Origin of the sequence: Pseudomonas sp. GD03842 (assembly GCF_029841165.1) — a bacterium.
GTDB lineage: Bacteria > Pseudomonadota > Gammaproteobacteria > Pseudomonadales > Pseudomonadaceae > Aquipseudomonas.
This window is the reverse complement of record NZ_JAOCEA010000006.1, coordinates 1-57671: the sequence shown is the minus strand read 5'-3', so window position 1 is coordinate 57671 and position 57671 is coordinate 1. Positions and strand designations below refer to the sequence as shown.

Below are 57671 nucleotides of genomic sequence, written 5' to 3'. Positions count from 1 at the left end.
CCTTTGCGGTCCAGTTACGCGATAGGTATTTGCCATGCGAATCCAAGTTTTGATTTTCGACGAAGCAGGATTAAGTGTAATAATAAATTTGAATATAACAATGACTTATCATTGTCTAGTACCTGCCCACACTTCTTTAAAACCGAACATCACACTCATGCAGGGCGCTTAACATAAACCAGTACATCCATGTCATCTTTATGCCCCGGCAGCGTATCTTCGTACAAATCAACCGCCCAATCGAAACGGCTACCGAAAATAGTAATATTTTGCAAATCACCCAGCGTCATCACTGAAAGATAATGTGCTACGTCCAGCCCTGAACATTGATATATATAGCTTTTCCTTTTTTTAGTCGTTTTGTCTTGAGTATACTGCGGCATAAAATATACATTTTTTTCCTCGGCTATAAAGCTTTCTTTTTTCACCGCTTCAAAGCTTTCAATATAGCTATCTTCGTGATACGAACCTGATAACGGCCGCCACGTGTTAAACCAAAAATATTTTTTTTCCGTAAACGATCTCTTCTCGAGATCGAACCTAGGTTTTCTCTCTATCCTGTTCCTTACAAATTTATAAATGTAGCATTTCAAAACTCGAAAACCTTGTTCGTCGTCAAGTAAGCGACCTGGGTATGGTGTCATCATTAGGGTTAGTCCTTGAAAAAAACATGACCAACATTTTGTGATCCATCTCTCCATTTATAATGCGGGAGATCATTTCCAACATTGACCTAGCGATCACGCCACTGTCGAAGTTTCTCCCCTTGACTCTTTGAGAAGCACATTAGCATCTGAACTATAACCAATCTTAGCTTTAAAATTTTCCCAGGTCATTTTCAACTTAAAATGCATCATCAGAGACAGCCCGTCAAAACAATTCATTATCCACCCCGCCAACGAGTGCCTTTTAAAACTCGAAACAACAGAAAATAAAACCTCAACTAGCCTTACCAGGCTTGCGCCAAAATTTCAGCTTATCCACCACACGCTCAATGTCATCCATATCATCATCACCCACCCCATGATCAAAAGGTTCACAGAGTATGCTTCTGACCTTATTCAAACGATCACATATACCATTCTCATCTATAAACCTCGTAGCCTCAAGCGCATACTCAAGATCTGCCTCCGGGGTAGGCGGCCTATCTGGGTGCAGATAATAATAACTCCCCATATCGCCAAGCGAGATAAGAATATACTCTGTTTCACACAGCGCCTGAATCACCACCTCGCCTTTATACGACACCACTTCGTTTTGCTTTTTCATATCACGTCCTAATGACAAAAGCGGGGTTATCCAACACCACATCCCCTTTCACGGTCAGCTCAAAGGCCGGAATATTTGGCGGTCGATGCGAAAAAGATGCTCGCAATTTTATGGTGATCTCACTAGTGCAAAACGTCCTACCAGTCCTCGGCCCATGATTTGCTATAAGTAGGAAATTGTATTGGACGTATTCGTATTCAATCGCCTGGCTTACTCCAAAACTTTACAGTTTCAATAGCTCTCTCTATGTCATCCATATCATCATCTCCAAGCTCGCTGTTGAAAGGTGCGGACAGTATGGCTCTTACCTTATTAAGCCTGTCAAATATCAGGTTTTCGTCGATAAATCTAGTCGTCTCTAGCGCATACTCAAGATGTGTTTCATCCGTTGGCGGGGATTGCACGTTTTGATAGTAGTAACGACCCATTTCCCTTAATGAGATCATTATGTATTCTATTTCGCACAGGGCATCAATGAGCTGTGCGCCCTCGAGTTTGATTATCTCATTTTCTACTTTCATTCCATTTTATCTCCTTATCATGAAAGTGGGGTTTTTGAGAGTTACGTTCCCTTTGATTGTGAGCTCTTTAGTGTGATATCTAGGGTTGGGTATCCATTCCAATTCGCTTTCAAGCACATCAGTTTCTACGAAGTGCTTACCCCTGCCTCTTGTAATTCCAAGTGTCACTTGGGCTTCTATTTCGCTCAAAGGTTTTTTTGGCTGGCTCTACATAAACTCGATTGTTATCTCTCGCGATGATTATTTCTGATTCTCTAATGCCATCTATCCCCTTTATGTTTGTGTAATGCCGCACACGTACGATCTTCTTACACCACCCCCACAGATCCACCCACCCAATCGCATTCGGCGCGTACTGATACAGGTTCAGCCCGCCCGCCAACCCAATCGGGTCGGGGGTGGTGAAGCGGCCTATGTCCGGGTCGTAGTACCTGAAGGTGTTGTAGTGCAGGCCGGTCTCGCGATCAAGGTATTGGCCCTGAAGGAGCCGGTTCCAGTTCTTGATAAGCAGGGCTGGGGAGCGCCTGACTTATAAAAACCCTCCCTAGCAAAACGCCGAAAAACACGTTTATAAGAGCAAGGCCACGCAGCACTTTGCGTTAACGACCCACGATAATATGCCAAATTAAAATCTATATAAAACCGTTATAAAAAATACTCATAAACATAGTACCCCTCTTCGGAAATACTAAAAACCTTCGTTGGTACTCCGTCAAAAACCGGAGACACCAGAAGCGGTCGAAGTTCGTCCCTCTCCGCCACGCTCCTTAAAAACTCGATAAAATTCGTTTTACCGACAACTAATACCTCCCCTTTAAAAAACCTTTATTTCCCTTTGTGTACCACACAGTCATACGCGACGTAGTACAACTCATCCATGAGTCGCCTTTCCATTTCCTCATTAGTCAACAAGCTGAATGGAGTCGACTCATGGATGAAATCATACATCGCAAAAAATGCTCCCTCCGCTGCACCACAAAAAAGAAAACTCCTTGCTTTAAGAGCATCAAGCTTGTAATACGCTTTCATTAGATTAGGAAATCACAAAGAAACATAATCATTCGCACTCTGATTACACCGCTAACTACACAAATTATTGCCTGACGCTTTTTCGGAACTTATACGCAGCTTACCCCTTTTGGGTATTGCCCCCCCCTTTGACATACGTCGGCTCTGGGCGTGCTCTCTATAGCGATTCATATGGCCCTGTGACTCTTGGCAGCTAATCACAATAATTTACCATCCACCCCATTAACCGCTACCATTTAAATATCCAAATCAGCCGCTAATACAAATGCGACCAACCTCACCAAACTAATCACCAGGCTTCCTCCAAAATTTCAACTTATCAACCACACGCTCAATGTCATCCATATCATCATCACCCACCCCATTATCAAAAGGCTCTTCAAGTATCCTTCTTATCTTGTTCAGCCTATCATTGATTCGATTTTGATCTATAAATCTAGTAGTCTCAAGCGCATACGCAACGGCGGTCTCGTCCGTCACCGGTCTCTCAGGGTGATGGTAGTAATAATTAGAAATATCTCTGAGTGAAATTAGAATATACTCAACTTCGGAGAACGCCTCAATAATATCCTCCCCACTATAAGTAACAAATTCATTTTCTTTCTTCATATTATTTCCTTATAACAAATTTGGGATTACTCAAAGTCAGATCACCTTTAACTGTGAGTTCGTCCAAATGATATTTTGGATTCGGAATCCACTCCAATCGCTCTTTTGGAGCATCAGTTTCAACATAATGCCTGCCCTTACCCTTCTTGATAGAGTACTTATCCTGAGCATCAACCATATTTAATGGCTTATTTTTTGCTGGCTCAACATATACCCGGCCTTTATCCTGAGCGATAATAACGCCAGACGCTTTGATCCCCTCCAACCCTTTCTTGTTTGTGTAATGCCGAACACGTACGACCTCCTTGCACCACCCCCACGGATCCACCCACCGAATCGGATTCGGCGCGTACTGATACAGGTTCAGCCCGCCCGCCAGCCCAATCGGGTCGGGGGTGGTGAAGCGGCCTATGTCCGGGTCGTAGTATCTGAAGGTGTTGTAGTGCAGGCCGGTCTCGCGATCAAGGTATTGGCCCTGAAAGCGCAGGTTCTGGTTTTCGGGAAAGTGGGGGTCGCGGGTTTCTTCAGTGGTGTTGCCCCAGACTTGGTAACGCGCGCGCCAGACGAGGTGGCCGTCGGGTTCGGTGAGTTGTTCGGGTAGGCCGTTGAGGTCGTTGTGGTAGTAGCGCAGTGTCTGGTGTTCGCCTCGGCCGTCGACGCGGGCCAGGGGTTCGTGGCTCTCGTCCGCGTACAGGTACAGGGTGGGCAGTCCGTTTTGCTCTTCGTGCAGCAGGCGAAGGCCGTCCCAGAGGAAGGTCGTTTCGCAGAGAATCCGGCCGTCGGGGTGGTGCAGGGTTTTGCCGATGCGTCGGCCCAGCGGGTCGTAGGTCATGCGCACGACGTGGCGATCGGGATTTTGCACTTCGATGAGGCGGCTTTCGGCGTCGTAGACGAAGCGTTGCAGCCCGCGCCGGATACTGCGTTTTTCGCTCAGGCGTCCGAAGCTGTCGTAGCGGTAGTGCTTGTCCTGCCAGGTCAGCAGTCGGTTCTGGGTGACCCGCGTCTTGCTGGATTCGCCGGCCACCAGGTTGGCGGCGGGGTCGTAGGTAAATCGCTCCACTAGCCGGCTGACGCTGTCTTGGGCGGTCATTATCCGGCTGCTGGAGTCGTAGCCGAACAGGGTCCGATGCTCGCCATGACGCTGCTGCTCGACACGGGTCAGGAGGTTGTCGGTCAGGTCGTATTCGTAGGTTTTTGTGCTGTCAGCGGGCAAAGGCCGAGGGCGGCTTTCGTGCTGGCGGGTGCGTGAGTGCAGGCGGTCGCTGCGGTCGTAGGCGCTGCAAGTGAGGAGCTTGCCCTGGGTTCGCAGCACCTCACGGTGCAGCCGATCCCGTTCGAAATCGCAGACTACCTGGCCGTCGAGGTTCAGTTGATGCAGGTGGCCGCTGCCGTAAAGCAAGCGGTTGATCCAGCGCCCATCGGGGGTTTGCGTCTGGATCAGGTTGCCAAGTTCGTCGTAGCGATGAAGAACGGTGCCCGATGGGGTCGTTTCGCTGACCAGGCGGCCGAGTGCGTCGTAGGCGAAGCCAACGCTGCGTCGCTCACCCTCGTTGTCGGTGAAGGTCACGTCAATCAACTGATCGAGCAGGTCGTGGGCATACGCCGTGCGGCCATCGTCAGTCACTTTTGCGATCAGGCGTCCGACGGCATCGCGCTCGAAGCGGTGAACGATGGCGTCCAGACCCGCCAGTTGGGTGGCACATTCGACGTCGCCCAGCGCGTCGTACTGATACTGGCGTTGGCTGCCGTCGAGATCCTGCTGGGCGATCAGTTGATCCGCTGCATCCCAGGCAAACCGGTAGCATTCTCCGTTTTCGTTGGTCAGCGTTTCGAGTCGGCCATAGGCGTCGTAGCGGTACTCGACCGTGCGCTCGTGGGGGTCCTGACGCTGCCGCAACCGTCCTCGTCGGTCGTAGCCATAGCGGGTGATCTCCCCCGCAGCATTGACATAACCGACGAGCAAACCGCTGTCATCGTGCAGGAAACGCTCGACGCGCCCGACCGGCGATTCGCGCAGCTGCAAACGACCCAGCGCATCGTGCATGTACTGCGTGCGCTCGCCGAGGGCGTCGGTACGTCGGTCCAGAAACCCGCGCCGGTCATAGCGAAATTCAGTCTTGTGGCCCGAGCAGTCCAGATAATCGGTCAGTTGCCCGAACTCATTCCAGCGCAGGGTCTTGCTTTTGCCCTTGGCGTCGATGACCTCGATGACCCGCCCCCGTTCGTCGAAGCGATAACGGGTAACCTGCCCCAGTGGATCCACCTCATGGGTGCGATTGCCCCGCCGGTCATAGCGGTATTGCCACTGATGGCCTGCAGCGTCGGTGTCCACCTTGGGCAGCGACCAATGTTCCAGCCAGTGAGTGGATTCGATGCGCCCGAGGGGATCCTCGGTCGACGTCAGGTTGCCCGCGTCGTCGTAGACAAAGGTCCACCGGCCTTGCTGAGGGTCAGTGGCGCTGAGCAACTGCCGCTCATCGTTCCACGAGAAATGCCAGGTCCGGTCAAGAGGGTCGGTGTACTCGGTGATCTGATGCTGGGCGTTCCAGCATCGAACGCTGCGGCGATTCAGGCCGTCGACGATGACCGTGCAACCTGCGTCCAGGTCATAGGCGAAGCGGTATTCGTCCCCTTCGTCGGTCCAGTGATGCACGACGCGCCACTCGCGCTCGTCGACCAGCGCCCATTCATAAAAACAGCGCAACCCGGTGGGTAACCGGTGCTCGACCATGCGCCGATGAACGTCATAGCTGAACCGCCGCTGCACATTGTCCAGCGCGTCGCGTACCTCACACAGATCGCCTTGATCGCTGTAAGCGTACGAGGCCAACACCTCTGAAGAGTCGTCATCGAACGACCGTTCGACACGCTCGACCCGGCCTGGCCATTGCCGCGAATAAACCAGCGTCAGACGCACGACATCCAGGGTGTCGTGCAGCCGAACCAGACGGCCTTCCGCGTCGTAGACCAGATGAATTCGGTTGTCGTTGCGGTCACCGAGCTGACTCAAACGTAGGCGTGAAGGCTCAACCAGATTCGGCTCGAACAGCCGGTAGATGCCGTCTTCGCTTTCGATCAGCACCCGCCCGTCGGTATGCCGCTTGACCGCCAGCCCCTCCCCCGCACTGAACACTGCACGCCCCAGTGCCAGCGTGCCCATGTCGATGCGCCGTGCCTGTTCGTCGATATAGATCAGCCCTTCGCCACCTTCCGTGAGGGCCTCGACCTCGACAGACACTTCAAATGCCACGCTCCAGCCCGCGCCGAACAGTCCGTCGCGTCGCGCATCCCGGCTGCTGTAAAACCGCTGCCACTCGATCGGCAACACGCCCGGCAGCACGAAGTCCAGCTCTTCACTGCCGCCCAAGACCTTGGCCCCGGTGGCGGCGTGCACCGGATTCGGCGAGGCAGTCACTGCCCGAGCCAACGCCCCGGCGGCAGCGCTGACAGCAGCGCCACTGGCCGCCCCCACCAACAGGCACGGCAGATTGCTGACAAATCTCGCCGGGCCGCCGCGCAGCGCCATCAGCGCTGAAACCGCGAGCCCTACACCGGGCGTCTTGCCGCTGCGGATGGTTCGGACAACCGCCTTGCCGCCGCCGATGCGCACATTGGGGGAAATCTGCCCGGAAGACACCACCACCGCGTCGCAGGTGCTGCGGTCCCCGCTGCGCACGGCGGGCTGGCCATTGATGAATACCGAATCCGAGCCTTCAGCCAGGTACTGCCCGGGCAGGCCGGGGTGTTTGTCGCAGGCGATCCAGTCCAGCGATTGCGGCACAGCACCGGGCTGCGGGGTGGCGACAGTCGGGCGCCACAGTTCCGAAAAGAAACCCTTGGCGATGTCGAGAAAGGTGCCCTCTGGCGCTTCATCTTCCGGCAGCTCGACCGATGCTTCAGAGATCGACCCAGCCGCACGTGCAGCCGGTAAACCGTTGATGAACACGTCGGGTGAGCCGCTGGTGATGTGCGCGCATACCGTGGGCGGAAAGAGATCGTTGGCCACCCCTTCGCAAAACGTGCTCAAGGCGTCATTGGCGCCGGTGAGATCCATACCGACCGTCACCGCAGCGCCGACGACAGCGCCCAACACGCAGGCGCCCAGACCACCGGTGGCGACCGTGACCCCGGCCGCCGCGACAATCGCGGTGGTCACCAGAACCGATGCGCCAACCGTGGCGATGACTTGCAATGCACCGCCGAAAAGGTCGGCGGCGATCGAACTGTGAGCGAGGGCATCGCCTTGGCGGGCAGCCCAAAGGGCGTCAGACATTCCGTGATCCGCGCTGAGAAAAGCGCGGAATCTAGGGGTTTACAGTGCGACTGTCCGGGCGCTGAAACACAAAAACGAGGGGCTACGATTCTTTCAGAAAGGGACTACAGGCGCTTGTCTTGGGCTCTTACTCGGGAGTCGGATATGTACGACGCTAGGGCATCAGAGTAAAAATCCCAAGCCAACAAAAAAGCCCCGCATCTCTCGATGCAGGGCTGTTTCTTGCAGACTGCCGCTTAAGACTCGAAGCTAACGCGTCTAAACCACCGCCACCTGCCCACTCATGGCCAGGTCCAGCAACTCACGGTTGGCCACGGCGTACATGGCGTAGTCATGACCGCTCGCAGCACGCAGCTCGACCAGCATGGCGCGCCAGCGCTCGACCATCGGCAGGTGCTGTTCCAGCCACAGGTTCAGCCGCTCTTCCACGTCCTCCGGACCGTTGGCCATTTGCAGCACCGACACCGTAATCGCCCGTTGCTGCCAGTCGATGTCGTCGCGGAACGCTTCGCGAGCCAGGGCCTGCCAGTTGTTTTCCACTGGCAAAGCGCTGATCTGCTGCAGGTACCAGGTCACGTCCAGCGAACTGCCCACCGCGAAGTACACCTTGGCCACGTCAGCTGCATTCTGGCCGGTGACGTCCGAAGCTTCGATGATCGGCAGCAAGGTGTACAAGTGCGCGGTGCCCGCGACCATACGCGCCAGCAGCTCAGGTACGCCAGCCGCGACGTACTCCTGATAGCGCGCTTGCCAGGCTTCACGCGGCGGCCCCTCCAGCAGCTCGTCCAGTTTCAGGCCCAGCGCGGCCAGGTGCGGACCGAAGTGAGCCACGTCACGTGCCGCGTCCAGTTCGTTGCGACGGCTGCGCAGGAACCAGCGGGTGGCACGACGCCCCAGACGCATCAGTTCGTCCATCAGCGCCAACTGGATTTCAGCCGGTACCTTGTAGTCCAGCGCCTCGATCTGCCGGAACCAGTGTGGCAGGTGGAAGATGTCACGCACGATGACGTACGCACCGGCCACGTTGGCGGCGCTCATGCCGGTCGACTCCTTGAGCCGCTGCACGAAGGTGATGCCCATGTGGTTCACCAGGTCGTTGGCGATCTGGGTGCTGACGATTTCGCGCTTGAGGCGGTGACGGCGCATGGAGTCGGCAAACTTCGATGCCAGCGACGGTGGGAAAGCGGTGTCCATGTCGCGGGCCAGATAGTCGTCATCCGGCACACGGGACTCCAGCAGCGCTTCCTTGAGGTCGATCTTGCTGTAGGAGATCAACACCGACAGCTCCGCACGGGTCAGGCCTTTCTGCTTGCTGATGCGCTCGGCCAGTTCCTCCTCGGAAGGCAGGAACTCAATGGCGCGGTCCAGCTTGCCACGGGACTCCAGGTCGTTCATCAGGCGCTTGTATTCGGAAATGCGTTCGTAAGTGCGGCGCGCCGCCAGCGACAGGGCCTGAGTCTGCTTGTAGTTGTTGCCCAGCACCAGGTTGCCGACGTCGTCGGTCATGCTCTCGAGCAACAGGTTGCGCTGTTTCTCGGTCATGTCACCGGCCTGCACCACTTCATTGAGCAGGATCTTGATGTTCACTTCGTGGTCGGAGCAGTCGACCCCACCGGCGTTGTCGATGAAGTCGGTGTTGGTCGCTCCGCCCAGCAGGCCGAATTCGACGCGGCCCAGTTGAGTCATGCCCAGGTTACCGCCCTCCCCCACGACCTTGCAGCGCAGTTCGTTCCCGTTGACGCGCAGGGCGTCGTTGGCCTTGTCGCCCACGTCGGCGTGGCTTTCCGAACTGGCCTTGACGTAGGTGCCGATGCCGCCGTTCCACAACAGATCGACCGGCGCCTTGAGCAGGGCATGCATCAGTTCGGTCGGGGTCAGCTTGTCAGCGGTGATGTCGAAGCGCGCTTTCATCTGCGGGGTGATGGCGATGCTCTTCGCGCTGCGCGGAAAAATGCCGCCCCCTTCGGACATGATACGGGTGTCGTAGTCGGTCCAGGCCGAACGCGGCAGGTCGAACAGACGCTTGCGCTCGGCAAAGCTGGTGGCCGGATCCGGATTCGGGTCGATGAAGATGTGCAGGTGGTTGAACGCCGCCACCAGTTGCAACGTGTCCGACATGAGCAAACCGTTACCGAACACGTCACCGGCCATATCGCCCACGCCGATCACGCTGATGCTGTCCTGCTGGACGTTGATCCCGCGCTCACGGAAATGACGTTGCACGCCGACCCACGCGCCCTTGGCGGTGATCCCCATCTTCTTGTGGTCGTACCCCGCCGAGCCGCCAGAGGCGAACGCATCCCCCAGCCAGAAGCCATAGTCGATGGCGATGCCGTTGGCGATGTCGGAGAAGGTCGCGGTGCCTTTGTCCGCAGCCACGACGAGGTACGGGTCATCGTCGTCATGACGCACCACGTTGGCCGGTGGGATCAACACGCCCTCTTTCAGGTTGTCGGTGAGGTCCAGCAAGCCGGAGATGAAGATGCGGTAGCAGGCGATCGCTTCGGCCTGGATTTCATCGCGGGTTCCGGTGGTCGGCAGACGGCGCGGCAGGAAACCGCCCTTGGCACCGACAGGCACGATGACCGAGTTCTTGACCTGCTGGGCCTTGACCAGGCCGAGCACTTCGGTACGGAAGTCTTCTTCGCGGTCGGACCAGCGCAGCCCGCCGCGGGCCACGTTGCCGAAGCGTAAGTGAACGCCTTCGACCCGTGGCGAGTACACGAAGATTTCGAATTTGGGCACCGGCTTGGGCAGTTCGGGGATCAGACGGGGATTGAACTTGAAGCTGAAATAGCCCTTGCTCTGGCCGTTGGCGTCGGTCTGATAGAAGTTGGTGCGCAGAGTGGCCTTGATCAGGTCCAGGTAGCGGCGCAGGATGCGGTCTTCGTTGAGCACCTGAACGTCGTCCAGTGCCGAGAGGATCGCCTGCTCCAGACGTTGCTGCATGTCGTCCAGGTCGTTGCCGGACAGCTTGCGCGCCAAATAGAAACGGGTCTTGAACAGGCGCGTCAGTTCGCGGGCGATGTCGGCATGGTTGTTCAGCGTGCTGGCGATGTAGCCGAGGTCGAAGCCCAGGCGGATCTGCTTCAGATACCGCGCGTAGGCACGCAGCAGCGCCACATCGCGCCAAGGAAGGCCTGCAGTCAGGACCAGCCGATTGAACGCATCGTTCTCTGCATCGCCCCGTACGATATGCACGAACGCGTCCTGCAGTGTGTCGTTCAGCTGCTGCAGATCCAGGTTCAGACCTTCGGCATAGGTGAAGGCGAAGTCGTGAATCCAGAATTCGCGGCCACTGGTATGGCGCAGGCGGTACGGGAATTCCCCCAACACACGCAAGCCGAGGTTTTCCAGGATAGGCAACACGTCAGACAGCGCCAGCGGGGTGTCGGCGTGGTACAGCTTGCAATGCAACTGCGCCTTGTCGCCTGACAGGGGCTGGTAGAAGCTCATCACCAGCGGTTTGGCATCGGTCAGGTTCAGCAGATGTTGCATGTCGACCACTGCCGAATGCGCTGCGAAGCGCTCGCGATAGCCGGCCGGGAAGCCTTTGGGGAAGTCGGCCAGCACGTTGGTGCCCTGCGCTTCGCCGAAGCTTTCGACGATCAGGCTGGCGTAGTCGTCCTTCCACGAGCGGCAGGCCTGGATGACTTCGCTTTCCAACTGTTGCGGATCGATGTCGAGGGTGACTTTTGGGTCCACCCGCAGGATCAACTGGACCCGTGCCAGTACCGACTCGGAGAAGAACGTCCAGAATTCGCAGTCGCTCGCCTTCAGGCGCTCCATCAAAACCTGCTGGATCTTCTGACGGGTTTCGGTCGAATAGACATCCCGCGGCACGTAGGCCAGGCAGTAGCAGAAACGGCCGTAAGGATCTTTGCGCAGGAACACGCGAATCTTGTTGCGTTCCTGGATCTGCACGATGGACATGACGGTGCTGAACAGTTCATCCACAGGCGTCTGGAACAGATCGTCGCGCGGCAGCACTTCGACCACTTGCGCCAGTTCCTTGCCCAAATGCGCCTTGGCGTCAAAACCGGACCGACGCTCGACTTCGGCGACCTTGTGGCGAATGTACGGAATATTGCGCACGCTCTCGCCGTACACCGAAGAGGTGTAAAGGCCCATGAAACGGCACTCCTTGATGACCTTGCCGCTGGCGTCGATCTGGCGGATCGACACGTAATCCGGATAGGCCGGGCGGTGCACGCGGCTCGGCGCGGCAGCCTTGGCGAACGACAGCAGCGTCGGCTCGTGCAGGTAGTTCACCGCGTAGCCTTCGATGTGCAGGTCGTCTTGGGTAAGGCCCGCGCGCAGCAGCTTGGTCAGCCCGAGAAAGGACGCCGGGTCATAGGTCAGCTGTCCGCCTTCACTGCCGCCTTCGACTGTGAATTCTTCGTAGCCCAGGAACGTGAAGTGGTTGTCCGCCAGCCACTCCAGAAAAACCTTCACTTCGGACTTCTCATCCGCATCCACGGCATATTCGGTGGCGTCGATGCCGGCCAGCAACTCACGGAGTTTGGCTTTCATCGGCTCGAAATCTTCCACCGCAACACGGACCTCGCCCAGCACCTGCTCCAGCTCGCGGGCCAGCACATTGAGCTCAGATGGGTTGGCGGTGCGGTCGATTTCCAGGTACATCAGCGACTCTTGCAAAACGCCTTCGCCAGTTGCGCCTTTTGGCAACAGGTCGACCAGATTGCCCTTTTCGTCGCGACGAACGCTCAGCACCGTGGTTTGCAGCGTATGAATGCTGTAGCCCCGACGGTTCAGCTCGGTACGGACCGAGTCCACCAGAAACGGCAAGTCATGGTGCAGCACCTCGACGGCGGTATGGGTGGATTGCCAGCCGTGACGCTCGTAATCAGGGTTGTAGACGCGCACTTGCGGGGCGTTGTGTTCGAAATGCTGGAGCAGCCGCCAGGCTGACAGGGTGCAGCCGGCAAGGTCCGAAAGCCTGCGCTGGGTCAGTTCGTCCAGCGAAATGATGCCGAAGAATTGATCGGCGAACAGCGCCACTTGTGGCAGTGCCTGTTCGCTGATGTGCTGGGCCAGTGCCGCTCGCAGTTGATGCTGAAAGTCGGGCTTGCTGGCTGCGGTGAAGAACGCCATCTGTGGTACTCCGCTTGGCTTGGCTTTTATATAGGAGAGATGCGTGTTTCGGGTCGTGCATGCATGGGTCGAAGGGTATCTGTTGCGTGGGCCCTGTTCGATGATAGTTGGCAGATCGTGACAAGGCGGCCGACACGCCCCCGTGCACAGGTACTAACGCTCGTCGTGTGTGCGTCGTCACATCCTTGGAGCCAATGACGAACGGGGGCTTGCGTCCGGAGGGACAGCAGCGCAGGTTCGTTCATCTACGATGAAGCTTACCCAGAGGAACCCCGCCGCTGCTTGCGGGGCTGCGACATATTCGGACATCGCCTTGCGAAACGGCATGGCCCATGCCGAACAGGAATAGTGAGAGACCGCGAGCTAAATCCATCGAGGACTGGCAAAATCTCGGTTTGTCCCGATCCGAACCATAGGAACATCGCCATGCGCATGACCACCGACCTGTTCTTTCATGAGCCTTGCGACGACGAAGAAGATGACCTGGCGACGGCCTTTTGCCATGTCGAAAACGGTGACTTGTTCCTGCTGGGGCGTTTCCCGGACGAGGACGAGGTCCACATCACCTTCCGTGACGACACCCTTTACGTCGATTCGAACCTGACGGTGACGCTCACCGCCACGCAACTGACCGTGGAGATTGACCCCACCGACGCTCAGCCATTGGGCGGTGAACACCTCTTTGTGATCGGACACGGTATGTCCGCTGAGGAGTTGGTAGCACTGGACGCCACGTTGAGGATTCTGCTCAAGGACGTCGGCACTTACGTCAGCGAAGTCGGCTGACGCCTGGTCTGGCCGTCCTCGACCGCAGCGACCAGCTTTTCGACCTCGGCAGTAAACGCCTTGCCGCCATCCACGGCCAGGTACCGAATGTGCAGGATGACATCGGTAAGGGTGTCGAACATCGCCTGCTGTTCATCGGACTCGTGATGGGGAAAGCTCAGCGTCCAGCGGGAAATCGCGCCAGTGCCTTCGAACGGCAGGTAACGCTCGTCGCCAAAGTCGAGCATGAACAGACCATCGTCATCGACGCCCGTGGACAGCCCGATCTGCTGATTGGCACGCGGATTGAAGACCAGTTGGTCTTGCCGGGTATCCTCCCCTTGCTCATTCTCCGGCAAATCGCCCGCTTGTTTGTACAGGTGTTTGACGTTATCGATCTGAGGTTCGAGCAGGTAGCTGCTGCTCTGTTGGCTCAAGGTCGCACGAATGTCTTGATACGGTGCCAGCACCACTGGCAGCGAAACGGAGACCCGTGTCAGTTGCCGCAGGTAATGGCCGGGATAGTCTTTGTCGAACGTTGATGACTTGAGCTGAAATTCGATTTCTCCGGTGGTTCGCAAGCTCTCCAGCACGTCCTCCCAAGCAGCGGGTGCCAGACTGGAGGCCGGTGTGGCCTGCGCGAGCAATGCCTTGAGCGAGACGGTTTTACTGATTTCCAGACGCCGCTCATGTCGGCTCAGAAAGGCTGACTCCATCTGTAACAACCCGAGCTTGAGCGTCTCACCCGCTGTCAGGCCAAAGCGGTTATCGACCCAGGCCGTAGCGGAGATGAAGCGTGTGTCGCGATCACCTACCTCGTACCGCCAACAGGCTTCGGTGCTCAGGCACAACGACAGCACGGCGTCGTAGGCTTGGAAATACAGGGTCGACATCTGGCTCAACAGCCAGCGATACAAGCCCACCCCAGCTGTGCGGTTCTTGATAAAGGCATACAGCGTTTGCGCGTGTTCCCGCGCCTTGGAGGCCTGCGCCAAGTTCGCTTTTGCCGCGGCTAACGCTACCCGTTGTGCATCGATTTGCAGATCGGTAACGGCCAATTCAAGGTCCGCCTGGGCGGCCTGGCGCTGCCATTCTTCCCGGCGACGCAACTGCGAGTCGCTGATCAATGCTTGCTGCGCCTGCTCCGTCAGCGTCGACGCTGCGGCATCCAACCCTTCGGCGGACGCGAACATGACGCCGCCCAACTGCATCCCCCCTGTGGCACCGCCAAACAGGTTAGGCGCCAGGTTCGCCAGATGCCCGGCCGCGTTAAGGCTGTGAGCCGTGGTCATGCTGATCATTGCCGCCTGACGCTGTGATTGAGCAGACCGCTCCAGGGCGCTGACATCCTCCGTGATCTGCTGATCGTAATAACGCTTACGCGCTTCAATGACCCGACGACTCGCTTGCAATACCTCGATGCCCTTGCTCGCTTCTTCGATGGCGTAGGTCTTTAGCTGCTCGGCAAAGGTTGCCAGGTCGTCCAGCACATGCCCCTGCTGCAGCTCGTCTTGCTCGGCGCGGTCTTTGGCCTCCATGTAACCCAACACTTGCTGAGCGAACCTGACCAGGGTATCGGTCGCACTCACGGCCCGCGGCAGCATGGCGCGAAAGCGATAGGGCGGGATAATCGCCAACGATCCCAAGCGTCGCGCGCTGACGCTCGAGCCATTCAGTTGTGCGCGCAGCAGGTCCAGCGGGTTGGCAGGCGCTTCATACAACGCCAGTTGCAGCGGTTTGCCGTCCAGCGTCAGGTTATGCCTGAGGTTGTGCAAACGCAGGTCAAGCCTGTCCCAGAAGTCCAGAAGCTGGGTGTTGACGGGTAGACGGAACACCTCTTTGTCCAGCAATCGCAGCCAGGGCCTTGCCGTTCCGGGCAGAGGGATGAGGTCTGCAACGGCCCTCCCCATCGAAGCTTCAAGAGACTCGAACGTCTCCGTTGCCTCCGCCGCGGCATCGGCAAGGGATACGGGGGCCCAGAGACTCATGCTGCGGCCTTTGGACAGCGGCCCCAAGAGCGAAAGTGCTCGCACATACAACAATTTGGCTTCGTTGAGTGTGTCGCGGGTCACTTGGCGATAGAGCATGTCGCCCCAGGCGATCAGATTGTTGAGATAGGCCATGAAAATCGCCTTGCGGTAATGCGAAGGCGCGCCCCGGGCAATGGCGTCTGGATTGGTCAAGCCTTCAAGTTCGATCGCCGGGTTGTCCGCCAGTCCCAATGGTCGACACGTCCAGTACGGCAGCCAGTCGGTTTCGGCAGGCGGCGGATACAACGGCGCCACGCGCATCTGGGGATTGAACAGGTACTCGAGCCACTGCTGCGCTCCCGCGTAGTCGAACTCCTGTTGCAGCCGCGTGGCCACCAAGTGCGGAACGTGGAAGAAAATCTCCCAGAAGTAGAGGCCGTTGGCACCCGCCAAGTCGACGTAGACCGGGGCAACTTGCCCGGTCAACAAAGGCTCTTCGGTGTGTTGGGTCTCCCACGACAGCGCGCTTTCCACGGACACGCTGGCACGCCGAGTGAGGGCTTTGGCGAACAGGGTGTTGAGGCGAACAAGCACGTTTCCGACGCCGAGCGCCGGAGTCGTGAGATCCAGGTACTGAGCACCTTCCGCGGTGACCGATACCACGGGTGCCGGGCCGGTGATCGCCTCACGGGTGACGGTAAAGCCGTTCAGACCGAATTTGGTTCGACCTTGCTGGCCGGCATCCCCACCCCATTGATAAGTCCGGGTGGCTGGTTCACTCGCAGGCCAGGCGTGGGCAGTCAGAGATTGTGCAGCACCGTTAAGCGTCACCGCCTCACTGTACAAAGTAGCGTTTCGGTAGTGGTAAAAATCTGCATCCATGACCAGCGGCACATCCTTATACACCTTGACCCACAGACGGAGGGGTTCTACACCCCCAATCCAGACGACTGAAAACGCCGTTTGGAATGTCGGCGTATCGAATTGATCAGCGTCTTTTTCAATTGTTTTTACAGCCATCAGCCGTTCGCCATCCAGCGTATGGCCTAATGAATAAAGGTCTTCATGAGAGAAAGACGCGATCTTTTCCTCTAGGTAATAAATATCAAACGGGACCAATCTTACATTCGCGACTCGCCGAATCGCCTCTACGCGCAAAGTAAGCCCTTCAAGGACCCCCTTTACAGAGTAGCTCACATCCAGATCGAATCCCTGAGCAGCTCCGACGAACTCAAAGTAGGTGAGTTTGTTTTGCAGAACCGGCTTATTGCAATAGCCTCGCAGCTCCACTTTTCCGGCGCGCCATTGCGCTTGCAGTTCAAGGTGCTGGTTGATGCCGAATTCTTCCGAGCCCATTGTCGTAGGAGGCTCAGCCTTGTCCCACACCACCGACACGATTTTCCAGTGGTTCTTGGTCTTGGGGTCAGGATCCAGCTGATCGACACAGAATCCGGCACGCCGCACATCCACACCTGCGACCAACGCCAACAACGTGGCAACGCCCTCATCAGTGGTGGCCGTCAAAGGATTTAGAAACTCGTCAAATGCCAAGTGGACGCTCAAGTCGGTCTTAAACCCGACCGAACGGAACCCGATCAATAAGCGCGACCGACTACGGTTGCGATGATCCGCGCTGACCGTCAGTCGGTAGCCCTTAGTCAACGCGTATTGACTGTCAATGTCATTGGCCGACAATTCATCAGGTGCCTTGTCCTTATACAACTCAACGGGAGGACTCCATGTGTCATCCAGTCGTCGCCAGGACACTTTGATCGCGTATTCGAATTCCCCGGACTTCTTTCCTTCGGCGTCGACTAGCGCCTTACCACTTTGCGCCCACACCACATAGAGCCGACCGTCCATGACCACTGGACACGCATGTTTCACGTTTGCGCCCATGATGGATTCAACCGTTTTCCATTCGGTCCAGCTCGCCATCTGCCCTTGCTGATCATCTGCATTCTTATAAAGACGGGACGAGCGCCAGTAGTAGCCAAAGGGCTCAATATTTTGTCGACCGAGAAAGTAATAATCGGCATTGATAAACTTCACGTCGTCAACGTAGCACCCCACTACCTGCAAATTACTCACGCTCTCGAACGCTTGCAGGTAATTGCCCAGCGCTTGTTGCACCGAGTCGCGAGACAAACGGGCTTGAGCCAATTCACCCTCGAACGCTTTAAACATCGATGTCTTGTCCAGCCGCAGTGTCGGATCAAGATAATTTTCCGGGTAGTCCTCCAGCATCTGGTAGCCCGCCCACAGGCTGTACTGGGACATGCTCTCCCGCCACGATGCCATCGCATCGCTGTCGAACGAGCCATAGCCGGGCTCCATACCGTTGTAGATGGCATGAATATGCTGCTGAACACTGGCGATGCCCTGCGCCACCCGGCTGGTATCAACGTGTGCGCTGACCTGATTGTCGATCAGCAGGTATTCGTAGAGATCGTTCTCGTTGAGCACCCGCGTCAATCGCTCACCTTTGGGCACCAATTGCCCGAGGTACCACGCCACCAGCGCATCACGCCGCTGCTGCTCGAGAACACCGATGATCGACTGGTCCATGATGCACTCCCATCTTCCGTTGATGTGCCCTTCTCAAACGGCGGGCAAAGGTTGGCCCTGCTGAGTAAGCGATTGAGGCGTGCGGCGCTGGACGGGAATCAGATCCTTGACCTGCGCAGCGAAAACCGGCCCACCGTCCAGTGCGCGATACCGTAGGTGCAGAATGACATCCTGCAACCCGTCAATCAGCGATTGCTGGTGCGGCTGAGCGTGCCGTGGAAACGTCATGAGCCAGCTCGAGATCGCCCCGGTCCCTTCGAACGGCAGGTAACGCTCGTCCGTCGGTGACGCTCCAATCACACCCGGATCCTGTCGATCAGCCGAGATCGCCACCCGCTGATTGACGCGTTTATTCGCGACCACGAAGCGTGGATCGGAGCCCTCATCTTCACCCGGCAATTCGTCCACCTGCTTGTACTGGTATTTGCTACCGCCCAGATCCGGTTTGAGCAGGCAGCTATTGGTCAGTTGATCCAGTGTGACGCGGGCGTTTTCGTAAGGTCCCAGACTGCCTGGCAGCGACACCGACACCGTGACCAACTGGCGCAGGTAGTGGCCGGGGTGATCCAGATCGAACAACGAAGGCTTCAGTTGAAACTCGATGGCACCGTTTTTCCGCAGCTCAGCCAGCACCGCCGGCCATCCGGTCTCTGCGCCGCGCGCCGGGTGGTCCTTCAACAGCGTGCGCAGCGAGACGGTTTTGACCAACTCCAGTCGCCTTTCGTGACGCGCGACAAAAGCCGATTCCATTTGCAGCAGACCCAGGCTCAGGCTCTCCCCGGCTGTGAGCCCGCGTCGATTGTCGACCCAGGCGCTGGTCGGAATGAACGCGGTTTGGTAATCGCCCATCTCGTATTGCCAACACGCTTCGGTCGCCAGGCACATCGAAAGCACCGCGTCGTAGGCCTGAAAATACAGCGTGGACATCTGCCCTTGCATCCACAGGTGCAAAGCGCCGTTGGTGGCACGGTTGCGAATCAGAGCGTAGAGCGCCTGTGCCTGTTCGCACGCTTTCAACGAGCGGTCACGCGCGGCCTTGGCGGCCACCGTCGAGACCTGAGCCTGTTCCATTTGCCGCGCAAGCGGTTCGAGCTGCTGTTGCGCCTGCTCTTTCAAGAACGTCCACTCGTCTCTGCGCCGGTTATAGGCATCGGCGCGCAAGCGCGAATCAGCGCTGTCTGAGAGATACATGCCCGAAGCCTCTGCCGCAGACGCCGCCGCCCAAGACGGACCACCCCAATTCCAGCCGCCCGGAACCGGGATCGGGACGAGCCCCGGCAAAAACGTGATGGTGTTGGGTGCCGTGCCCATACCATGACCGCCTGCCCGCATTCCCGCAGCCGAGATGCGCATGGCACTGGCCTGCTCTAACTTTGCCTCGGCGTCACGTTCGGCAACGCTGACGTCGCGAGCGATCCAGTTGTCGTAGGTACCGATCTGCAATTGAAGTTGATCCTGCCTCGCCGTCAGCACCTCCAGACTGCGTTCAGCTTGCTCGACGGCCAATCCGGCAAGTTGTGCCGCGAACCCGGCCAGCTCCAGCCAATGGCCTTGTTGCAACGCGTCCTGCTCCGCCCGGTCGGCGCTCGCCATACTCCGCAACACCTGTTCACCAAAACGGGTCAGTGTATCCACCGCCTGCCGCGTACGAGGCAACCTGGCGCTGAAACGGTAGGGCGGGATGATCGCCTGCGCGCCCAAACGCCGAAGTGACGCACCACCCCCCGCCAATTGCGCCCGCAGCAGGTCAAGCGGATTGGCAGGCATTTCATACAGCGCCAGCGACAACGGCTGACCGTCAAGAGTGAGGTTATTGCGCAGGTTATACAGCCGCGCATCCAGCGTGTCCCAGAGGTCGAGAAGCCGCGTATTGACGGGCAGCCGGAACCACGGCGCATCCACCAAACGCACCCACGGCGCCTGCGACACACGACGCGGTATGCCCTGTAACAATCCGGTTGAACGGGTAGCCTCAAAGGCGTCAAAGGTTTCAGTCTCATGCCGCGCGGCGTCTTGCAGCGACATCGGTGCCCACTGGCTGATACTTCGCCCCTTGGACAAGGGGCCGAGCAACGAAATGGCGCGCACATACAACAGCTTCGCCTCATTGAGGGCGTCACGGGTCACCTGCCGATAGCACGAGTCACCCCAGGCGATCAGATTGTCCAGATACAGCGTGAAAATCGCCTTGCGATAATGTGAAGGAGCCCCATAGGCGATGGCGTTTGGGTCTCTAGGCGCGGCGATGTCCTGCATCGGATCATCGGCGAAGCCGAGCGGGCGACTGGTCCAGTAGGGCATCCAGTCCACCTGATCAGGCGGGGGATACAACGGCGCGACGCGGACCTGCGGGTTGAACAGATAATTGAGCCAGCGCTCGGCCCCTGCGTACTCGAATGAATGATGCAGCCGCCACGCCACCAGATGCGGCAGGTGAAAGAACAGCTCCCAGAAATAAAGACCATTGGCACCGTTGAAGTCGACCGGCACCCAAGGCTCATCTTTGGTTTCACCTTCGGCGTTCGGAGTGGGCGGCTCCAGCGTGTGCTGAGTTTCCCAGCCCAACACCCCGTCGAGGGAGCGCTCGGCTTTGCGTACCAGCTCGCCAGCGAAGGTGCTGTTCAGCCGAATGAAGCGCAGGTTGGGAAGTGCCAGCCCTTCAAGATCCAGAAAATTCCCGCCCTCATCTGTCACCCGAGTGATCGGTGCCTTCGAGCGCTCTTTACGGGTCACGGTAAACGAGCGGTAGCCCAACCCGTTGGTCGTATCATGCATACCGAACCGGAGGGTGTAAGCGTTAGGGTTCCCTGCATCGGCCGACCAGCCGATCGGCATGACGGGCGTGCGCGCAGCGCCGTTGAGTGTCAGAGAGTAAGGCGATCGGGGCTGGCCTTTCCACAGGCCAAAATTTCCGCGAAACGGAATGCCCTCGTTGCCCGTTTGGTACCACGGCGTGTTGCAAACGCCTACCGCATTGATCGTACAAGCGCCTTCAATAGACGTGATGGGCGTCTCGACCTCCAGATAGCGACTGAGCGCGCCCTCGTGATTATCCCCAACCTCATCCCATACTACGCTGTCGAGGATCCAGACCTTCGCATTTTGCTCCGTGGTTCCCTCGGCTCCTACCATCACGTGCTGCGCCGCCGCTGCGCCACTGTCTCCCAGTTGTTTCACCAAAGCAGCGAACATCGAAGTGCGTGAAGCCGTCGACAGGTTCACGGGTTGCCAGTGCTTGTCCCTGACATGCAAGAACGCATAGGTGCCCGGCGTAAACAGCTTGCTCTGGATGAACCCCACCGCCAGACACGGTTGCCCGGAGACACGATCATCAAGCGCTGCGATCAACACGTAGTCGAGCCGATCAAGGTCCTCGAACGACGGCATGAGGCATTCATGAAGGATCAGTGCATCACTCCAACGTCCTGTGTTTTGCAAGTAGCTGGTGTTCAGCCGATAGAGAAAGCTACCCGATACGGGCGTGTCAGCCGCATCCAGCGCCTGGCGTACCTGCTCCAGCCATACCAGATGCAGACGGCCATCGACCACCGCTGCGCGCACGTGCGTCACGTGCCCGGCCAACTGGATGTCGATAGGTTTCCACTCACTCCAGGCTGAGGGAGGCACCCGAGTGCTGCTGTCGTCCAGGTCGATGGCCACCTTGCGCCAGTAATAACGCGACGTGTCGGTCGCAGAACGCCCGACGAAATAGTAATCAGCCTGCCGGAAGTCCACGCCGTCGATGTAGCAACACACCGTTTGCAGATTGCTGACCTCCTCGAATCGCGCGAGGTAGTTGCTGACGGCGTTCTGCACACTGTCCGCCGTCAAGCGCGATTGGGACAGCTCGCTTTCCAGCGCCTGAAAGGCCTCGGTCTTGCCCTGGCGCAACGAGGGGTCCAAGTAATTTTCCGGGTAATCCACCAGCGCCTGATAACCCGCCCAGACGCTGTACTGGCTCATCGTTTCGTGCCATTCATTCACCTGTTTACGATGCGCGGCAGTATCCGGGATCTGAGCGAAACCGGGCTCCATGCCGCCGTAAATGGCATGGATATGTTGCTGGAGGCTGGCGATGCCTTGAGCGACACGGCTGGTATCGACATCGGCGGATACCTGGTTGTCGATGAGCAGGTATTCGTAGAGGTCGTCGGGGGTGATGATGTTATCCGGCGCGGTGGATTCCGGCGCCGGGATGAGTTGGCCGAGGTAGTAGGCGACGAGGGCGTCGCGAAGCGCTTGATCCATTTGCGCGTCATAGTCCATGTCATTCAATCCTATCGAAGCAATGTATGCCTGCACCCGACCGACGACGGGCTCCACCAACTGATCAACCCGTCATGCACAACCTGTTATTGGAAATACGGCAGTAAGACTTAAGGCACGATGTGACCGACCGCCTCGCCCGCGACAAAAACCATAAAGCCATCAAGTAGGACTTTTCGGCTAAATGTAAATTTACCTGCAACATCAACCTCCTCCAGCGGAGACGCATCGCTTCGTGTGCTGTCATCGGAGGAAAATACATGGCCAGCGACGGGCAAAGATAATCGAGTCACCTTTCCTTGAAGCACAACTGGATCGCCATTGCTCACCTCGATTGGACCGAAATCGAGCGGTTCGCCTGAGTAGTGAGATAACAAGGTTGAGTTTGTCCAAAATGCAGAAATTCGCCGACCAGTGATACTCGCATCGACACGAAGCGGGAGATAAATCCAACCCATACGATAGTGTCTTCTCCATTCAAACACTCGCTGATCTGCTGCCAATGCGAGAGTAAAATTCGTAGGGATCGACCACTCTTTCGAGGTCAGGTATCGAACAGGATTGGCACCCGATACTTGCTCAGTGTTCAATTTATAAATCTCGATGGCATTAGACTCCAAATCGTCACCCGAACTGCTCATTCTGAATGGAATACCGGGAACGGGTTTTTTTTGCTCATCGACAATCAGCACATCCAAATAATATTCAACACCTCGACATAAAAGATCGGGAGCATCAGGATCTCTAATTCTCGCTGGGGTGATAACGACATCAAAGCCCAATGCCAACGATACAATATTGAACGTGGCCAGCGAATTATGATTAGCAATGGATGCCGTCACCACGTGTTCGCCCTCATCGAACGTCAAATCAATGGTTGCTTTCCCCTCTATATCCAGGGAGCTTTCACGTTGAGGTGCGCCGTCAATTGCCCACTGCACATCGCCACAGACGACCGGCTTGTTGTTTGCCGTCAGCCAGACTGAAAACTCGATAGTTTCTGAGGAACCCACAAGGTATTGCGTCGCACTGGCTTCCTGACGAGCAACAACCAAGGGGTAAGCTTCAACTCTGAAGGAGTGTCTCAATTCTGGATGACCCAAAACTAATGGCGTGATTTCATGGGTGCCCGCCTCAAATGAATGACTGAACGTAGCTTTACCATCCTCACCGGAAACAGAATCACCTAATTTCACACCCGCCAGGTACCAATCGACTCTAATACCCGGCACGGGTTGCGCGCCCCCGACAAATTTCAGACTGAATACTTCAGGCGCCGACAGGCCGACAATGTAGTTGCTTGAGCCGCCGGACACTTCACCGATGGCAACGGTGTAACCCGTGACGAGAAAGTCGACCGACACCTGGGACGAGGTCAGCCGAGCGGTGACTTTGTGTTCTCCTACATCTATCGCAACGTCATAATCTGACCGCCCGGCGGCATCAGAGTAATCGACAACCATAGGTCTACCATCGTACAACCAATCTACCTTTACACCCGAAAACATCGTGCCTGCTCCCCCCACCCATACTGAAAATTTAATTGGAGGGGAGATGCCAACCACAGACTGAGTAGCGCTCGCCTGATGACTAATTATCTCTAGAGGTTGAATGATCACCAACTGGCTGCTGCCGTTCAATCTCATTCGTTCAGCCGTTGCGGTGATTGTCACGTCTACGATCTCATCTGTCAGAAAACGAGATGCCGCAATGCCGTTTGCATCGGTCACGCTTGTCGCATCCAGCATGGCCCCCTTGCTGGCACTCCAACTCACCATTTCCCCTGCCCTGGGTTTACCGTTCAACCCAATGAGCACGCACGTCACTTCTGCTGCAACTCCCACGTATACAGGTGGAGCGGTAAACTTGACGGACGCGAAGTAATACAACTCACGTTCTTCATAGTATCGCGAGATCGCCGTGTAGCCGCTCTTCGACACCTTGGCTAAAATCTCCACCGGCGCGACGTCTGGCGCAGTGGAAAACTTGCCCAGTTCGACAGGAAGCTCAACGCTCGCGCTACCATCGCTGCCGGTTTGGGTGGGACTCTCGACTTCAATATTCAATGTCGGAAACTTAATCGTGCAATCTTCGACATTATCGCCCCACCCCCATAGAGCACCTGGCGTGCCTTCTCCCGCCCACTCGGTTTTGGTTTTGAATATCACGTTCTTTACGTCATCACTCGCGAGTATACGGGGTGCTCCCCAGTACGCCAGACGTCCCATTTTGAACGTGAGTTGTTCAGAGGGTTGACCGGAGCCACTATCACAAGACAGGGTAAACTCGCACTGCATGAGGTTATAATCGCCCTCGGACTCGGCAGGCTTACCGTAAATAAGGAAATCATTTCCATCCGCGGTGGACACCATCTCCATACCGACTTTTGGAATATTGATTTTGTTTGCGCTTCCGTGAGTCGAATTTAACGTATAGGTTTTCCCCGCCAAGGCGCTGCCGTCATCCGCGACAGTCTTGACGTTGAGGACATAACGAATATCCCTGCCCAATAAATCAGTATGCCCTACAAGTTGCAGGCCACGTTTCATCGTCATAAGAAAACTATAACTATCACCTTGCTTGACATTGTTCATTTCCTGCCTCTCATTAACTGAACAGAACCGTCATTTCTATAGGCGCCTGCGCACGATCATCAAGACGCGCTTTGCATCTAACCGCCAATCGATGGACGGTGTACGAACGTGCGAACCATGGGTAAACATGATCGACTACGGTCAGGTTTTTGTACGCTTGGACCTCAATGCTGATACATTGGTGAGCGGCTGCGTTCCTGGCAACATGACCAAATAACCGTCAAGCGCCACCAGACGCGACGTTGTCGTCACATCGCCATTCGCCAGCGCAGGAAGACTTGTGTCGGGGATTTTGTTATGTAATGGACGTCCATCGAGCTTTACCGGCAACACAACTTTTATGTTCTTAGCCGGGACTGAGAACTCGACAGCGCCTAGCGGATCAATCACTGCACCGTCGTAAGGATCAAGATCAGTGACGACACATATCCATTTCAAATCCAGTACACCGCCCGATCGAAGTGTTGCCGACGAGTATTTGTATATCCATCCCAGTCGATAAGTGGGATGCAGCTCCTCCAGCAAATAGCCGGTTTTGGTCTGCAAGGTAAACGTTCCCCGGTCGCCGGAATTGGAACTGACCTTCAACTTTATACCTTCGACTGCCGATTTGTATTTTTTGCCCAGCCCCGCGATGTACAGCCCCATCAACTGAGGATCAGCATCGACGAAGTCCACTTCGAACGAGACACCCGCCAATGGCGTTCTGCTTTCCCTGTCAACGACCTTGATGACACATTCATACTCGGCAATCCGGGAAATCAAATCAGGCGACAGAGGGTCCAGCAACTCGCCGTCGAAGGTGATCTCAAATTCAACTTGCTTGCGCGCCAAGACATTAAACTTCACGCTTTTGCTGGTTCCGCTCAACGTTGCGGTGACCACATGGTTGCCTTCGGTGAACTTCGCGCTGTAGGTAGCCTTTCCGTCTCGATCTGTCCGACTCGTGACAGCGTCCGCCTTTTTGCGGGCTTTGCCCGCCGCCGCGGTAGTCCAACTGACCAATGCACCGACTGCGGGAGTCTCACCGGCCGCCACCCAAACCGAAAAAACTTCCGGGTCGCTATTGCCCACCAGAAAGTCATCGTGACGGGTGGCCTGCCGGATGATTTCGGCTTGCGGATTAATGGCAGTCAGTTCAGAAGTCTTTGTGGGTTTGGGGGTCAAGGCATTGGCCGTGGCAGTCACTCGAACATGGCCGACTGTGTCGGCCAGAAAGGTGACCGTCGCGATGCCTTGAGCATCTGTTTTACCGCCACTTCCGGTCAAGGTTCCAAAGGGCTTTCCGTCTTCGTCAAGCGCCGTCCAAGTGATCACCTCGTTGGCCCTGGGTGTTCCATTCAGTTCGACCAAAGAACACGTGACCGAGACCTTGATTCCAACGACGGCCACTTCCATGAATTTCACATATTGAAAGTAAGGGTGGCTGATGAATTCGACCGGATTGAACGGCTCGACAGCGCCATTGCGGTACTTGGCCATCACTTCGGATACGCCTGCCGGGCCACTGACCAACTCGGCCCGCGCGACGCCATCATGGTCAGTGTACGTCTGATAGCGTTGAAACTCGCCCAATGACGCAAACCACTCCACCGGACGATCAATCGCTTTATTAGCGTATTTATCAACCAGGGCGACGGAGCAAAGAACAGGTTCCAGCTTGTTAGAAAGCGCTTCGGTGGGGCCGATTTCCGCCCCTTCGAAGTCAATGGATGCTTCGTCACAATCGATCGTCACCACGGGCGCTTTCAACTGCTCACCCAACCCAAAACTGGCGACTACCGCAGCAACCCCCATGACCGCGCCGCTCTTCAACGTCGTTGAAGTCGCGCCGTTCTCGTCAGTGGTGGTTTGAAGCTGGTCAAGCTCACCCAACGTCGTACTCCAACCCACGGTCACGTTCTTGAACGGCTCTCCCATCACATCGCGCAGCGTGATCGTGTAAGTCGCCTTGTCCTCTGGACGTTTGGCCACCAGATAATCCGGTGTCACGGTGATTGCGCTGGAGCGACTTTGACCCGCCTCCTCTTGAGTACTTGAGTTTTTGTCTATGAGAGAACTCAGCGCCTTTTCTGCAGCCTGACGATAGGCTTCCACGGGACTGGTAGGCACCAATCGGGACAACGCCAGCAGTGCATTGGCATCGAGGCCGGTCTGCCGGCTGAGTTGGCTCAATCGCGCCACGGTGTCTAGATCTTTGAGGGTAAATACAATGCCTTCTGGGTTCAGCGCGTAGGCGACGTCCAGTACCTCACGTACACCCCATTTCAAGAAACTGGCCAGCCTGTTTGAAGCGCTGTCTCTGATCAGTCGTTTGTCACCCTCTGTGGCGCTTCCCCACAGCGTGTTGATGAGCCGCAAGTAATCCAGCAGCGAGTCTTCACTCTGCTCACTCAGCCGCAGCAGCGCTGAGTACTGGCTACTGAAATAAATCAACTGCATCGACAGCTTGGCGTCACTGAGCCCGAACCATTGCGGTGCCTCAAGTAATTGCGCGATGAATGCAGCGCTGAGCCTCAGGTGCGTCACCAGTGCCGCCTCTTTCACAAGCGCCTCAAGCACTATCAGCACTTCATCACCAATCGCGACCTGCCCGGCGGGATGAGCGCCATAAACCCTTAACACTTCCTTGAGCACCTGGTGACGATTGCCACCGGACCAGAACAGCAGAACTCTGGCCAGATCGGCGGAAACGCCCAAATAACCGCCCAGACCCTCCATCAACAGTGCCTCTTGAGCACCTCGGGCACGCATGATCATATTGGTGATCTTGGGGTGAAGCTCTTCCACGGGCAGCCCCACGCTCGCTAATACCTTACTGACCTCTGCGCTCAACGCACTCTCGAACGTCTCCTCTGTTTCACCCGTCAGATACTTCACCAGCCCTTTGGACGTCGACATCGTGCTGCCATCGTCAATGAAGTTACTGAGCAGCGCGAACCAATCGATTGGCTCGCTGGCATACAGGTTGTCCTGATCATCGGCGGCCTTCGCCACCGACACATGGGGAGTACCCACCTCGGCGAAACTGCTGTCGGTGATCAAAGCGGAAGTCAGGCGAGACTGCATGTGCTGCAGTAACTCTTGCTCGGCCTCGGTGGCCACCGGCCGGGTGAGAGATGGCAGGACCATATTGCACAACTGGGCGATCGACCAGCTGTGCTCCCTGAGCCAGGCAACTGCATTAACTGAAGCATGAATCACACTCAGCGTATCGGTGTTGCCCGAGGCGTAGTAGGAAGCGATCTGCGAAACACCTGCCACTTTGGACACCAAGTGGCTGCCACCTTCATCCAGGAGCTCCAGCAGCGCCAACGTCTCTACCGTCCCCAAATCCAGATACCGGGGCAGGCGCACCAGCCGATAAAACGCCGACACCACTTCCCTAGACCACCGCAACGGCTCGCCTGCCAAACTTTGCTCAACCGCCTTCACCACGAAACGGTAGACCTCAAATGTCATCCCCAACGCCGCGCACAAATGGTCGATCTTCTGGCGCTCTGCTTCGGTTTTTGGCAGGGCGGTAAACGGCGCTTCATCCAGGATAAGCGGCATCGAAAACAATGCCTGGTCGTTGAATACCCGGTCGAACTGAGACGCTGTTTTACCGCGTCCGTAAACCGTCAGACCGTACAGCAGCACAGCGAAATCTTCTGCGAGCAGACCGTGCAAGCGGCGTCCGACTTGAAACAACCCCAAGGCCCGCAACGTGTCTTGGGTAATCAACCAGGGGTTATGAGCCTCGGCCTTGACGCGGCGTGTAAGCGTGGCTGCACGCTGTTCGGCCTGCATAGACGCCACCAGCAGCAAATCCACCTCATCGAACCGGATATCCAGCCAACGGGCGAGCCGAATCATGCGGTTCATGCGGTCCAGACGATCAGGTGTAAGGTTGATAATCCGATGCCGAGCGCCAACGCCTTTTTGCGTGTCGGCAGCTTGGGTCTCGATGCTCATTGCGGGTGCCAACCCGGCGTTGATGTAGACCGACCCCGACAGGCTGGCATCGATATCGTCCTCGCCTGGCACGTTGGCCGAACGGCTGGGTGCGTAGGCGCCCACGCTCAGCAATGCGTCCAGGTCGTCAGTGCTCAGGCCCGTGCGCAAACAAAACGTCTGAGTGTCCTCAAGGTCCAGGAGACTTGCGACGCCAAAGTTGTCGAGATAAAAGCGAGTGGGCGCCTCATCGTCTGCCTTTTTGAGGATCAGCCGTTGGCTTCGAGGATCCATCCGCCATGGGTTAACCCCTGGGGAATGAGTGGAGTCCTCTGTCGCTGGGAAGTACGGCGCCTCCAGCAACAATCCTTGCTGAACCGGACCCAACCCGGTGTCCTGAATCAACACCGTGTCCGATAGCAGCGAATGCACACCCGTCTCTTTGAAATACGGATAGGCGGGATCCGCCGCACGAATGGCGTCCCCCAGTGTGTGGTCTTTTCGCCCGAGCGCGTAGTTGATCTGGCTCGTATACCGCTCAAACGGCAGCGCATTGGGATACCGCGCTTCGAGCAGCGCATCATCGACTGACTTCTCTTCAAGGCCGATGCCATCGAGGTGGGTCCGAATCGATTTTTCCAGGATCTCATTGACCAGCACGATCGTCGGTTCGACCCGGTTCAGCGCCGTGTGATCGAGCACCAGATCCTTAAGGTCGGGACGGCGCTCATTGAGGGGGATGACCTCGGCCTCGTTGCCGGTGGCTTCCAGTTCTTGAGCATAACGATAGAGATCGGCCAGATAGGCCACCGGCGACGTGGTGGCCTCGATGGCATCGGGCGGGCAGTGGTTGGCCCAGTCCGGATTGAACATGTCGGTGTAAGTGGGTCCGTCAACCAGCCCCTTGATGCCCGTGGGCGGCGTGTTGGCCTGGCGCACCGATGCCGTCAATCGTTGTTCACGAAATTGACGGGCAATGACGACAGACATGGCTTGGGCACGCGCATGCACATCGCGAGCCTCGCTGATGTGCATCTGTGGGTTTTGTTTCATCAGGCGAGGAATGTCGGCACGGGCCAAGCTCATCACTGAGCTGAATTGATCCGTCAACGAGGAAAGACTGTCCGTTCTCTGCGCGGCCCCGTTAAGCAAGACATCCAGGGCCGAGGGGGTCTTGGCGGATTTTTTCCCAGCTTTCTTCTTCATGGCAGTGACTCATCCTGAGTAGTTGCTTCCTTGAGATGGTCACTGCACAAGCCCATAAACCCAGCTAAGCACGGGTAGAGAATGACGCATACAGAAGTGGACCGGCGGTCAATTCAAACGAGGTCACTCACTTCGGGAAGCGAGCCCTGGGCGAGCCACGCGGCACATCGAACTGAGCCGATACCTGCCGTTTGATCCTCTCAATCACACGAAGAAAAACCGCGAGCTGTCAGACATCTCTGGTTTTTACGTGCAAACAGCTCCAAACACTGAAAAAACCCCTCAGCCGATTGGTCGCCACCCCTTGGGATGGATTAAAGTAACGCCCCCAGCGTCGGTGCCGTTTTGGCGCTGCTGCCTACCTGCCAGGAACCGTCATCGATGGAACATCGTGAAGCGTTGATCGCGCTGCGAACCTTTCTCTCCACTCAGATTCTGGGGCAGGAGAAGCTGGTCGAGCGCCTTCTGATCGCGCTGCTCGCCGATGGCCATATGTTGGTCGAAGGCGCCCCCGGCCTGGCCAAGACCAAGGCGATCAAAGAGCTGGCCGAGGGCATCGAAGCCCAGTTCCATCGCATTCAGTTCACCCCTGACCTGCTGCCCGCCGACATCACCGGCACCGAAATCTACCGCCCGGAAACCGGCAGTTTCGTCTTCCAGCAAGGGCCGATCTTCCACAACCTGGTGCTGGCCGACGAGATCAACCGAGCACCTGCCAAGGTGCAATCGGCACTGCTGGAGGCCATGGCCGAGCGGCAGGTCAGCGTCGGGCGTAGCACTTACGACCTTTCGCCGCTTTTTCTGGTGATGGCCACGCAAAACCCCATCGAGCAGGAGGGCACGTATCCCTTGCCCGAGGCGCAGCTTGATCGCTTCCTGATGCACGTCAAGATCGGCTTCCCGGACGCGAACGTCGAACGGAAAATTCTGCAGCAAGCCCGCGGCGAAGCGTTGAATGGCGAGGCCAAGCCCGACCGTCGCGTCAGTCAACAGGCGATCTTTTCGGCGCGCAAGGAAATCCTCGGCCTGTACATGGCCGACGCGGTTGAGGAGTACCTGGTGCAACTGGTCATGGCCACCCGCACTCCGGCGAAATTCGATGCCGAGCTGGCCGAGTGGATCGGTTACGGCGCCAGCCCGCGCGGCTCGATCTCCCTGGACCGCTGCGCCCGGGCTCACGCCTGGCTGGCCGGCCGCGATTTCGTCAGCCCCGAAGACATTCAAGCCATGGTTTTCGACGTCTTGCGCCATCGCATCATTCTGTCGTTCGAAGCAGAAGCGGCGGGCATCGATCAGGATCGCGTGATCCAGCGCATTCTCGATGTCGTGGCCGTCGCCTGAACCCATGCAGCCCTACCAGATTTCCCAACCGGGCATCCGCATCAGCCTCGCCGAGCTGATCGAGATGCGTCATCGCGTACGGGAAGTCCAGTTGTTCTCGTCACCCGGCCGGCGCAGCCCACTGATCGGGTTGCATCACTCGAAATTGCGCGGTCGCGGGGTGGATTTTGATCAGGTCCGGGTGTACCAGGCCGGCGACGACGTCCGTACCATCGACTGGCGAGTGACCGCCCGCACCCAGGAGCCCCACACCAAACTGTTTCATGAAGAGCGCGAACGGCCGATTTTCATCATGGTCGAGCAAAGCCGTCGGCTGTTCTTCGGCTCGGGGCTGATGTTCAAGTCGGTGCTGGCGGCCCAGGCGGCGGCCTTGATCGGCTGGGCGGCGCTGGGGCACAACGATCGGGTCGGCGGCCTGGTGTTCGGTGACAACCAGCACTACGAGATCAAACCCCGCCGCAGCAAACAGAGCCTGCTGCAATTGCTCAACCGGCTGGTGCGAGCCAACCAATCGCTGCACACCGAGGCGGGTGCAGACCGCGATACCTTTGGCGTGGCGTTGCGCCGGGCCCGCGAAGTGCTGCGGCCGGGCAGCCTGGTGTTCATCCTGTGCGACGAGCGCACGCTGTCCGATTCCGCGGAGCAGCAACTGGCCCTGCTCTCGCGTCATTGCGACCTGTTGCTGTTGCCGGTGTCCGACCCGTTGGATCACGCGCTCCCCGCTGCCGGGCTGCTGCGATTCAACGACCGCGGGGCGCGGCTGGAACTCGATACGCTGAATTCCGACCTGCGCCAGACCTACCGCGCCAAGGGCGAAGCACGTCAGGCACGTTGGGAGTTGCTCGCGCAGAAGCTGCGGGTGCTGATGATCCCTTTGAGCACCCAACAGGAAATGGTCGATCAATTGCGCGACTACCTGAATGCGAACCAGCCGGTGAAGCGCACATGAGCGTCCTGGACCAACTGCAGCCATTGATCCTGCCACCGCCGGTGAGTGCCTGGCCGCCTGCACCGGGCTGGTGGATAGTGACGGGCCTACTCCCATTGCTGGCTTACGGCCTGTGGCGTGCCCGCGTCTGGTTGCCGAAAAAAGCGGTCAAGGAAGTGGCCGAACAGCCGCTGGATCCCCGGCGCCAGGCCGCGCTTCAGGAATTGGCGCAAATGCCCAAGCCCTATGATGGCGCACCGGCGGGCGCCTGGCTGCAACAGATCAATGGCCTGCTCAAGCGCTTATGCCGCCACGATTATCCCCACGCCCAGAGCCATACCCTCAACGGGCGCAAATGGTTGGCGTTTCTCGACAACCGCTGTCCGGCCGCCGGGCTCACACGCTGGATGGTGCTCGTCGAAGGCGCCTACAAACCCGAATGCAAGCTCGACGACAAGGCCATCACTGGCCTGACCCAGTCGGTCGAGACATGGATTCGCAAACATGTTTGAGTTCGCCTGGCCGTGGATCTTCGTCGTGTTGCCGCTGCCATGGCTGCTGCGCTTCGTGCTGCCGGTGGCCGACAGCGGCGAAGCCGCACTGAAGGTCAGTTTTCTCGACGAACTCGAAGGGCTGGCCGGACGCCGCGCCCGCGCCCATCTGCCCGGCTGGCGTCGGCAGTTGCCCTTCATCATTCTGTGGCTGTTGTTGCTGGTGGCGGCGGCCCGCCCGCAATGGCTGGGCGATCCCCTCCCGGTGGCGGCCAGTGGACGAGACCTGCTGGTGGCAGTGGACGTTTCGGGCTCCATGGATTACCCGGACATGGTCTGGCAAAACGATGAGGTCAGCCGCCTGACGCTGGTCAAGCAACTGCTGGGGGATTTCCTCGAGCATCGCCAGGGCGACCGCGTCGGCCTGATCCTCTTCGGCAGCCAGGCCTACCTGCAAGCACCGCTGACCTTCGACCGCAAGACTGTCCGAGTCTGGCTCGACGAAGCCCGCATCGGCATCGCAGGTAAGAACACCGCCATTGGCGACGCCATCGGCTTGGCCCTCAAGCGTCTGCGCTCGCGCCCGGCGCAGAGCCGTGTGCTGATTCTGGTCACCGACGGTGCCAACAACGCCGGGCAGATCGACCCGGCCACCGCCGCACGGTTGGCAGCCGGGGAAGGCGTGAAGATCTACCCCATCGGCATCGGTGCCGATCCGGACAAGGGGGCGACCAGTATTCTGGGCTTGAACACCAGCCTGGACCTGGACGAACCGGCCCTGCAGGAAATCGCCGCCATCACGGGCGGCCGGTATTTCCGCGCCCGCGATGGCGCACAACTCGCTCAGATCGGCAAAGCGCTGGACGCCCTCGAGCCGGTAACTCAACAACCGACCCAGGCTCGCCCCGCGCAGGCCTTGTATCACTGGCCTCTCGCCCTCGCGCTGGCGCTGAGCGTTCTGCTGGTCATCCATGAACGCTGGCCGCACAACCCACTGTATCGTTTTCTTGCGCGTCGGCCGGTGTTGCATCAAGTGCCTCAGTGGCGTCAGCGCTTCCAGCGCCTGCGGAGGCGTCGATGATCGCTTCGTTGATCGCGTGCTGGCCGCATTGGCTACGCCCCGGCTGGTTGCTGCTTGCGCCGTTGCTGGGCTGGCTGGTGTGGCGGCTTTGGCATCGGCAGAAGCGGATCGGCCGCTGGCAAATGATCCTGCCGAGCGCTTTCCATTCGGTGCTGCTCAGTGGCGGTAACGGGCGCGAAAGCAAATTGCCGTGGATCGCCCTGGCACTGGGCTGGCTGCTGGCGTTGCTTGCGCTGCTCGGCCCCAGTTGGCAGCGCGTCGAGCAAACCAGCCAGCGGCCTGTCGATCCGTTGGTGGTGCTGCTGGAGCTCACGCCTGAAATGCTCGCGGCCGACAGCCCGCCCTCGCGTCTGGAGCAAGCACGGCGCAAGTTGCTGGATCTGTTGCAACTGCGCAGCGATTCGCAAACGGCGATCATCGTCTACGCCGGCAGCGCCCATACCCTCGTGCCCCTGTCGGACGATCTGGGAACCAGCCAGAATCTGCTGGACGCGATCCGCCCGTCGATCATGCCCGAAGCGGGTCAGCGTGCCGATCTGGCCGTGAGTAAAGCCCTTGCGCTGCTCAAACAGGGTGATCTGGGTCTTGGCCGTGTGCTGTGGATCGGCTCTTCGTTGTCCGAGAGCGAGCGGCAAGGCATCCGTGAGGCGATGACTGGCCACGCGCCGCAATTGTTGATGCTGGGGGTCGGTACCGCCGAAGGCGCGCCGGTCACTCAGGAAAAGGGCGGCTTTCTGAAGGACGCTCAGGGTGCAATCATGGTGCCGCGTCTGGACAGCGCCAGCCTGAAGGACTTCGCCGACGGGCTGGGTGGCCATTACACGACGCTGCGCCTGGACGACCAGGACCTGCGGGAACTGGGGTTGCTCGACGGCCCGAAAGACATGCGCGGCGAGGGGCAGACCCTGCAACTCGACAGTTGGGCCGACCAAGGCTATTGGCTGTTGCTGCCCCTGTTGCTGCTGGCAGCCTGTGCCGGTCGTCGCGGCTGGCTGCTCTGCCTGCCGCTGCTGATGCTGATGCCGCCGCCCAGCCAGGCCGCCGATTTGCAGAACGACTTTCTGCAGAACCTGTGGCGACGTCCCGATCAACAGGGGCAACGTTTGCTCCAGCGCCACCGCCCGGCCGAAGCTGCGCAACGCTTCGAAGACACGCAGTGGCAAGGCGTTGCGCTGTACGAAGCGGGGGATTACGCCGCTGCCGCTCAGCGCTTCGCCCAGGGCAACAGCGCCGCCGACCATTACAATCGCGGCAACGCGCTGGCCAAGGGTGGCGAGTTGGACGCGGCCATCGAGGCGTATGAACAGGCGCTCGACCGTCAGCCAGACTTTCCCGCTGCCGCTGCGAACAAGGCGCTGGTCGAAGCGATGAAACAGCGGAACGAGCAGGCCGCTGCCGAAGACGCCAGTGAGGGCAAGAACGAAACTGCCGAGAATGCTGACTCGCCGAACCCGGACAGTTCCGGGCAGACCTCGTCGAGTCAGTCGGCACCGGCGCAAAACGACGAAGATGACAATGCCAACGGCTCGCAAGCCTTGTCTGCAGCCAGCGGCAGCAACGATGCGCTTGACGCCTCACCGGAGGCTGATGAGCCGACCCGTGCTCCAACCCGCCCTGCCGATACCCACCTCAGCGGCGAGCAACGTCAGGCACTGGAACAATGGCTGCGGCAGATCCCCGATGAACCCGGTGAGTTGCTGCGGCGCAAATTCTGGTATGAACAACAGCAGCATCAGGACAAGACCCGATGAACCGTGTGCACTCTGTGATGATCGCCGGGCTGTGGTGCCTGTTCGCCGTCGTGGCGCAAGCCGACACGCCCGCCGACGCGCTGCAGGCCAGTGTCGATCGCACTCGGGTCAATACCGGTGAAACCGTCGAACTGACGCTCGAATCCGACGATGCCACCCTGTTCGGCAAGCCAGACATGAGCGCGCTTGAGGCGGATTTCGAGGTGCGCGACACACGCCAGCTCAACAGCCTCACGACGCTTGAGGGCAATGTGCACGCCACCACCCGCTGGTTGATCACCCTGATGCCTCGTCACAGCGGCTCCATCGAAATTCCACCGCTCAAGCTGGGTCAATTGACGAGCCAGCCGATTACCCTGCAAGTGGTCGAAGCGTCCGGGCAGGCTCAGGAACAGCAACTTGCGCCGGTGTTCATGGAAGCGAGCCTGGACCAGGACACCGTGTACGTGCAGGCGCAAGCCGTACTGACCGTGCGCATCTACCATTCGGTGTCGCTGTTCGACGACAGCAACCTGACCCCGCTGCAGTTGCCCGACGTGCGCATCGAGAAGCTCGGCGACACGCGCACCTACGAAAAGCAGATCAATGGCATTCGCCATGGCGTGATCGAAATGCGCTACGCGCTGTACCCGCAACAGAGCGGCGAATTGACCATTCCGTCGCAGGCATTCAGTGCGACCATGGTCCAGGACATCCCCGAACAGGGCGAGGCCACCCGCCAGCCTGCCATGGCCACCAGCCCCAAGCCGGGCAAGTTGATTCGGGTGACGTCCGACCCGCTGTCGTTGAAGGTCAAGCCGCAACCGGTGCATTACCCGGCCAATACACCCTGGTTGCCAGCACGCAGCATCAGCCTAAGCGAAAACTGGAATCCCGACCCGGCCCACACCCAGATCGGCGACTCCCTGACGCGCACCTTGGTGATGACGGCCGAGGGGCTGTCCAGTGCGCAGTTGCCGCCGCTGCCCGCCACGGATGTCAGCGCGTTGCGCCGCTATCCCGACCAACCGCAACTGAGCAATCAGGTGAACGAGCGAGGCCTGGTCGGGAGCCGCGAGGAACGTGAAGCGCTGGTGCCCAATCGTCCTGGCGCAATCGACATTCCGGCGGTCGACGTGGTCTGGTGGAACACGCTGGAAGACCATCTGGAGCACAGTGCCCTGCCCGCTCATACACTGCAGGTGAGCACCAACCCCGCGCTGGCGGTGGACATGCCGGTCAGCGATAACCTCGGCGTCACGGTCATCGGCCCACCCGTGTGGCCATGGCAATTGAGTACCGTGCTGCTGGCCTTCACCACGTTGCTGGGGTTCGGGCTGTGGTGGCGAGCGCGCTGGCAACCGGCCCTGACCCGCGCCGCCCAGGCCGGACCGAGCCCACGGACGGTGCTGGACGACCTCAAGCGCGCTTGCCTGGCCAACGATCCCCAGGCCACCCGCCAAGCCCTCGATGCCTGGGCCCGCCAGCAACCGGAAACCCTGGCCGACATGGCCGCTCGTTTCGTACCGCTGTCCGATGCGCTGGACGGGCTGAACGGCGCGCTCTACAGCGAAACCGGCAAGCTGTGGCTGGGCGAAGAATTGTGGAAAGCGGTCAGGGCACTGCCCGCCGTGGAAAAACCCGTGGATGGCAACGCCGTGGACAGCCTTCCGCCGTTGTATCCGAAGTGAATGAGCGACTCGTCGCAGAACGGCAGCCCGCCGGTGCGGTCGCGCGCCCCCAAAGAACCAAGGTAAATCAATGCGTCTGTTCCACACCTCCGACTGGCATCTGGGCCAGAACCTCCATGGCCAGGAGCGGGACTTCGAACATGAGTGTTTCCTGAAATGGCTGCTGGCCCGTCTGGGCGAGCGTACGCCTGATGTGCTGCTGATCGCGGGCGACATCTTCGATACGGTCAACCCGCCGGTCAAAGCCCAGGAGCGCCTGTACGACTTCATCGTCAGCGCCCATGAGCGCAACCCGCAGTTGACCATCGTCATGATCGCGGGCAACCACGACTCCGGCTCACGCATCGAGCTGCCCGCCCCGCTGATGCGCCGCCTGCGCACCCACGCGCTAGGCCGCGTGCTGTGGCTCGATGACGGGGTGCTTGACGTAGAACGCCTGCTGTTGCCGCTCACCAACCCCAAGGGCAAGGTGCTGGGCTGGTGCCTGGCGCTGCCGTTCCTGCGCCCGGCGGAAGTGACCGGCCCGGCCTTGGGCGACAACTACTTGCACGGCATCGGCCAGGTGCATGAGAAGCTCATCGCTGCCGCTCAGCAGAAACGCAAGAAAGGCCAGCCGCTGATCGCCATCAGTCACGCGCACATGGCAGGCGGCTCCGTTTCAGAGGACTCCGAGCGCAGCCTGATCATCGGCAACGCCGAAGCCTTGCCCGCCAGCTTGTTCGGCGACGCCATCACCTATGTCGCGCTGGGGCACCTGCACAAACCGCAGAAGGTCAACGGCGAGAATCGCATTCGCTACAGCGGCTCGCCGATTCCATTGTCATTCTCGGAAATTGGCTACCAGCACCAGATCCTGGAAATCGAGTGCGAGGGCGAAAAACTGGTCAGCGTCCAACCCATGCTGATCCCTCGGGCAGTCAATCTGCAACGGGTCGGGCCCGCGCCCCTGGCGGAACTGTTGCTGCAGCTCAAGGACTTGCCGGATATCGACCTACTGGCCGACGTTGACCGCCAGCCATGGCTGGAGGTACGGGTCAAGCTGGATGAGCCGCAGCCGGACCTGCGCAATCAGATCGAAGCCGCCCTGGAAAACAAGGCCGTGCGGCTGGTGCGGATCGCCGCCGAATACGCGGGGAAAGGCCCTCGCCCCGACGAAGACGCGCGCGACTTGATCGAATTGGACCAGCTCACGCCGCAAGAATTGTTCAGTCGCGCCTGGCTCGACAGCTACGGGACAGAGGTGGATGAGCAGACCTTGCAGGACTTCGCCACCCTGCTGCAGGACGTGCAGCTCGAGGGTGAGCAGCCATGAAGATCCTCGCCATTCGCCTGAAAAACCTGGCCTCTCTGGCCGGCCCCTTCGAACTGGACTTCACCGCCGAGCCACTGGCCAGCGCCGGTTTGTTCGCCATCACCGGCCCGACCGGCGCGGGCAAGAGCACCCTGCTCGACGCCTTGTGCCTGGCGTTGTTCGGGGCGATTCCGCGGCTGAACGATATCGGCCAGTCGCGCGTGCCGGAGATAGACGGCGACATCAGCACGGCCGACCCGCGCAACCTGCTGCGTCGCGGCACCGGCAGCGGTTACGCCGAGGTGGACTTCGTCGGCATCGACAAGCGCCGTTACCGCGCGCGCTGGGAAACCAACCGCGCCCGCGACAATGCGACGAAAAAGCTGCAACAGAGCCGCCAGACCCTGACCGATCTGGACAGCGATCAGATCCTCAGCAGCCAGAACAAAACCGAATACAAAACCTTGCTCGAAGCCCGACTGGGCCTGAACTTCGAACAGTTCACCCGCGCTGTGATGCTGGCCCAAAGCGAATTCAGCGCCTTCCTCAAGGCCGACGACCGCGAGCGCAGTGAACTGCTGGAAAAGCTGACGGACACGGCGATCTACAGCCAATTGGGGCGACGCGCCTACAGCAAGAGCAAGGAAGCCGAAGAGGCGCTGAAAGCCCTCAATGCCCAGGCAGGCAATCTCGCTCCCCTGGACGCGGAGCAGCGCACCGTGCTGGAAGGCCGTTTCAACGACGCGCAGCAACAGTTGAAGCTGGCTCAGGCGCAGTTACGGCAACTGGAGCTGAAACAACAATGGCTCAGCGAATTGAACCGTCTACGTGACGGTCATCTGGCCGCCAACGAACAGCTCACTCGCGCGCAACAAACCTGGGAAGGCCTGAGCGATGAACGCCAGCAACTGACCCGGCTGGAACGGCTCGCGCCCCAACGGCACTTGTTCGGCCAACGTCAGAAGCTCGACCTTCAGCTGACAACGCTCGCCTCACAGGTTCGAGAGCACCTTCAAGCGCACTCAAGCGCCCAAGCCACGCTCTCGGATCTGGAGACGCGCAGCGCCGCCGACCAGCTTGCGTTGCAACAGGCACAGGAACAGCAACACGCCGCCAGACCGGCGCTGAACGAAGCGTTCGAGCAACAGGTTCAGCTCAATCACCTGAACGACGAACTGCATCACCTCAGTGAACAGGCCCGGGTTGCCGGTCAGGCAAGCCAGGACGGGCAGGCCGCGCTCGACCAGTTGAACGAGAAGCAGCAACACGTCGAAGCGCGCCTGCACACCATTGCCGAGCACTTGGAAAACAGCGCGGCGCTGGACGCCCTGAGTCAGTCGTGGGTCGCCTACCGCCCTCGCCTGCAACAGGTCGTGCTGGTCAGCGCGCGGCTGAATAAGGGCCGCGACGAGCTGCCTGCGCTGGAGCAGGCCTCTACCCTCGCCGAGCAGGCGTTGAGCGAACGTCGCACCGCCTTGCAGGCGTTGTATGACGACGCCGAAGTCAAAGCCGACGCAGTGAGTCAAGAGATTGAGCGGCTCGGGCAACTGTTGCAGGACAACCGCCAGCAGCACAGCGCCAGTGACGCATTGGAGCGCTTGTGGCAGCGGCATCAGGACATCGCCGAACGTTTGAGTACAGTGCAGAGCCAGCAACAACGGGCCACCGAGCGTCGCGCCCAAGGCATTGCCAAAGGTTTGCAGCTCAAAAGCGAACACGACGCCGCCGAGCAGGCGCTCAAGACCACCGTGGAGTTGCTGCAACGTCAGCGTCTGGCTCTCAGCGCCAGCGTCGAGCAATTGCGCGAGCAACTGGTGGATCACCAGCCCTGCCCTGTCTGCGGCAGCGAAGAACACCCGTACCACCAGTCTGATGCCCTGCTGCAGGCATTGTCAGGCCACGATGAAAACGAAGAAGCCATGGCTCGTCAGAAGGTCAGTCGGCTGAGCGAACAACTCGCCGAACTGCGTGCCGAAGTGGGCGAACTGAACCTTCAGCTCAAACAGTCCAAACCGCAGCTGGACCAACTCGACGAGCAACTGCAGAAGCTGACGCCGGAGCTGCAAGCCCATCCTCTGTATCCCCGCCTGCTTGAGCAACCCGAACACCTGCGCAGCGATTGGCTGAGCGAGCGTCTGCACCAATTGGCCCAAGAGGTGCTCAGCGCCGAGCAACGCCAGGCCCGACTGTTGAAAGTGCAGCGCGACGCCGAAGCCCTTCAGCAGCAAGTCCAGGACGCCCGGGAAGCCAGTCAACAGGCGATGAAACTGTTGGAGGATCAACAGCGCAGCATTTCCCAGGACAACCTGGCGTTCGAAACAGCGCTGCAGGAGTTCGAGCCCTTGCTGCCGAGCGAAAGCCTGACGGCGTGGCGCGCCTCGGCCACCGAAAGCTTCGTGCAACTGGACACCGCCATCGCTCAACGCATTCAGCACCTTGATCAACAGAAGGACGAGCAGCAGGAACATGCCGCGCGGGCGCAGCACCTCGAGCGTGAGCGATTTGCCCAAGAAGGTCGTCAGCAGCAGTATCACGACCTGCAAAAGCGTGTCGAACAGCGCCAACAGCATCAGCAGTCGGTGCAGCAACGCTTGCAAGGCCTCTTGGGCGGACACGCCAGTGCCGAGCAATGGCAACAGCATCTGGAACAAGCCGTCGAATCAGCGCGCCAAGCTCAGACGAATACCGCTGAAGCCTTACAACACGCCCGCAGCGGCTTGATCAAACTGACCGCTGAGCTGGAAGGCGAACAACAGCGCCAGCGCGTGCTCGAACAGGAAGTCGCCGATCTCGACAGCCAGATCACGGCCTGGCGCGATGAGCACGGTGAACAGGACGACGCGGCGCTGGACGTGCTGCTGAGCCTGAGCGACGACGGTGTCACCCAGCTCCGTCAGCGGTTGCAACAGAGCGAAAAGGCACTGGAACAGGCGAAGGTTCTGGTGCAAGAGCGCGAGACGCAGGTCCAGCAGCATCAGGCGCAACACAGCGACCTCAGCGATGCCAGGCAACTGTTGGAAGCCGTGGAGGAAGCTCAATCGAAAACAGCGATCCATGACCAATCCTGCGCCGACCTGCGCGCGCAGCTCAGCGAGGATGATCGCCGCCGCGACGCCAGCCGCGAGCTGCAGGCGCGGATCGCTGACGCTGCGTCCGAATACCAGCGCTGGGGCCGCATCAGCGCATTGGTCGGCTCGGCCAACGGTGACACCTTCCGCAAAATCGCTCAGGCGTACAACCTGGATTTGCTGGTGCACCACGCCAATGCCCAACTTAAGCAACTGGTGCGTCGCTATCGTCTAAAACGCGGCGGCAGCCTGCTGGGCTTGTTGGTGATGGACACCGAAATGGGCGACGAGCTGCGCTCGGTCCACTCCCTGTCAGGCGGGGAGACGTTCCTGGTGTCACTGGCGCTGGCCTTGGGGCTGGCCTCCATGGCATCGAGCACGCTGAGGATCGAATCGCTGTTCATCGACGAGGGCTTTGGCAGCCTCGACCCTGAATCGCTGCAACTGGCCATGGACGCCCTCGACGGATTGCAGGCTCAAGGCCGCAAGGTCGGCGTCATTTCTCACGTCCAGGAAATGCACGAACGCATCCCGGTGCAGATTCAGGTCCGTCGCCAAGGCAATGGGCTCAGTACGCTGGAAGTCACTTCGTGACGGCCATGCGCTCGCGCGATCATCGTCCCCAGGCCCTGCTTGAGGACGATCACGATCGCGGGCACTTACGCACTTCGGCCAGACGCGTGGCCTGGATGAATCGCTAGGCCACCGACCACTGGAAGATCGTCGAAAACAGCTCACCCTGTTTGGGCGGTGGATGGCCTGCGGTCAATCGCTGGGCCCGCAGCATCTCGATGTCCTGCGCGACCTCCGTCTTGAATTCCATGCTCCGAGCCACACCGCCGACCGATCCCTCGCCGTGGCCCAGCAACGAGCACCCGTTGTTGATGAGGGCGAAAAACACAATGACCCAAAAGTTGGCGCCTCTCACGATGCACGCCCCTTCGCCTGATCGGCTGCACGGTCCAGTGCAACGACAGACGACTGCGCGGCCACCGATGAAGGTTCGCCTAAGTGTGGATTCAGACTGACGACAGTGACCACTGCGATGAAAACGACATACAACGCGATGGCGGTATAAGCGCCCTGTTTAAGTGAATGAAGAATGGCAGTGGCCATGACAGCAGCTCCGGGATGTTTCTTTTCTGGCGGCAAGAATGCCCGGCGCGCGTGATATTGAAAAACGATAAGGAACGATTCAAAAGATCAACCAAGTTGATTATTAACGAAGTAAATCCAGCTAATAGAGCGGCTCTTACGCTGCGAATGATGGCTTAGGAAATCCATTCCCTTGTCCTCACACGCCCAATCAGAAGTTTCCTTCGCTCTCAGTCGCACTTACCCGACAGACGACAACTTCCTTCCCCATTAAATTGCGCCCCTCTCGCTAGAGCCAATAATAATCATTATCATCATTCCCTGCTGAAGAGGGTGTGATGATGAATTACCAAGGATTTGAATGTGATCGCAGCGCCTTTTTCAATTCCCGACACAGTCCTCACTCAATGGGGGATAGCCATAGATCATCCCTCTTTCAAAAAATACGATATTGATGCACCGCGACTGAATCACGCCGCTCATACCTCATCGCAACGAAGCTTGCAGAGACTGTTACAAGCACTATTGAGAGAGGGCATATTAAGTTCGGACTCACTAGAGAGAATCCCCCACGGCTATCGCTTAGCGTTGAGCCCCACACACCATTTGGTATTCGATGGCCTCATCCAACACCGGATGAATGCGTGGTCGCTGACGGGTGGCATATATAGCCACCCATACGACCAACCTGTCGCGCGTGTTTACCTCCCTTCGCAACTCCTTGACTTGCTTCTACCTGCGCTGACCCTCTCCACAAACATTGATTCTCTTGTTCGGCTTTCAGAGGAAATCGATAACAGCTTCATGAATGACACCCTATGTATTGCCTTTCATGATGCCTGGAGTACACGTCTTAAAAATGCCTACATCAAAAATAACACCCGGTCGTTCTTAGCCGGGCTGAGAAGAGAAAACGCCATCAATGTCAGCCTGCTTCTGGAGCAGTGGGGGACAACGGGACATCCATGGCATCCCAACTGTAAAACCAAATTGGGGTTAGCAACCTCAGAAGTCATTGATTACTCGCCGGAGTTCGAATCGAGCTTCAATGTCTTGCTGTACGCCGTACACAGAGACTTCATGCATATCGAATCACTCCCTGATTTCCCGGACTACTCATCCGAGCTGATGCGCTGGCTCCCCGGACCCATGCATGAACTGGGCAGACAGCTTGAAGCGATGGCGTTGAACGCTCACGACTACATCGCCTTGCCTGTCCACCCATGGCAGGCCGAGAAGACATTACCCAAACTCTTTGCCGCTGAAATCCGAGATCAACTATTAATCGTCACCCGGATAACCGCATTCATCGCACACCCCACGATGTCCTTTCGTACGGTTTTACCCGAAGCCAGCGCCCCCGCCCCGATGGTCAAACTACCTGTAGGTCTGGGCCTGACCAGTGCTCAACGTACGGTCTCACCAAGGTCTGCATGCATGGGGCCGAGGGTATCGGCTCTGTTGATGAAGATATTGAAGAGCGAGCCTGGCCTTCAGAAGAAACTGACGATAGTCGCTGAACACACTGGCTTGCATTTCCGCGCGCCTGGCGTTTCTGACGACCGCGCACGCCACCTGTCTGCGCTTTACCGGGCAAACCTGAGCGACTCCCTTGAGCCGGGAGAAATCGCGATTCCTGTTGGCAGTCTGTTCGCCATGGACCACGAGCATCAACCACTCCTACGTCACTGGGTGTCGTTATCCGAAGGCACTGATACCACGCAGGCCGTCTTGCAGTTCCTGGACTGTTACCTGTACGCCGCCTTACCAGGAATTCTCGGAATGTATGTGCTGTACGGCGTCGCCTTTGAAGCCCACCAGCAAAACAGCCTCATGATCATGGGAGCGGACGGGCATCCCTCTCGCCTGTTGCTGCGTGATTTCGGTGACATTCGGATCGATAAAACAACCCTGCATCAGCGTGGGTTCGATCTGCAACTGGAAGACTCGGAAATGACACTGTATGACGACGCCAGCATCGTTAGAGACAAACTGCTGCACGCCGCTTTCATGTGCCACTTCGGCGAACTGCTTCTACTGATTGCCCAGCATTGGGCGGTCGCTGAATCGGATCTGTGGGAGGTCCTCAGTGCTCACGTCAACTGCTGCTTCGACGATTTAAGGGAGCGAGCGGAACCTCAACGTTGGCAAACCGAAAGGGCTGCTTTGCTGATTCACGACTGGCCCGCGAAATCACTCCTTCGAATGCGTCTGGTTGACAGCCGTACCGACATCACAGGGCGTCTGAAAAACCCATTGAACCATGACCTTCATGCGGTTTGAGCCAAGCGGGATGCCCGCGATGCTCTTTACACCCTCATGGGGCCAATCGGGAGATCGTGTCGGACACTTATCGATGATCGTCCGCGCCATTCGTTAAACCCACGCTCCCGTGTTCCCGTCCAGCCCAATACCAGTCGGCGACATCCCACAATGACAAAACACACATTCACCTTTCTTCTGCCTCTGTTCGGTTACGTCACTCTCCCGTTAGCGGCCGAACGAAGCGAAAACACCCAAACGCCCGGCGCGATCAATCTTTCTGAAGTGGTCGTGTCTGCGACGCGAGCCCGGGAAAATATCGCGTCGATCCCAGGTTCTGTGCAGGTCATCCATGCCGAGCAGATTCGCCAGCAAAGCATGGCCGGGCGGAGGGTGTCGGACATCCTCGGACAATTGGTACCGGGACTTGCCCCTGGGACAGGAGGCATGAGCAACTTCAGCCAGTCACTGCGAGGGCGGGGCCTGCTGGTACTGATTGACGGGGTATCACAGCAATCGACGAGGGACAATTACCGGCAGTTGAATAGCATCGCTGCCGACAGCATCGAGCGTATCGAGGTGGTTTCAGGCGCCAGCAGCATTTATGGCGCGGGAGCATCAGGGGGGACCATCAACATCATCACCAAACGCAACAACGGAGAAGCGCTCGGATTCAGCAGCAAAGTCGGCGTAGCGACCGGGAACACGCTTCGCTCTGGAGGGGTGTCTTATGACGTCTTCCAAAGCGCCACGGGGCAATCAGGTGCGTGGGACGGATATTTTTCGGCAGCACTTAGCCAGCGCAACGATCAATTCGATGGCAACGGTAAACGTATTGCGCAGGACACGTCGCAGGGCAGCAACATGGACACCAAAACGTATGACCTACTGGCCCGATTCGGTTATGCACTCGACGCCACACGCGCACTCAAGTTGGGGTTGCAAGACTATAAGGACCAACAACATACCCGCTACATCAAGGATCCGAAAAACCTGAGTGAAGCCGTAGCAGTCAAGGGCCTCGATTTGGAGGATCAGCCTTATACGCACAAACAGGCCATCAATCTGAGCTACACCGACAACGAATTTCTCGCGCAGGACCTGCAAATGGAAGGTTACTGGCGGCGTAGCGATGCACTCTTTTTTCCTGCCGTTCGTCGGGGTAAGGCAGGTTTCTCCGATAACAACAGCGTGCAGGATGTGTACGGCTTACGCGCTGCGATCCAATCTGCTCTCCCTGACATTGGACGCGCCACAGGTCGGGTTGTGTGGGGGGCTGATTATGACCACGAACGCTCCCGCCAACGTGCTGACCAGTACGTGATCGATGGGCTGACCTATCGTAAGACCGGCACCACGTATGAGTTGGGGCCTGACCTCATCACCACTACCCAGGCAATATTTGCCCAAGCGTCCTATGAACTGGGCGACTGGACGCTGCGAAGCGGGGTACGCAGAACCTGGATTGAAAGTGATGTCAGTGACAGCATCGCTTATGGCGAAATTGTGCGAACCGGGCGCTGGTCGACGCTGCCCGGCGAGACCCTTAAATACGACGCCACACTTTACAACGCGGGTGCGGTGTATCGGTTGGACGAGACACAGGAAGTCTTCGCCAATTTCAGCCAAGGCTTCTCACTGCCCGATATCCAACGTTACTTGCGTGAAGTCAGCAGTACGTATGACATCAGCCAACTCAACGCACAGGCGTTGAAGGTCAATAGCCATGAATTGGGCTGGCGCGCGACGGCAGACAGATGGCAAAGTCAGATCACCGTGTATGAGAACACCTCTGACGTCACGCAGTTCTATGACGCACAAACCCGGGCGTTGCGTCTGATCAATCAGAAAGAACGGGTACGAGGATTTGAAGTCGATCTGCAGCATCGATTGACTGACGCATTAATGACCGGTGGAACTTACGCGTGGACGAAGGGAGAAACGCGCCAAACCGGGAAATGGGTCGACCTGCCCGCGACACGCGTATCACCCGCCAAAACCACAGTCTTTGCCGAATATGCACCTGATCGTTATTCGGTTCGGCTCCAAGCCCTTCACCTCGGCAACTATGACGCCGCCTCGAAAGACAACAACGGGCGCGAAATCAGCGGCTATACAGTCTTCGATCTGATGGGGTCGACGTCTTTGTCGGTGGGACGGCTGGAGGGCGGAATCTACAACCTGTGTAATCGCCAATACTATTCACTGTTCAGTCAGGCAACGTCACGTGCGCCTTACGCACACGCCCAAGGCCGGACAGTGGGCGTTAGTTACGCACTGGACTTCTAAGCTACCCACTCTGTCATTTTTGCGCATAAAAAAATCCCCGTCGCTTAGTCAGCTGACGGGGACCAAAGGGAGGGAATTCAACGCTTTCGCGAGCAAGCTCGCCCACATTTGACACATGGCCTGACACGCAGTGGTCAGTGGGTCGCGTCAACCTGTTGAAGGCGAAGTTGCTCGCGAAAGCGTTCTTTCAGTGCAGACAATCCATTATTTCAGGCGAGGATGACCAAGTTGGTCAGGAACCCATTCCCCAGTTTCGTGTACATCGTAGATGGGGAATGGGTTCATCGGATCAGGGTTATTCATTGCTGAGTCTTATGATCCAGAGCGGCGTAGAAGTTGGCACTTTGCTGCAAGTATTTCGGGGTGTAGCTCTGGGTCGATGCCACTTTCTTTTCCGCAACTTCAACGCTGGCACTGGCAGGCAATGCGACAGAAGCGGAGATGGCAGAGGCGGCGATGATGGAGAAGAGATTGAAGTTCATGATGCATACCTCGGTGTCGTGTTTCGTTTCAAGTCTTGACCGTCGTGGCCGTGGAATGAAAGTTACGCCCGAGCTGCTTTCAGAAAAAATCTTTTCTGCCACTAGCCCATATCACGCCAATTAATACATGGCTGCAGCCCTTGTTCTTCAAGGGCTACAGCCTGCGTCAATGTGTCGCTCCGGATGACTTAGCGGGTCAGAAAGCGGAAATCCGAGGGTGAATCAAAGTCGATTTTCTGCACGGTCTCGCCCAGAAGACCGGTTTGGGCGTCGAAGCGAACGGTGACGATCTGGTTGCTTTTCTGATTGGCGATCAATACGAAATGGCCGCTGGGGTCGAAGGCGAATTCACGAGGCTCTTTGCCTTCAACGGAGCGGCGCTGGATCTCTTTCAACTGCCCGTTCTTGGCGTCGATGCTGAACACCAGCAACTCGTTGACCTCACCCCGGTTGGCCACGTACAGAAACCTTCCGTCCGGCGATGTGTGCAGGCCGCCGGCAGCGCGGTATTGCTGGCCGTCCTGCTTGGCCAAGTCCACCAGTTGCGTACGTTTGAACACGCCGTCGTGATAATCGAACACCGCGACTTGGGCGCTCATTTCCGTGGTCAGCCAAGCGTGTTTCCCATCTTTGCTGAACAGCAGATGGCGTGGGCCGCTCCCGGGTGGCAGCTCCACGGCGGGCATTTTGGCAGGTTTGAGGGGCTGGGCCTGTTGAGGGTCATAGTTGAAAACGAACAGCTTGTCGGCACCCAGGTCCATCGCGACCAGGTATTTGCCATCCGGCGTGGGCACTGCCGAGTGCACATGGGACGACGCTTGGCGCTCGGGATTGACCTTGCTCGCGGGGTGGGTGGCGGTCTGAACCACTGGGGCCAGTTTGCCGTCCTTGCCCACGGGCACTACCGCCAGGGAACCCCCAGGATCGGGATGGACTGCATAGTTGGCGACGAACAGGAAGCGCCCGTCAGCGCTCAGGTTGGAGTGAGTGGGCTCTTCGCCTTTGCTGTCGATCTGATTGATGAACGAAACGGCGTGGGTTTTGGGATCGATGGAAAAGCTGCTGACTTTGCCCACCACGTCGGTCTGGCCTGGGCCGTTTTCGTTGACGGCGAACAGATGACGCTGGTCCTTGGAGAGGGTGAGCCAAGAGGGGTTCTCGCTTTTGATCACTTGGCGCGGGGAGGCATCGAGCTGCCCGCTTTGCGTATTGAAGCCATAGCGGTAAATACCTTCGCTGGCACCGGCAGTATAAGCGCCGACCAGCACATCGTAATCGGTCATGGTTTTAGCCTGAGCGGAAAGAGCGGTAAGGCTGCTGGCAAGCACCAGCCAGGGCAAGAGTCGGGGAGTCATTTGAGCGATCTCGTTGTTGATAGTGTTGGCGCGCGTTCACGCGTGAATCAGGGCTAAGACAGCGGAGCACGGGAGGTAGTTGCCCCCCCACAGAGCAGACGCGGTGGCCAGGTGTGTCCTTTACGCCGGCGGCACAGCTGCCTTGAAACCGGGGTGTATCAAGCAGAGGGGATGGGCAGGCTTGCCGGTCGCTGCGGGCCAGGCCGTCCGAGTGCGGCCTGGGCAAGCCACACTCGCGAGTGGAGAACAGCCGTACTCATTCGTCTTCTTCGTCATCCCCCGCCGAGAACGCCTCGAGCACCACGAGGCGGTGGTCGGCGTTACCGTCGTTGATCACCCAGCTTTGCAAGGTCTCGTCGAATTCCGCGGTGTCGACCTGCGCCAGCGAAAAACGCCAGACCTTGCGCTCGCGGCCGTCCATGCTTTCGATTTGCAGCCCTTCGTCGAGGGTGAACTCGAACGCGTGGAGGCCGTCGATTTCCAGCATACCGTGAGCGGTCAGGGCTTGTTGCAGTACCGCACGGAGATTTTCAGGGGTGGTGGTCATGGCAAGGCTTCGCAAAGGGTAAAGCGCGAATGATAGGCCAAAAGTCAGTCGTGCTCCCAGACAATCGACCCGTCATTCGGCGCTGGCCTCCTTCGCGTAATAGCGCGCCGGTATGCCCCAGACGATCAGGGCGATTGCCAACACGCTCACGGCGAAAAGTGCGAACAAGGCCGGTGTGGCCGTGCCAGTGAGGTCTTTGATCCGCCCCACCATGAACGGCGCAATGATGCCGCCTAGCTGGCCCAGGGAGTTGATCAGTGCGATCCCAGCGGCGGCCGCGATACCGGTCAGAAAACGCGGCGGGATGGTCCAGAAGATCGGCATCCAGGCGATGATGCCGGTCATGATCAGCGTCATCCCGATCATCAGTGCCAGCAACTGCGCTGGAAACAGCGCACAGACCAAGTAGCCGAGCGCCGTGAGGGTGGCACAGCCTGCCATGTGCCAGCGACGCTCACGATGGCGGTCGGAACTGGCGCCGATCAGCAGGTTGCCGATGACCGCCCCGACATAAGGAATAACGGTCAGCAGCCCGATGTTCATCGTGTCCACCACGCCCGCGCTCTTGATCAGTTGTGGCATCCAGAACAACAGCCCTGTCAGCGCCATGACCAGGCACAAATAGATCGCCGACATCACATACGTGGTCGGGTGCTTCCAGATGTCCTTGACCGTTTGCGATGTGGCAGGCCGGGATTCGTTGGCCATGCGCGCCAGCACCACCTGCTTTTCCTGAGCGCTGAGCCAGGGGGCGTCTTCGATCCGGTCCTTGACCAGCCAGAACACCACCCCGCCGAGCAGCACCGAAGGGATGCCTTCCAGCAAGAACAACCAGCGCCAGCCAGCCATGCCCATGACGCCATCGAAGTGACCGAGAATCAACCCGGCGATCGGACCACCCACGATTCCGCACAGGCAAATGGAGCTCTTGAAATAGGAATTGACCCGCGCCCGGCGGGTGCTTGGGTACCACTGTGTGAAGAAATACAGCACCCCTGGGACAAAGCCCGCCTCCATGACGCCAATCAGGAAGCGCAGCGTGTAGAACCAGAATTCGGTCTGCACGAACATCATGCACGCCGATGCGACACCCCAAGACACCATGATGCGAGCGATCCAGATTCGCGCGCCGATCTTGTGCAGCAAGACATTGCTGGGCACTTCGAACAGGAAGTAACCCACGAAAAACAGACTGGCGCCCAAGCCGTAAACCGTCTCGCTGAACCCCAGGTCACTGGCCATCTGCAGTTTGGCGAAGCTGATGTTCACCCGGTCCAGGTAAGCGAAGAGAAAACAGCAGATGAACAGCGGCACGATGCGCCAACTGACCTTGCGGTAGATGCGGTCTTCCAGCGCATCGGTGTCGACCTGTTCCAGCGGGATAGCGTTGGCAGTCATGGGGCGCACCTCGATTGTTTTTATAGATGTATCGGTGTTGCTCGCTTCCACGCTCAAGGCTGCAGCGTCTGACGTGACGCGCAGCGTTTGGCGCGTGGGAGCGATCGATTACCAGCCGTGGGTGGTATTGACGCCATCCACCAGCCGCTGAATGCCCAGGGGGTTCGCATTTTTCAGGGCATCAGGCAGCGCACTGTCGGGGTAATTCTGGAAACACACGGGCCGCAAGTAGCGGTCGATCGCCAGGGTGCCGACCGACGTACCTCGAGCATCGGACGTGGCGGGGTACGGGCCGCCGTGGACCATGGCATCGACCACTTCGACGCCGGTGGGATAGCCGTTGATGAGGATGCGCCCCACCTTCTGCTCCAGCAGCCCGGTCAGTTCGCTGAAACGCTGCAGATCATCGCCGTCGACCAGCAACGTTGCGGTGAGCTGACCATGCAAGCCGAGCAAGGCGTCGGTGAGCTGGGCCTGATCGGCCACTTCGACAACGATGGACGTCGGGCCGAAGACTTCCTCCTGCAGCAACGCATCGCCCTCCAACAGCAGGCGCACATCAGCTTTGAACAACTGCGGATGAGCTTGATCGCCCTGCTGATGACTGCCAGCCAGTTGCTCGATGCCAGCGTGCGACTGCAGCGCCTTCAGGCCTCGGGTATAGCTGCCCAGAGTGCCGGCGTTGAGCATCGTCTGGGGCGGCTGATCGTTGATCTGATCGGCAAGACGCTTCTGGAACTCAGTGAAGGCAGGCGAACGCACGCCGATGATCAGGCCGGGGTTGGTGCAGAATTGACCGCAACCTTGCACGATGGAAGCGGCCAGCTCAGTGGCGATGCGTTCACTGCGCGCCTCCAGTGCCTGCGGCAGGATGATCACCGGATTGATGCTCGACATCTCGGCGAACACCGGAATGGGCTGAGGTCGCGCGGCGGCCATGTCACACAGCGCCCGACCGCCTTTGAGCGAACCCGTGAAGCCCACTGCCTGAATGGCCGGATGCTTGACGAGCCACTCGCCGACCCCACCGCCATAGATCATGTTGAAAACGCCATTGGGCATGCCGGTCCTTTCAGCGGCCCGCACCAACGCGCCAGCGACGATTTCAGCGGTGGCCATGTGACCACTGTGGGCCTTGAATACCACGGGGCAGCCGGCGGCCAAAGCCGACGCCGTGTCACCGCCCGCCGTGGAAAATGCCAACGGAAAGTTGCTGGCGCCGAATACCGCGACGGGGCCCAGGCCGATGCGGTACTGGCGCAAATCGGGACGAGGCGCAGGTTTGCGATCCGGCAGCGGTAGGTCGATGCGCGCGCCGTAGAAATCGCCACGGCGCAAGACCTTGGCGAACAGGCGCATCTGGCCGGTCACGCGGGCACGCTCGCCTTGAATGCGAGCGGTCGGCAGCGCGGTTTCACGGCACACGGTGGCGATGAACTCGTCATCCAGCGCGTCGATTTCGTCGGCAATCGCATCGAGGAACTGTGCGCGTTTTTCTGCGCTCAAGGCGCGGTAGATGGGGTAGGCCGATGCAGCGGCTCTGGCGGCGGCGTCCACTTCGGCTTCCGTCGCCTGATGGAAGTCATAGGGAAGATGCTCGCCGGTGTGGGCATCGACGCTGTAGACGATGATGCTGCCTGCGGCGCTGCGGGCGCCATTGATGAAGTTGTGGCCTGTGATGGGGAACATGAACGGTACTCCGGTGGCGGGATCGTTCCTCCACAGCGCCTGGCACAAACTGCAGACGCCTGCACCGAGCGGAGCGGAGGGTTCGCGAGGGCATTGCCCGTCGAACCTTGGAACGATCGAGTTGGCGTTGTCGTTTAAAGCTGTGTGATTCCACCCGGCTGAAACACCGCCTCGGTCGCAGCGATGCCATTGACCAGGGGTGCGCCAAACTCACGCTGGCTGATCTCGAAGTGGTCCCCCGGCCGAGTCTTGACCCCGTCGGCGAAGGACAGCGTCGCCGTGCCGAAGAAATGCACATGCACGTCACCCGGGCGCAGGAACTGGCTGTATTTGAAGTGGTGGTATTCGAGGTTCTCCAAGCTGTGGCACATGTTGGCCTCACCACTGAGGAACTCTTTCTCCCACAGCACCTGGCCGTCGCGCAGGATGCGGCTGGTGCCTGCCAGATGCTGCGGCAAGTCGCCGACGCGCAGCTCAGGGCCGAATGAGCAGGCGCGGAGCTTCGAATGCGCCAGATACAAGTAATTCTTGCGCTCCATGATGTGGTCGGAGAACTCGTTGCCGATGGCAAAACCCAGCCGGTAGGGCTTGCCATCGTTGCCGATCACGTACAGACCGCTCAGTTCCGGTTCCTCACCGGCATCTTCGGAGAACGGCGGTTGCGGGAAGGCCTCGCCGGGGCGCACGACAATGCTGCCGTCCCCTTTGTAGAACCACTCCGGTTGCACCCCTGCCTGACCGGCCTGAGGCTTTCCGCCTTCGATGCCCCATTTGAAGATGCGCATGGTGTCCGTCATGGCCGACTCGTCATTGCCGTGTTGGTGCATCTTGTCCCGGGCCGAGGCGCTGCCCAAGTGGGTCAGGCCCGTGCCGCTGACCAGCAGGTGCGCAGGATCGGGGTGATCCAGCGGCGGCAGGATGCGCAAATCGGCGCGCAATTGCGAATAGTCGTGGCTGTCACCAAGCCCCAGGCTATCGACCTGCTCAGCCAGGGAAATGTGTTTATCGATGGCTGCCAAGGCCAGGTCGCGGGTGCTGGTCGCGCCCTGCACTTCACGCACCAGCGCACCGTCCACCAGCCCGACACGGCGCTGACCATTACCCAATTCGAATTGAACCAAATGCATGTGAACACTCCTTCTGTGAGCTATGCCACGCCACGTGATCGCAGACACACTGCGCCTTAGCCCGATGTGGCCGCTGTCGACCTGTCAGCGCGAATGGGCGCTGGAGGCGAATTCGCTTTCCGGCAGTACGTGCTTGCGTTCGAGCACGCGGTACACCACACCCGTCAGGATCAAGCCGCACACCATTACGCCCGACAGGAAATAAAGCCCCGTGGCAAGGTTGCCGGTTATTTCTTTCAGCCAGCCGATGACGAATGGCCCAATGTAGCCACCGAGATTGCCCACCGAGTTGATGAGTGCGATGCCCGCAGCCGCGCTGGCGCCGGCGAAGAATCGTCCCGGCAACGTCCAGAAAATTGCGGTGCAGGAAAACAGGGAAAACGCCACCAGGCACAGCGCCGCCAATTGCCACACCGGTGCGCCCAGGTAAGCGCTGAAGAACAGGCCCAACGCACCGATGACGTACAACACAGCCAAATGGCCGTAGCGGTCATTCAGGCGGTCGGAACTGCGCGGGACGATCAACAAACCAACGATGCCGAAGATGTAGGGCACGGCGGACACGAAACCGGTGACCAGGTCGCTGCCGCCGAACTGTTTGATCAGCGTGGGTAGCCACAAGCCCAACCCATAAATGCTCAGGGTGACAGGCAGGTAGAACAGCGCCAGCAACAAGACCCGCGAGTCTTTCAGGGCGCGCAACGGATTGCCATGGCGCGTCTGACCGTAGGTGTCCAGGTCACGTTTCAGCTCGCCGGCCAGCCAGTCTTTCTCGACCGGGTCCATCCAGTTGACGTCTTTAGGACCGTCCGGCAACCAGCGCAGCACTGGCCAGGTCAGCAGGATTGCAGGGGCGCCGATGCACAGGAACAACCATTGCCAGCCGTGCAGGCCGCCAATGCCTTCCATGCCCAGCAGCCCGCCGGAAATCGGGCCGGTGATCATCATCGCAATGGGTTGCGAGAGGATGAACAGCCCCAGGATCTTGCCGCGATGGCGGACCGGGAACCACTGGGTGATGTAGTACAGCACGCCGGGGAAGAAGCCAGCTTCCGCCGCGCCGAGCAGAAAGCGCATCACATAGAAGCTGGTCGGCCCCTGTATGAACGCCATGCCCATGGTGATCGCACCCCAGGTGACCATGATCCGAGCAAACCAACGCCGGGCGCCAAACCGTTCGAGCATCAGGTTGCTGGGGATTTCCAACAGAAAGTAGCCGATGAAGAACAGCCCTGCACCCAGGCCATAAGCGGCATCACCGATGCCGACGTCTGCACCCATGTGCAATTTGGCGAAGCCCACGGCAGATCGGTCCACATAGGCGATCAGGTACAGCAGGATCAGAAACGGGATGAGTTTCAAGGTGATGCGGCGAATAAGCCTCAGTTCCTGGCTCATGCAAGCGGTCTCCACATTGTTTTTGTTATGGAAGGCTCGGGGCTCGCCTCTGACTTCGTGTGTGCCGAGACTGCAGGAGATTGGCTGACAGGGTCGTCCCTCGATAGGAGCCGACTATATAGTAATACTATTTACCGTTACAACACTTCCAATCGCCAGAATTTCGGCCTATTTTAATCACCACGCCAAAAATTAAGTCTTACAATAAGAGTGCTGATTTATGTCTGATTCCAATAAGAAACCTACCCTGCGTTCGGCCCAGTGGTTCGGCACCGCCGACAAGAACGGCTTCATGTACCGCAGCTGGATGAAGAACCAGGGCATCGCCGACCATCAGTTCCACGGCAAACCTATTATCGGCATCTGTAACACCTGGTCCGAACTGACCCCCTGCAACGCCCATTTCCGAACCATCGCCGAGCACGTCAAGCGTGGCGTTATCGAGGCCGGTGGTTTCCCGGTCGAATTTCCTGTCTTCTCCAACGGCGAATCGAACCTGCGTCCGACTGCCATGCTCACGCGCAACCTGGCGAGCATGGACGTGGAAGAAGCCATCCGCGGTAACCCGATCGACGGCGTGGTATTGCTGACCGGGTGCGACAAGACCACCCCTGCCCTGCTGATGGGCGCGGCCAGTTGCGACGTGCCTGCCATCGTCGTCACCGGCGGGCCGATGCTCAACGGCAAACACAAAGGTAAGGACATCGGCGCGGGCACCATCGTCTGGCAGATGCACGAGTCCTATAAGGCTGGCCAGATCAGCCTCGACGAATTCCTCTCCGCCGAAGCGGGCATGTCCCGATCGGCAGGCACCTGCAACACCATGGGCACCGCCTCGACCATGGCCTGCATGGCCGAGGCCCTGGGCACTTCATTGCCACATAACGCCGCCATCCCGGCGGTGGACGCTCGCCGCTACGTGCTGGCGCACATGTCAGGCATGCGGGCGGTGCAGATGGTGAACGAAGACCTGCGGCTGTCGAAGATCCTGACCAAAGAAGCCTTCGAAAACGCCATCCGAGTCAACGCGGCGATTGGGGGGTCGACCAATGCGGTGATTCACCTCAAGGCCATCGCGGGGCGCATTGGCGTGGACCTGGAGCTAGACGACTGGACCCGCATCGGCCGCGGCACGCCGACCATTGTCGATCTGCAGCCCTCCGGTCGTTTTCTGATGGAGGAGTTCTACTACGCCGGCGGCCTGCCCGCGGTGCTTCGGCGCATGGACGAAGCCAGTCTGCTGCCCCATCCGAACGCCTTGACGGTCAACGGCAAGAGCCTGCGGGAGAACGTGAAGCATTCGCCGATTTACGGTGAGGACGAAGTCATCCGCGCACTGGACAACCCGATCCGCGCCGATGGTGGGATCTGCGTTCTGCGCGGCAACCTCGCGCCGCAAGGTGCGGTGCTCAAGCCTTCCGCCGCCACGCCGGCGCTGATGCAGCATCGGGGGCGTGCCGTGGTGTTCGACAATTTCGATATCTATAAGGAACGCATCAACGACCCGAACCTGGACGTGGACGCCAACAGCATTCTGGTCATGAAGAACTGCGGACCGAAGGGTTATCCGGGGATGGCCGAAGTGGGAAACATGGGCCTGCCTGCCAAGCTGCTGGCGCAGGGCGTAACCGACATGGTGCGTATTTCCGACGCGCGCATGAGCGGCACCGCGTACGGCACGGTCGTATTGCACGTTGCGCCGGAGGCGGCAGCGGGTGGGCCGTTGGCGGTGGTGAAGGAAGGCGACTGGATCGAGCTGGACTGCGCCACTGGGCGCCTGCATCTGGACATTTCCCAGGAGGAACTCGATGCGCGTCTCGCCGATTGGCAGGCTCCGCAGCAGAAGCTGATCGGGGGCTATCGTCAGTTGTACATCGACCACGTGATGCAGGCCGATCAAGGCTGTGATTTCGACTTCCTGGTGGGCACCCGCGGGGCTGAGGTGCCACGGCATTCTCATTGAGATCAATGGCCGTAGCCACGCTCAGGCGCCCACCAGACCACAGGGATGCTGGCGCGGTGTGGCTAAAACTGGGGGCAGATACGTTTGCGCGTGGGCTGGGAGTTGGTTTCGCCCCTTACGGGCAACTTCCTTGTGGAGCGGTCCTCGGTGTCGGAACCGATGGCTTCGTAGGTATGGCTGAAATCGGGGCAGATCCGTTTGCGCGTGGACTGGGAGCTAGGGTTTCGCCCCTTTACGGGCGACTCCATTTTGTCTTGGCAAAATGGAGGAAAACCGCTTGCTCCTGGTTTGGCCCTGACTGCGTCAGGGTTCCTTCCCTCCGGT

At 58.7% G+C, this 57671-nt stretch carries 32 protein-coding genes; 12 read left to right on the top strand and 20 right to left on the bottom strand.

Going from position 1 to position 57671, the window contains the following annotated elements; genetic code table 11:
* Nucleotides 1–155: 155 nt before the first annotated feature.
* From N5D61_RS10340 to N5D61_RS10310, 7 genes are all read right to left on the bottom strand, one after another.
* Nucleotides 156–647: a hypothetical protein gene (locus tag N5D61_RS10340; RefSeq protein ID WP_279892481.1), complete on the bottom strand. Its 492-nt coding sequence runs from the start codon at nt 645–647 to the stop codon at nt 156–158.
* Nucleotides 648–939: 292 nt separating this feature from the next.
* Complete coding sequence (locus N5D61_RS10335) at nt 940–1269, bottom strand: hypothetical protein (RefSeq protein ID WP_279892479.1); 330 nt, start codon at nt 1267–1269, stop codon at nt 940–942.
* 197 nt (nt 1270–1466) lie between these two features.
* The gene (locus N5D61_RS10330) at nt 1467–1790 is read right to left on the bottom strand and encodes a hypothetical protein (RefSeq protein WP_108238205.1); all 324 of its coding nucleotides are present in this window, start codon (nt 1788–1790) and stop codon (nt 1467–1469) included.
* Between the two features lie 136 nt (nt 1791–1926).
* Nucleotides 1927–2241, bottom strand: a complete 315-nt coding sequence (locus N5D61_RS10325; protein ID WP_279892732.1) for an RHS repeat-associated core domain-containing protein — start codon at nt 2239–2241, stop codon at nt 1927–1929.
* 863 nt (nt 2242–3104) lie between these two features.
* On the bottom strand, nt 3105–3428 hold the full coding sequence (locus N5D61_RS10320) for a hypothetical protein (protein ID WP_279892477.1): 324 nt from the start codon (nt 3426–3428) through the stop codon (nt 3105–3107).
* A gap of 1 nt (nt 3429) precedes the next feature.
* Entirely contained in the window at nt 3430–7701 is a 4272-nt protein-coding gene (locus N5D61_RS10315; RefSeq protein ID WP_279892475.1) for an RHS repeat-associated core domain-containing protein, read from the bottom strand.
* Nucleotides 7702–7959: 258 nt separating this feature from the next.
* Nucleotides 7960–12816 (bottom strand): NAD-glutamate dehydrogenase, encoded by a 4857-nt coding sequence (locus N5D61_RS10310; protein WP_279892472.1) that lies wholly within the window; start codon nt 12814–12816, stop codon nt 7960–7962.
* A gap of 426 nt (nt 12817–13242) precedes the next feature.
* Between N5D61_RS10310 and N5D61_RS10305 the strand changes: the two genes are divergently transcribed.
* Nucleotides 13243–13602, top strand: a complete 360-nt coding sequence (locus N5D61_RS10305) for a hypothetical protein (protein ID WP_108238202.1) — start codon at nt 13243–13245, stop codon at nt 13600–13602.
* On the opposite strand, the gene N5D61_RS10300 is transcribed toward N5D61_RS10305, so the two are convergent.
* From N5D61_RS10300 to N5D61_RS10285, 4 genes are all read right to left on the bottom strand, one after another.
* The gene (locus N5D61_RS10300; protein ID WP_279892469.1) at nt 13581–18119 is read right to left on the bottom strand and encodes a neuraminidase-like domain-containing protein; all 4539 of its coding nucleotides are present in this window, start codon (nt 18117–18119) and stop codon (nt 13581–13583) included. The genes N5D61_RS10305 and N5D61_RS10300 overlap by 22 nt on opposite strands.
* A 33-nt stretch (nt 18120–18152) precedes the next feature.
* The gene (locus N5D61_RS10295) at nt 18153–22385 is read right to left on the bottom strand and encodes a neuraminidase-like domain-containing protein (RefSeq protein WP_279892466.1); all 4233 of its coding nucleotides are present in this window, start codon (nt 22383–22385) and stop codon (nt 18153–18155) included.
* Between the two features lie 110 nt (nt 22386–22495).
* Nucleotides 22496–24979 carry an Ig-like domain-containing protein gene (locus N5D61_RS10290; protein WP_279892464.1) on the bottom strand — a complete coding sequence of 828 codons (2484 nt, stop codon included), beginning with the start codon at nt 24977–24979 and terminating at the stop codon, nt 22496–22498.
* A gap of 141 nt (nt 24980–25120) precedes the next feature.
* Nucleotides 25121–30121 (bottom strand): Tc toxin subunit A, encoded by a 5001-nt coding sequence (locus N5D61_RS10285; protein ID WP_279892462.1) that lies wholly within the window; start codon nt 30119–30121, stop codon nt 25121–25123.
* A gap of 381 nt (nt 30122–30502) precedes the next feature.
* Here N5D61_RS10285 and N5D61_RS10280 point away from each other — a divergent pair, with 381 nt between their 5' ends.
* The 8 genes from N5D61_RS10280 (at nt 30503) to N5D61_RS10245 (ending at nt 42336) form a co-directional block, all read left to right on the top strand.
* Nucleotides 30503–31462, top strand: a complete 960-nt coding sequence (locus N5D61_RS10280) for a MoxR family ATPase (protein ID WP_108238197.1) — start codon at nt 30503–30505, stop codon at nt 31460–31462.
* Nucleotides 31463–31466: 4 nt separating this feature from the next.
* On the top strand, nt 31467–32411 hold the full coding sequence (locus N5D61_RS10275; RefSeq protein WP_108238303.1) for a DUF58 domain-containing protein: 945 nt from the start codon (nt 31467–31469) through the stop codon (nt 32409–32411).
* Entirely contained in the window at nt 32408–32902 is a 495-nt protein-coding gene (locus N5D61_RS10270; protein WP_108238196.1) for a DUF4381 domain-containing protein, read from the top strand. Before N5D61_RS10275 ends, N5D61_RS10270 begins: the two co-directional genes overlap by 4 nt.
* Nucleotides 32895–33962: a VWA domain-containing protein gene (locus N5D61_RS10265; protein ID WP_108238195.1), complete on the top strand. Its 1068-nt coding sequence runs from the start codon at nt 32895–32897 to the stop codon at nt 33960–33962. Before N5D61_RS10270 ends, N5D61_RS10265 begins: the two co-directional genes overlap by 8 nt.
* Nucleotides 33963–33970: 8 nt before the next feature.
* Nucleotides 33971–35713 (top strand): VWA domain-containing protein, encoded by a 1743-nt coding sequence (locus tag N5D61_RS10260; RefSeq protein ID WP_279892730.1) that lies wholly within the window; start codon nt 33971–33973, stop codon nt 35711–35713.
* Nucleotides 35710–37383 carry a BatD family protein gene (locus N5D61_RS10255; RefSeq protein WP_108238194.1) on the top strand — a complete coding sequence of 558 codons (1674 nt, stop codon included), beginning with the start codon at nt 35710–35712 and terminating at the stop codon, nt 37381–37383. The genes N5D61_RS10260 and N5D61_RS10255 overlap by 4 nt, the downstream gene beginning before the upstream one ends.
* 70 nt (nt 37384–37453) lie before the next feature.
* Complete coding sequence (locus N5D61_RS10250) at nt 37454–38695, top strand: exonuclease SbcCD subunit D C-terminal domain-containing protein (protein ID WP_279892458.1); 1242 nt, start codon at nt 37454–37456, stop codon at nt 38693–38695.
* On the top strand, nt 38692–42336 hold the full coding sequence (locus tag N5D61_RS10245) for an AAA family ATPase (RefSeq protein ID WP_279892456.1): 3645 nt from the start codon (nt 38692–38694) through the stop codon (nt 42334–42336). Before N5D61_RS10250 ends, N5D61_RS10245 begins: the two co-directional genes overlap by 4 nt.
* A gap of 103 nt (nt 42337–42439) precedes the next feature.
* On the opposite strand, the gene N5D61_RS10240 is transcribed toward N5D61_RS10245, so the two are convergent.
* Nucleotides 42440–42670, bottom strand: a complete 231-nt coding sequence (locus tag N5D61_RS10240; RefSeq protein ID WP_108238191.1) for a hypothetical protein — start codon at nt 42668–42670, stop codon at nt 42440–42442.
* Complete coding sequence (locus N5D61_RS10235; RefSeq protein WP_108238190.1) at nt 42667–42858, bottom strand: hypothetical protein; 192 nt, start codon at nt 42856–42858, stop codon at nt 42667–42669. The genes N5D61_RS10240 and N5D61_RS10235 overlap by 4 nt, the downstream gene beginning before the upstream one ends.
* A 342-nt stretch (nt 42859–43200) precedes the next feature.
* Between N5D61_RS10235 and N5D61_RS10230 the strand changes: the two genes are divergently transcribed.
* Nucleotides 43201–45120, top strand: coding sequence for an IucA/IucC family protein (locus N5D61_RS10230; protein WP_279892453.1), 1920 nt, complete (start codon nt 43201–43203; stop codon nt 45118–45120).
* A 150-nt stretch (nt 45121–45270) separates the two neighbouring features.
* The gene (locus N5D61_RS10225; RefSeq protein ID WP_279892728.1) at nt 45271–47388 is read left to right on the top strand and encodes a TonB-dependent receptor; all 2118 of its coding nucleotides are present in this window, start codon (nt 45271–45273) and stop codon (nt 47386–47388) included.
* A 299-nt stretch (nt 47389–47687) separates the two neighbouring features.
* Here the strand turns inward: N5D61_RS10225 and N5D61_RS10220 are convergent, their stop codons facing one another.
* The 7 genes from N5D61_RS10220 to N5D61_RS10190 all read right to left on the bottom strand — a co-directional run bounded on the left by N5D61_RS10220 (nt 47688) and on the right by N5D61_RS10190 (nt 55384).
* Nucleotides 47688–47870, bottom strand: coding sequence for a hypothetical protein (locus N5D61_RS10220; protein ID WP_108238188.1), 183 nt, complete (start codon nt 47868–47870; stop codon nt 47688–47690).
* 188 nt (nt 47871–48058) lie between these two features.
* Nucleotides 48059–49225, bottom strand: coding sequence for a lactonase family protein (locus N5D61_RS10215; protein ID WP_279892450.1), 1167 nt, complete (start codon nt 49223–49225; stop codon nt 48059–48061).
* A 256-nt stretch (nt 49226–49481) separates the two neighbouring features.
* The gene (locus N5D61_RS10210) at nt 49482–49772 is read right to left on the bottom strand and encodes a DUF5629 family protein (RefSeq protein ID WP_108238186.1); all 291 of its coding nucleotides are present in this window, start codon (nt 49770–49772) and stop codon (nt 49482–49484) included.
* A gap of 72 nt (nt 49773–49844) precedes the next feature.
* Nucleotides 49845–51170, bottom strand: coding sequence for an MFS transporter (locus N5D61_RS10205; protein ID WP_279892447.1), 1326 nt, complete (start codon nt 51168–51170; stop codon nt 49845–49847).
* 108 nt (nt 51171–51278) lie between these two features.
* On the bottom strand, nt 51279–52859 hold the full coding sequence (locus N5D61_RS10200; RefSeq protein WP_279892445.1) for an aldehyde dehydrogenase (NADP(+)): 1581 nt from the start codon (nt 52857–52859) through the stop codon (nt 51279–51281).
* Between the two features lie 134 nt (nt 52860–52993).
* A complete protein-coding gene (araD1, locus tag N5D61_RS10195; RefSeq protein WP_108238183.1) occupies nt 52994–53986 on the bottom strand; it encodes an AraD1 family protein in 993 nt (330 codons plus the stop codon).
* 84 nt (nt 53987–54070) lie between these two features.
* Complete coding sequence (locus N5D61_RS10190) at nt 54071–55384, bottom strand: MFS transporter (RefSeq protein ID WP_108238182.1); 1314 nt, start codon at nt 55382–55384, stop codon at nt 54071–54073.
* A gap of 220 nt (nt 55385–55604) precedes the next feature.
* Between N5D61_RS10190 and N5D61_RS10185 the strand changes: the two genes are divergently transcribed.
* Nucleotides 55605–57347: an IlvD/Edd family dehydratase gene (locus N5D61_RS10185; protein WP_108238181.1), complete on the top strand. Its 1743-nt coding sequence runs from the start codon at nt 55605–55607 to the stop codon at nt 57345–57347.
* Nucleotides 57348–57671: the final 324 nt, after the last annotated feature.

What these genes read in the sequence shown, in the direction of transcription:
- N5D61_RS10340 (WP_279892481.1), bottom strand. Translation starts at nt 647, where the DNA reads ATGATGACACCATACCCAGGTCGCTTACTTGACGACGAACAAGGTTTT.
- N5D61_RS10335 (WP_279892479.1), bottom strand. Translation starts at nt 1,269, where the DNA reads ATGAAAAAGCAAAACGAAGTGGTGTCGTATAAAGGCGAGGTGGTGATT.
- N5D61_RS10330 (WP_108238205.1), bottom strand. Translation starts at nt 1,790, where the DNA reads ATGAAAGTAGAAAATGAGATAATCAAACTCGAGGGCGCACAGCTCATT.
- N5D61_RS10320 (WP_279892477.1), bottom strand. Translation starts at nt 3,428, where the DNA reads ATGAAGAAAGAAAATGAATTTGTTACTTATAGTGGGGAGGATATTATT.
- N5D61_RS10315 (WP_279892475.1), bottom strand. Translation starts at nt 7,701, where the DNA reads ATGTCTGACGCCCTTTGGGCTGCCCGCCAAGGCGATGCCCTCGCTCAC.
- N5D61_RS10310 (WP_279892472.1), bottom strand. Translation starts at nt 12,816, where the DNA reads ATGGCGTTCTTCACCGCAGCCAGCAAGCCCGACTTTCAGCATCAACTG.
- N5D61_RS10305 (WP_108238202.1), top strand. Translation starts at nt 13,243, where the DNA reads ATGCGCATGACCACCGACCTGTTCTTTCATGAGCCTTGCGACGACGAA.
- N5D61_RS10300 (WP_279892469.1), bottom strand. Translation starts at nt 18,119, where the DNA reads ATGGACCAGTCGATCATCGGTGTTCTCGAGCAGCAGCGGCGTGATGCG.
- N5D61_RS10295 (WP_279892466.1), bottom strand. Translation starts at nt 22,385, where the DNA reads ATGGACTATGACGCGCAAATGGATCAAGCGCTTCGCGACGCCCTCGTC.
- N5D61_RS10290 (WP_279892464.1), bottom strand. Translation starts at nt 24,979, where the DNA reads ATGAACAATGTCAAGCAAGGTGATAGTTATAGTTTTCTTATGACGATG.
- N5D61_RS10285 (WP_279892462.1), bottom strand. Translation starts at nt 30,121, where the DNA reads ATGAAGAAGAAAGCTGGGAAAAAATCCGCCAAGACCCCCTCGGCCCTG.
- N5D61_RS10280 (WP_108238197.1), top strand. Translation starts at nt 30,503, where the DNA reads ATGGAACATCGTGAAGCGTTGATCGCGCTGCGAACCTTTCTCTCCACT.
- N5D61_RS10275 (WP_108238303.1), top strand. Translation starts at nt 31,467, where the DNA reads ATGCAGCCCTACCAGATTTCCCAACCGGGCATCCGCATCAGCCTCGCC.
- N5D61_RS10270 (WP_108238196.1), top strand. Translation starts at nt 32,408, where the DNA reads ATGAGCGTCCTGGACCAACTGCAGCCATTGATCCTGCCACCGCCGGTG.
- N5D61_RS10265 (WP_108238195.1), top strand. Translation starts at nt 32,895, where the DNA reads ATGTTTGAGTTCGCCTGGCCGTGGATCTTCGTCGTGTTGCCGCTGCCA.
- N5D61_RS10255 (WP_108238194.1), top strand. Translation starts at nt 35,710, where the DNA reads ATGAACCGTGTGCACTCTGTGATGATCGCCGGGCTGTGGTGCCTGTTC.
- N5D61_RS10250 (WP_279892458.1), top strand. Translation starts at nt 37,454, where the DNA reads ATGCGTCTGTTCCACACCTCCGACTGGCATCTGGGCCAGAACCTCCAT.
- N5D61_RS10245 (WP_279892456.1), top strand. Translation starts at nt 38,692, where the DNA reads ATGAAGATCCTCGCCATTCGCCTGAAAAACCTGGCCTCTCTGGCCGGC.
- N5D61_RS10235 (WP_108238190.1), bottom strand. Translation starts at nt 42,858, where the DNA reads ATGGCCACTGCCATTCTTCATTCACTTAAACAGGGCGCTTATACCGCC.
- N5D61_RS10225 (WP_279892728.1), top strand. Translation starts at nt 45,271, where the DNA reads ATGACAAAACACACATTCACCTTTCTTCTGCCTCTGTTCGGTTACGTC.
- N5D61_RS10220 (WP_108238188.1), bottom strand. Translation starts at nt 47,870, where the DNA reads ATGAACTTCAATCTCTTCTCCATCATCGCCGCCTCTGCCATCTCCGCT.
- N5D61_RS10215 (WP_279892450.1), bottom strand. Translation starts at nt 49,225, where the DNA reads ATGACTCCCCGACTCTTGCCCTGGCTGGTGCTTGCCAGCAGCCTTACC.
- N5D61_RS10210 (WP_108238186.1), bottom strand. Translation starts at nt 49,772, where the DNA reads ATGACCACCACCCCTGAAAATCTCCGTGCGGTACTGCAACAAGCCCTG.
- N5D61_RS10205 (WP_279892447.1), bottom strand. Translation starts at nt 51,170, where the DNA reads ATGACTGCCAACGCTATCCCGCTGGAACAGGTCGACACCGATGCGCTG.
- N5D61_RS10200 (WP_279892445.1), bottom strand. Translation starts at nt 52,859, where the DNA reads ATGTTCCCCATCACAGGCCACAACTTCATCAATGGCGCCCGCAGCGCC.
- araD1 (WP_108238183.1), bottom strand. Translation starts at nt 53,986, where the DNA reads ATGCATTTGGTTCAATTCGAATTGGGTAATGGTCAGCGCCGTGTCGGG.
- N5D61_RS10190 (WP_108238182.1), bottom strand. Translation starts at nt 55,384, where the DNA reads ATGAGCCAGGAACTGAGGCTTATTCGCCGCATCACCTTGAAACTCATC.
- N5D61_RS10185 (WP_108238181.1), top strand. Translation starts at nt 55,605, where the DNA reads ATGTCTGATTCCAATAAGAAACCTACCCTGCGTTCGGCCCAGTGGTTC.